At 66.2% G+C, this 56,052-nt stretch carries 58 protein-coding genes and 2 pseudogenes (2 of these 60 cut by a window edge); 31 read left to right on the forward strand and 29 right to left on the reverse strand.

Annotation, left to right across the window (positions count from 1 at the left end; all coding sequences use genetic code 11):
• Positions 1 to 218 carry the 3' portion of a VOC family protein gene (locus tag ABEA50_RS14650; protein ID WP_345495896.1) on the forward strand. It extends 187 nt beyond the left edge of the window, so only the last 218 of its 405 coding nucleotides appear in the window; the start codon falls outside the window, past its left edge; it ends in the stop codon at positions 216 to 218.
• A 63-nt stretch (positions 219 to 281) separates the two neighbouring features.
• Here the strand turns inward: ABEA50_RS14650 and ABEA50_RS14655 are convergent, their stop codons facing one another.
• Complete coding sequence (locus tag ABEA50_RS14655; protein ID WP_345495897.1) at positions 282 to 1,121, reverse strand: SDR family oxidoreductase; 840 nt, start codon at positions 1,119 to 1,121, stop codon at positions 282 to 284.
• Between the two features lie 92 nt (positions 1,122 to 1,213).
• Between ABEA50_RS14655 and ABEA50_RS14660 the strand changes: the two are divergent.
• Positions 1,214 to 1,574: pseudogene (locus ABEA50_RS14660) on the forward strand (AMP-binding enzyme); the annotation flags it as partial.
• Positions 1,575 to 1,779: 205 nt separating this feature from the next.
• Here ABEA50_RS14660 and ABEA50_RS14665 read toward each other — a convergent pair.
• Together ABEA50_RS14665 and ABEA50_RS14670 are read right to left on the reverse strand one after the other, a co-directional pair.
• Positions 1,780 to 2,214: an NUDIX hydrolase gene (locus ABEA50_RS14665; RefSeq protein ID WP_345495898.1), complete on the reverse strand. Its 435-nt coding sequence runs from the start codon at positions 2,212 to 2,214 to the stop codon at positions 1,780 to 1,782.
• A gap of 114 nt (positions 2,215 to 2,328) precedes the next feature.
• A pseudogene (locus tag ABEA50_RS14670) lies at positions 2,329 to 2,586 on the reverse strand (cytochrome P450); the annotation flags it as partial.
• Between the two features lie 56 nt (positions 2,587 to 2,642).
• Here ABEA50_RS14670 and ABEA50_RS14675 point away from each other — a divergent pair.
• Entirely contained in the window at positions 2,643 to 3,128 is a 486-nt protein-coding gene (locus tag ABEA50_RS14675; protein ID WP_345495899.1) for an aldehyde dehydrogenase family protein, read from the forward strand.
• Between the two features lie 118 nt (positions 3,129 to 3,246).
• Complete coding sequence (locus tag ABEA50_RS14680) at positions 3,247 to 3,807, forward strand: TetR/AcrR family transcriptional regulator (protein WP_345495900.1); 561 nt, start codon at positions 3,247 to 3,249, stop codon at positions 3,805 to 3,807.
• A 61-nt stretch (positions 3,808 to 3,868) separates the two neighbouring features.
• Here ABEA50_RS14680 and ABEA50_RS14685 read toward each other — a convergent pair whose 3' ends face one another.
• From ABEA50_RS14685 to ABEA50_RS14700, 4 genes are all read right to left on the reverse strand, one after another.
• Positions 3,869 to 4,324, reverse strand: a complete 456-nt coding sequence (locus ABEA50_RS14685) for a hypothetical protein (RefSeq protein ID WP_345495901.1) — start codon at positions 4,322 to 4,324, stop codon at positions 3,869 to 3,871.
• A 29-nt stretch (positions 4,325 to 4,353) separates the two neighbouring features.
• Positions 4,354 to 5,004, reverse strand: a complete 651-nt coding sequence (locus ABEA50_RS14690; protein ID WP_425577650.1) for an ABC transporter permease — start codon at positions 5,002 to 5,004, stop codon at positions 4,354 to 4,356.
• A 130-nt stretch (positions 5,005 to 5,134) separates the two neighbouring features.
• Positions 5,135 to 5,980 carry an MlaE family ABC transporter permease gene (locus ABEA50_RS14695; RefSeq protein WP_345495905.1) on the reverse strand — a complete coding sequence of 282 codons (846 nt, stop codon included), beginning with the start codon at positions 5,978 to 5,980 and terminating at the stop codon, positions 5,135 to 5,137.
• A gap of 519 nt (positions 5,981 to 6,499) precedes the next feature.
• Positions 6,500 to 6,946: a MarR family winged helix-turn-helix transcriptional regulator gene (locus ABEA50_RS14700; RefSeq protein ID WP_345495908.1), complete on the reverse strand. Its 447-nt coding sequence runs from the start codon at positions 6,944 to 6,946 to the stop codon at positions 6,500 to 6,502.
• A 69-nt stretch (positions 6,947 to 7,015) separates the two neighbouring features.
• Here ABEA50_RS14700 and ABEA50_RS14705 point away from each other — a divergent pair, with 69 nt between their 5' ends.
• From ABEA50_RS14705 to ABEA50_RS14750, 10 genes are all read left to right on the forward strand, one after another.
• Complete coding sequence (locus ABEA50_RS14705) at positions 7,016 to 7,390, forward strand: VOC family protein (protein ID WP_345495909.1); 375 nt, start codon at positions 7,016 to 7,018, stop codon at positions 7,388 to 7,390.
• Between the two features lie 50 nt (positions 7,391 to 7,440).
• Complete coding sequence (locus ABEA50_RS14710; protein ID WP_345495910.1) at positions 7,441 to 8,283, forward strand: DNA-3-methyladenine glycosylase family protein; 843 nt, start codon at positions 7,441 to 7,443, stop codon at positions 8,281 to 8,283.
• A 129-nt stretch (positions 8,284 to 8,412) separates the two neighbouring features.
• Positions 8,413 to 8,856 carry a hypothetical protein gene (locus ABEA50_RS14715; protein ID WP_345495911.1) on the forward strand — a complete coding sequence of 148 codons (444 nt, stop codon included), beginning with the start codon at positions 8,413 to 8,415 and terminating at the stop codon, positions 8,854 to 8,856.
• Positions 8,857 to 9,340: 484 nt separating this feature from the next.
• Complete coding sequence (locus tag ABEA50_RS14720) at positions 9,341 to 10,360, forward strand: FecCD family ABC transporter permease (protein WP_345495912.1); 1,020 nt, start codon at positions 9,341 to 9,343, stop codon at positions 10,358 to 10,360.
• Positions 10,357 to 11,448 (forward strand): FecCD family ABC transporter permease, encoded by a 1,092-nt coding sequence (locus tag ABEA50_RS14725; protein ID WP_345495913.1) that lies wholly within the window; start codon positions 10,357 to 10,359, stop codon positions 11,446 to 11,448. Before ABEA50_RS14720 ends, ABEA50_RS14725 begins: the two co-directional genes overlap by 4 nt.
• Positions 11,445 to 12,299, forward strand: coding sequence for an ABC transporter ATP-binding protein (locus tag ABEA50_RS14730; protein WP_345495914.1), 855 nt, complete (start codon positions 11,445 to 11,447; stop codon positions 12,297 to 12,299). Before ABEA50_RS14725 ends, ABEA50_RS14730 begins: the two co-directional genes overlap by 4 nt.
• Positions 12,300 to 12,337: 38 nt before the next feature.
• A complete protein-coding gene (locus ABEA50_RS14735) occupies positions 12,338 to 13,318 on the forward strand; it encodes an ABC transporter substrate-binding protein (protein ID WP_345495915.1) in 981 nt (326 codons plus the stop codon).
• Positions 13,319 to 13,721: 403 nt separating this feature from the next.
• Positions 13,722 to 14,402 (forward strand): hypothetical protein, encoded by a 681-nt coding sequence (locus ABEA50_RS14740; protein WP_345495916.1) that lies wholly within the window; start codon positions 13,722 to 13,724, stop codon positions 14,400 to 14,402.
• A gap of 206 nt (positions 14,403 to 14,608) precedes the next feature.
• Positions 14,609 to 15,883 (forward strand): molybdopterin-dependent oxidoreductase, encoded by a 1,275-nt coding sequence (locus ABEA50_RS14745; protein ID WP_345496569.1) that lies wholly within the window; start codon positions 14,609 to 14,611, stop codon positions 15,881 to 15,883.
• Positions 15,884 to 15,885: 2 nt separating this feature from the next.
• Entirely contained in the window at positions 15,886 to 16,413 is a 528-nt protein-coding gene (locus tag ABEA50_RS14750; protein WP_345495917.1) for a hypothetical protein, read from the forward strand.
• A 10-nt stretch (positions 16,414 to 16,423) separates the two neighbouring features.
• Here the strand turns inward: ABEA50_RS14750 and ABEA50_RS14755 are convergent, their stop codons facing one another.
• From ABEA50_RS14755 to ABEA50_RS14800, 10 genes are all read right to left on the reverse strand, one after another.
• Positions 16,424 to 16,807, reverse strand: coding sequence for a VOC family protein (locus tag ABEA50_RS14755; protein WP_345495918.1), 384 nt, complete (start codon positions 16,805 to 16,807; stop codon positions 16,424 to 16,426).
• A gap of 380 nt (positions 16,808 to 17,187) precedes the next feature.
• Positions 17,188 to 17,814 (reverse strand): hypothetical protein, encoded by a 627-nt coding sequence (locus tag ABEA50_RS14760; RefSeq protein WP_345495920.1) that lies wholly within the window; start codon positions 17,812 to 17,814, stop codon positions 17,188 to 17,190.
• 32 nt (positions 17,815 to 17,846) lie between these two features.
• Complete coding sequence (locus ABEA50_RS14765; RefSeq protein ID WP_345495921.1) at positions 17,847 to 19,139, reverse strand: MCE family protein; 1,293 nt, start codon at positions 19,137 to 19,139, stop codon at positions 17,847 to 17,849.
• A complete protein-coding gene (locus ABEA50_RS14770; protein WP_345495923.1) occupies positions 19,136 to 20,248 on the reverse strand; it encodes an MlaD family protein in 1,113 nt (370 codons plus the stop codon). Before ABEA50_RS14770 ends, ABEA50_RS14765 begins: the two co-directional genes overlap by 4 nt.
• Entirely contained in the window at positions 20,245 to 21,348 is a 1,104-nt protein-coding gene (locus ABEA50_RS14775; RefSeq protein WP_345495924.1) for an MCE family protein, read from the reverse strand. Before ABEA50_RS14775 ends, ABEA50_RS14770 begins: the two co-directional genes overlap by 4 nt.
• Positions 21,345 to 22,400 carry an MCE family protein gene (locus tag ABEA50_RS14780; RefSeq protein ID WP_345495925.1) on the reverse strand — a complete coding sequence of 352 codons (1,056 nt, stop codon included), beginning with the start codon at positions 22,398 to 22,400 and terminating at the stop codon, positions 21,345 to 21,347. Before ABEA50_RS14780 ends, ABEA50_RS14775 begins: the two co-directional genes overlap by 4 nt.
• Before the next feature lie 7 nt (positions 22,401 to 22,407).
• Entirely contained in the window at positions 22,408 to 23,445 is a 1,038-nt protein-coding gene (locus tag ABEA50_RS14785) for an MlaD family protein (RefSeq protein ID WP_345495926.1), read from the reverse strand.
• Positions 23,442 to 24,740 (reverse strand): MlaD family protein, encoded by a 1,299-nt coding sequence (locus tag ABEA50_RS14790; protein ID WP_345495927.1) that lies wholly within the window; start codon positions 24,738 to 24,740, stop codon positions 23,442 to 23,444. The genes ABEA50_RS14785 and ABEA50_RS14790 overlap by 4 nt, the downstream gene beginning before the upstream one ends.
• 3 nt (positions 24,741 to 24,743) lie before the next feature.
• Positions 24,744 to 25,598, reverse strand: a complete 855-nt coding sequence (locus ABEA50_RS14795; RefSeq protein ID WP_345495928.1) for an ABC transporter permease — start codon at positions 25,596 to 25,598, stop codon at positions 24,744 to 24,746.
• Positions 25,598 to 26,452 (reverse strand): MlaE family ABC transporter permease, encoded by an 855-nt coding sequence (locus ABEA50_RS14800; RefSeq protein WP_345496570.1) that lies wholly within the window; start codon positions 26,450 to 26,452, stop codon positions 25,598 to 25,600. The genes ABEA50_RS14795 and ABEA50_RS14800 overlap by 1 nt, the downstream gene beginning before the upstream one ends.
• 211 nt (positions 26,453 to 26,663) lie before the next feature.
• Between ABEA50_RS14800 and ABEA50_RS14805 the strand changes: the two genes are divergently transcribed.
• From ABEA50_RS14805 to ABEA50_RS14825, 5 genes are all read left to right on the forward strand, one after another.
• Positions 26,664 to 27,416 (forward strand): hypothetical protein, encoded by a 753-nt coding sequence (locus tag ABEA50_RS14805; protein ID WP_345495929.1) that lies wholly within the window; start codon positions 26,664 to 26,666, stop codon positions 27,414 to 27,416.
• Positions 27,416 to 28,195 (forward strand): hypothetical protein, encoded by a 780-nt coding sequence (locus ABEA50_RS14810; RefSeq protein WP_345495930.1) that lies wholly within the window; start codon positions 27,416 to 27,418, stop codon positions 28,193 to 28,195. Before ABEA50_RS14805 ends, ABEA50_RS14810 begins: the two co-directional genes overlap by 1 nt.
• Entirely contained in the window at positions 28,192 to 28,758 is a 567-nt protein-coding gene (locus ABEA50_RS14815) for a cytochrome c oxidase subunit 3 (RefSeq protein ID WP_345495931.1), read from the forward strand. Before ABEA50_RS14810 ends, ABEA50_RS14815 begins: the two co-directional genes overlap by 4 nt.
• 5 nt (positions 28,759 to 28,763) lie before the next feature.
• Complete coding sequence (locus ABEA50_RS14820) at positions 28,764 to 29,045, forward strand: cytochrome C oxidase subunit IV family protein (protein WP_345495932.1); 282 nt, start codon at positions 28,764 to 28,766, stop codon at positions 29,043 to 29,045.
• A 103-nt stretch (positions 29,046 to 29,148) separates the two neighbouring features.
• The gene (locus ABEA50_RS14825) at positions 29,149 to 29,739 is read left to right on the forward strand and encodes a TetR/AcrR family transcriptional regulator (RefSeq protein WP_345495933.1); all 591 of its coding nucleotides are present in this window, start codon (positions 29,149 to 29,151) and stop codon (positions 29,737 to 29,739) included.
• 163 nt (positions 29,740 to 29,902) lie between these two features.
• Here ABEA50_RS14825 and ABEA50_RS14830 read toward each other — a convergent pair whose 3' ends face one another.
• Positions 29,903 to 31,606, reverse strand: coding sequence for an aldehyde dehydrogenase family protein (locus tag ABEA50_RS14830; RefSeq protein WP_345495934.1), 1,704 nt, complete (start codon positions 31,604 to 31,606; stop codon positions 29,903 to 29,905).
• Positions 31,607 to 31,826: 220 nt separating this feature from the next.
• Here ABEA50_RS14830 and ABEA50_RS14835 point away from each other — a divergent pair, with 220 nt between their 5' ends.
• Positions 31,827 to 33,017, forward strand: coding sequence for a PucR family transcriptional regulator (locus ABEA50_RS14835; RefSeq protein WP_345495935.1), 1,191 nt, complete (start codon positions 31,827 to 31,829; stop codon positions 33,015 to 33,017).
• On the opposite strand, the gene ABEA50_RS14840 is transcribed toward ABEA50_RS14835, so the two are convergent.
• The 5 genes from ABEA50_RS14840 to ABEA50_RS14860 form a co-directional block, all read right to left on the reverse strand.
• Positions 33,001 to 35,223: a serine/threonine-protein kinase gene (locus ABEA50_RS14840; protein WP_345495936.1), complete on the reverse strand. Its 2,223-nt coding sequence runs from the start codon at positions 35,221 to 35,223 to the stop codon at positions 33,001 to 33,003. The genes ABEA50_RS14835 and ABEA50_RS14840 overlap by 17 nt on opposite strands.
• 362 nt (positions 35,224 to 35,585) lie before the next feature.
• Complete coding sequence (locus ABEA50_RS14845) at positions 35,586 to 35,765, reverse strand: hypothetical protein (protein ID WP_345495937.1); 180 nt, start codon at positions 35,763 to 35,765, stop codon at positions 35,586 to 35,588.
• 75 nt (positions 35,766 to 35,840) lie between these two features.
• Entirely contained in the window at positions 35,841 to 36,821 is a 981-nt protein-coding gene (locus tag ABEA50_RS14850) for an alpha/beta fold hydrolase (RefSeq protein WP_345495938.1), read from the reverse strand.
• A gap of 223 nt (positions 36,822 to 37,044) precedes the next feature.
• Positions 37,045 to 38,538, reverse strand: a complete 1,494-nt coding sequence (locus ABEA50_RS14855) for an AMP-binding protein (protein ID WP_345495939.1) — start codon at positions 38,536 to 38,538, stop codon at positions 37,045 to 37,047.
• 175 nt (positions 38,539 to 38,713) lie between these two features.
• Positions 38,714 to 38,878, reverse strand: a complete 165-nt coding sequence (locus ABEA50_RS14860; protein ID WP_345495940.1) for a hypothetical protein — start codon at positions 38,876 to 38,878, stop codon at positions 38,714 to 38,716.
• A 182-nt stretch (positions 38,879 to 39,060) separates the two neighbouring features.
• Between ABEA50_RS14860 and ABEA50_RS14865 the strand changes: the two genes are divergently transcribed.
• The gene (locus tag ABEA50_RS14865) at positions 39,061 to 39,981 is read left to right on the forward strand and encodes a VOC family protein (protein ID WP_345495941.1); all 921 of its coding nucleotides are present in this window, start codon (positions 39,061 to 39,063) and stop codon (positions 39,979 to 39,981) included.
• A gap of 46 nt (positions 39,982 to 40,027) precedes the next feature.
• On the opposite strand, the gene ABEA50_RS14870 is transcribed toward ABEA50_RS14865, so the two are convergent.
• Positions 40,028 to 40,564, reverse strand: coding sequence for a VOC family protein (locus ABEA50_RS14870; RefSeq protein ID WP_345495942.1), 537 nt, complete (start codon positions 40,562 to 40,564; stop codon positions 40,028 to 40,030).
• Positions 40,565 to 40,683: 119 nt separating this feature from the next.
• Here ABEA50_RS14870 and ABEA50_RS14875 point away from each other — a divergent pair, with 119 nt between their 5' ends.
• Positions 40,684 to 41,181, forward strand: coding sequence for a MarR family winged helix-turn-helix transcriptional regulator (locus ABEA50_RS14875; RefSeq protein ID WP_345495943.1), 498 nt, complete (start codon positions 40,684 to 40,686; stop codon positions 41,179 to 41,181).
• 298 nt (positions 41,182 to 41,479) lie between these two features.
• On the opposite strand, the gene ABEA50_RS14880 is transcribed toward ABEA50_RS14875, so the two are convergent.
• Positions 41,480 to 42,130 (reverse strand): nitroreductase family protein, encoded by a 651-nt coding sequence (locus tag ABEA50_RS14880; protein ID WP_345496571.1) that lies wholly within the window; start codon positions 42,128 to 42,130, stop codon positions 41,480 to 41,482.
• Positions 42,131 to 42,476: 346 nt separating this feature from the next.
• Here ABEA50_RS14880 and ABEA50_RS14885 point away from each other — a divergent pair, with 346 nt between their 5' ends.
• The 7 genes from ABEA50_RS14885 (at position 42,477) to ABEA50_RS14915 (ending at position 51,401) form a co-directional block, all read left to right on the forward strand.
• A complete protein-coding gene (locus tag ABEA50_RS14885; protein WP_345495944.1) occupies positions 42,477 to 43,877 on the forward strand; it encodes an NtaA/DmoA family FMN-dependent monooxygenase in 1,401 nt (466 codons plus the stop codon).
• Positions 43,874 to 45,511 carry an ABC transporter substrate-binding protein gene (locus ABEA50_RS14890; RefSeq protein WP_345495945.1) on the forward strand — a complete coding sequence of 546 codons (1,638 nt, stop codon included), beginning with the start codon at positions 43,874 to 43,876 and terminating at the stop codon, positions 45,509 to 45,511. The genes ABEA50_RS14885 and ABEA50_RS14890 overlap by 4 nt, the downstream gene beginning before the upstream one ends.
• The gene (locus ABEA50_RS14895; protein WP_345495946.1) at positions 45,508 to 46,512 is read left to right on the forward strand and encodes an ABC transporter permease; all 1,005 of its coding nucleotides are present in this window, start codon (positions 45,508 to 45,510) and stop codon (positions 46,510 to 46,512) included. Before ABEA50_RS14890 ends, ABEA50_RS14895 begins: the two co-directional genes overlap by 4 nt.
• Positions 46,509 to 47,363, forward strand: coding sequence for an ABC transporter permease (locus ABEA50_RS14900; RefSeq protein WP_345495947.1), 855 nt, complete (start codon positions 46,509 to 46,511; stop codon positions 47,361 to 47,363). The genes ABEA50_RS14895 and ABEA50_RS14900 overlap by 4 nt, the downstream gene beginning before the upstream one ends.
• Positions 47,363 to 49,063 carry an ABC transporter ATP-binding protein gene (locus ABEA50_RS14905; RefSeq protein ID WP_345495948.1) on the forward strand — a complete coding sequence of 567 codons (1,701 nt, stop codon included), beginning with the start codon at positions 47,363 to 47,365 and terminating at the stop codon, positions 49,061 to 49,063. The genes ABEA50_RS14900 and ABEA50_RS14905 overlap by 1 nt, the downstream gene beginning before the upstream one ends.
• Positions 49,060 to 50,259, forward strand: coding sequence for an acyl-CoA dehydrogenase family protein (locus ABEA50_RS14910; protein ID WP_345495949.1), 1,200 nt, complete (start codon positions 49,060 to 49,062; stop codon positions 50,257 to 50,259). The genes ABEA50_RS14905 and ABEA50_RS14910 overlap by 4 nt, the downstream gene beginning before the upstream one ends.
• A 311-nt stretch (positions 50,260 to 50,570) precedes the next feature.
• The gene (locus ABEA50_RS14915) at positions 50,571 to 51,401 is read left to right on the forward strand and encodes a CPBP family intramembrane glutamic endopeptidase (RefSeq protein ID WP_345495950.1); all 831 of its coding nucleotides are present in this window, start codon (positions 50,571 to 50,573) and stop codon (positions 51,399 to 51,401) included.
• A gap of 155 nt (positions 51,402 to 51,556) precedes the next feature.
• Here the strand turns inward: ABEA50_RS14915 and ABEA50_RS14920 are convergent, their stop codons facing one another.
• Complete coding sequence (locus ABEA50_RS14920; RefSeq protein WP_345495951.1) at positions 51,557 to 52,228, reverse strand: TetR/AcrR family transcriptional regulator; 672 nt, start codon at positions 52,226 to 52,228, stop codon at positions 51,557 to 51,559.
• Positions 52,229 to 52,310: 82 nt separating this feature from the next.
• Here ABEA50_RS14920 and ABEA50_RS14925 point away from each other — a divergent pair, with 82 nt between their 5' ends.
• Together ABEA50_RS14925 and ABEA50_RS14930 are read left to right on the forward strand one after the other, a co-directional pair.
• Complete coding sequence (locus ABEA50_RS14925; RefSeq protein ID WP_345495952.1) at positions 52,311 to 53,432, forward strand: FAD-dependent oxidoreductase; 1,122 nt, start codon at positions 52,311 to 52,313, stop codon at positions 53,430 to 53,432.
• A 357-nt stretch (positions 53,433 to 53,789) separates the two neighbouring features.
• Complete coding sequence (locus ABEA50_RS14930; protein ID WP_345495953.1) at positions 53,790 to 54,608, forward strand: thioesterase family protein; 819 nt, start codon at positions 53,790 to 53,792, stop codon at positions 54,606 to 54,608.
• 70 nt (positions 54,609 to 54,678) lie between these two features.
• Here the strand turns inward: ABEA50_RS14930 and ABEA50_RS14935 are convergent, their stop codons facing one another.
• The 3 genes in view from ABEA50_RS14935 to ABEA50_RS14945 are tightly spaced (at most 52 nt apart) and all read right to left on the reverse strand, a layout consistent with a single transcriptional unit that may run on beyond the window.
• Positions 54,679 to 55,473: a class I SAM-dependent methyltransferase gene (locus tag ABEA50_RS14935; protein ID WP_425577651.1), complete on the reverse strand. Its 795-nt coding sequence runs from the start codon at positions 55,471 to 55,473 to the stop codon at positions 54,679 to 54,681.
• A gap of 52 nt (positions 55,474 to 55,525) precedes the next feature.
• Complete coding sequence (locus ABEA50_RS14940) at positions 55,526 to 55,894, reverse strand: VOC family protein (RefSeq protein WP_345495955.1); 369 nt, start codon at positions 55,892 to 55,894, stop codon at positions 55,526 to 55,528.
• 31 nt (positions 55,895 to 55,925) lie between these two features.
• A protein-coding gene (locus ABEA50_RS14945) for a ribbon-helix-helix domain-containing protein (RefSeq protein ID WP_345495956.1) crosses the window boundary here: on the reverse strand, positions 55,926 to 56,052 show its 3' portion. The gene runs 17 nt beyond the window's last position; 127 of the gene's 144 nt are visible here — the last part of the coding sequence; its start codon lies beyond the right edge, outside the window — the gene reads right to left on this strand; its stop codon occupies positions 55,926 to 55,928.

The following is a 56,052-nucleotide window of genomic DNA, read 5'->3' on the forward strand; positions in this document are numbered from 1 at the left end:
ACTCCGAGGAAGATGGCGACATCCTCGCCGGCTTGGTCGCGAAGGGGGAGCTCGGCACCGTGAACTTCCGCTCCGACGACCTCGACGCCACCTTCGAGAAACTCGCCGCCGCGCCCGACGCGGAAATCGTGCAGGAACCCGTCAGCCAACCGTGGGGCGCGCGCGATGTCGCCGTTCGCGACCCCGCGGGCAATCTGGTCCGTATCGAACAAGCGTGAGTGCGCGGGCGCGTCGGGTGGGCGCACCCGCGCGCCCGCCGCTGAGCGTCGGCCCGCGCGAGGTCAGCGCTGTCCGCGGGCTCGCTTCTCGTACTCCCCGCGCGCCGTCGTGTCCGGCGCGGCCAATACATCCGCCGCACCGACGAATCTGCTGATCGCCTCTGCCCAGCGCTTGGGCAGCACCGACATCAGGACATACAGCCGCCGCCCGCTGGCCGGGACCCACACTTCGAAACGCGGTGCGGCGATCGTCGCGACGACGGCCTTCGCGACCTCCTCCGGTGACACCGTGCGTTGTCCGCGCACATCCGAAAGGCCCGCGCCCAGTTCGGTTCTCGTGATCATCGGCAGCACGCACGACACCTCGACCCCGGTGCCGCGCAATTCGGAGCGAGTGGCCTCGGTGAGCCCGACGATCGCGTATTTCGTCGCACTGTAGGTGGCGGCGCCCGCGAGGGCGACCCGACCCACTGCCGACGAGATATTGATGATGTGGCCGCCCGCACGCGGTTTCATGCGCGCGATGGCCAATTTCGTGCCGAGCAGCACGCCGTGCAGGTTCACCTCGATGATCCGGCGGGTCAGCTCGTCGGGTTCCTCGGCGAACTCACCGAGCGGCATGATGCCCGCGTTATTGACCAGGATGTCGATCGGACCGAATCGCGCGGCCGCCGCGTCGAGAAACGCGGCGAAGGATTTCCGGTCGGTGACCTCGAGATCGAATCCAGCACAACGACTTCCGAGTTCGTCTGCGCTGGCGCGGGCAAGCTCCCCGTCGATGTCACCGATCGCGACGCGCGCCCCCCGCTCGAGCAGGGCCGACGCCGTCGCGTAGCCGATTCCCCTGGCGCCGCCGGTGATCGCCACCACCGTCGCCGGTGCGAGCAAGTGCTTCTTTGCCATGTCGAACTTCCTCGTTCTTGTGGAAAACAACCCCCCGACTCCCAGACATAACATAGCTTATTTGATCTAAAACAGGCGAGGAGAAACCCGTGTATCTCACTCTCGTCGAACGCATCAGGGACATGACCATCACCGGCGGCGAGAACGTCTATTCCTGCCGAGGTGGAGAACGCGCTCGCCCAACACCCTTCGGTCGCCGCATGCGCCGTGATCGGCGTACCCGACCAACGGTGGGGCGAGTCGGTACACGCGGATGTGGTGCGGGCTCAGGGAACCACCGCTTCGGCAGACGAACTGCGCGAACATGTTCGTGGCGTGATCGCGGGGTACAAGGTGCCGCGTTCGGTGGAATTCCTTGACGCGCTTCCCGTTTCGGCTGCGGGCGAGGTGCTCGAGCGCGCGCTGCGGACCGAATTCGCCGACAAGCACGCCGAAACGGCGAGTGCCACATAAGTATCGACCGCGTTCGAACGTGCGGCTATGGCGGCACGTTCGAACCTCGCGCTTCCGAGCCGGTGCCCACCGCGTCCAGGGCCGCCGCGGCGCCCGTCGTTCGTCGAAACTGTTCGAGAAGCTACGGCGTCATCGTCGAGAACATCAGGGCCGGGTACAAGCGCAGGCGCCACCATGCGCACCCTGCTCGACGGGGACAGCGTCGCTACCACCCGTGTTCGCTGAACGACACCACTGCCCCGTCCAGGAACGCGCGCACGCCGAGGGCCGCGTACTCGATCATGTTGCTCGGCATCTCGTTCAACGGGAACCAGGTGACCGCGAAGCACTTCTGCGGCTCTCGGTTGCTCGGCTCACCCGACCACCTCGACGCGTGCAGGAACAGTCCCAGCCGCGCCTCTTGGCCGGACCCGGTCACGTGCGCCACATGGACGACGCGCAGATCCGAGGGATCGATCACCACCCCGATCTCCTCGTTCGCCTCCCGCGCGGCCGCCACGGTAATCGACTCCCCTGCCTCCAGCTTTCCCGCGGGCAGATGCCATCGCCCGGCGAATTCGTCGGTCCCACCGCGCTGACTGAGCAGCAACCGATCGCCGTCCACCAGCAGCACATGGGCGTCGATCAGATGTCGATCCACCACCGCAACACCACTTCCCCTCGTTCGACGTTCTCGCCGACGCTACGCCACCTCCTCGCCGCGACCCCCACCGAAACAGGGACTCGGTGAACGGCCACGACGACGGGGCGTGCGCTACAGGGTGCAGGGCATGCGTTTCACGGCGTGCACGAAATTGCTCACCACGAGGTCGGGTTCGCCGACTCGCAGGGTCGGCGCGCGCAGCAGCAACTCGCGGAACAAGGCGCGTAGTTGCGACTTGGCGAGCATATTGCCCATGCAGAAGTGCGGCCCACCGCCGCCGAAACCCTGGTGCGGGTTCGGGTTTCGGGTCAGGTCGAACTTTTCGGGGTCGGCGAACACCTCGGCGTCGCGGTTGCCGGAGGGGTAGAACCTGGCGCCGGTCGCCGCGGAGACGCGGCACGCGCGCAAGCATCTGGGCCGAGTCCGTGACCTGCTGCGGCGGCGAGATCGCGCACGGCGGAAACGTCGACGTCAGCGGCGCTCGCGCCGAGATGACCGTGATCGTGGACCCACCGCTCGACGGCGTGCTGCTGACCGAGGAGATCTTCGCCCCGCTGCTTCCCGTGATCACCGTCGATTCCCTGGACGCCGCGATCTCGCACATCCGTCGCGGGCCCAAACCCCTGGCCGTCTATCTGTTCAGCAGCCGACGTGAAACCCAGCGTCGGGTGCTGTCGGAGATCAGTAACGGCTCGACCGTGATCAATCATCTGATGTACCAGGTAATCGTCCCGCAACTGCCCTTCGGCGGAGTCGGCAACAGCGGAATGGGGACTTATCACGGAAAGTGGGGATTCGAAACTTTCAGCCACCGTAAATCCGTGGTGCACAAGTCGATCCGGCCGGACCCGGACATGCTGTATCCCCCGTACACGGCATTCAAGGAGTGGCTCTTGCGTCGGGTGTTCTGAAAGAGAACGGCCGTCCACCGCATCGACGAAGACCGGTGCGGATCTGTCGCCCCTCGCGTCGGATATACTTGTGTCCCAGGGGAAATTTCATCGAGAGACTCACCGCAAAGGACCGGTTTTGGTACGTCTATCCGTCACCAGAGAAGACTACTTCGAGGCCGCGATGAAATTGCTGGCGAGCCAGGGGCATCACGCGCTCAAAATGGGCACGCTATGCAAAATTCTCGGCGTCACCACCGGTTCGTTCTACAACTACTTCGGCAACTGGAACAACTTCACTCCCGAACTACTTTCGTATTGGGAAAAAGTCCAGACCATCGATATCTTGGCGCAGTCGACGCAGCCGACCGAACCGATGGCGCGAATTCACACGATGAAAGAACTCGCCACCGGGTTGCCGCACGAGTCCGAGGCGGCCATTCGCGCGTGGAGCAACGGCGACGCCGCCGTGGCGGAGTTCCAGCGCAGGGTCGACGCACAGCGCCTCGACGCCCTCCGCATGGTCATCCACGAGATCGTCTCCGACGACGCGAGTGCCGAGTTGCTGGCACTGATGGGGATCGGGCTGCTCATCGGTGTGCAGTCACTGCGATCGCCGGTCGATACGGACGAAATGCACCGACTGCTCGATGAATTCGAGGCCTCGGTGCTCCGGCACGCGGATCGTCTACCCGACTGATCCGCCCGGCCGACACGCGCTGATCCGCCGACGGCGGATCAGCGGCGGACCGGCGGCGACTTCAGACCGGTGTGATCTCGGAGATGAGCCAGTCGTCGCCGGATCCGGCCATGGTGACCCGGACGCGGCTGCCGTCCAGGCGCGGTCCCTGGTAATGGCTGCTGGTGGTCTCCTGGTTGAGGAACAGTAGCAAGGTCACGCGGTCTCTAGCCGCGGTGACAACGGCGGAGCCTGCGACGGTCGCCTTGGTGACGATCGCATCCTTGTGCGCGGCGGGGATGATCACGCTGGAGCTGAGTTGCGCGAAATCGTCACGGAACTTTCCGGTCAGATTGTCGGTGACCTTCGCGAATTCGGTGTCGATGGTGTTGACGTCGTAGGAAAGGACAGTCGGAACCCGTGTTTGGGCCGCGGCGCGCGCGGCTTGCGCGGCCGAGCCGATGGCGCTGTGTTCGCTGGCGCGGTGGGCGAACACGGCGGTGGCGACGCCGGCGACGATCAGCAACACAGCCAGCACCGTAAAGACGACACCATAGGTGCGACGGCTCAGTGTCGACAGAGAACGCAGCCACCGGACCCCCTCGGCACGGAATCAGTGCGCGTCACGGTGTCCGACGAGTCGGACACTACTTGATCAGTAGCGCTTGCCATCCCTGATACTCCTTTCCCTGGGTGGCGGCCTCGACCGCGGGCCCGAAGACCCGACAGCACCACGCTCACGAATTGCGTCGACGCGTATCCCATGAACAGCGCGATGAAATACAGCGGAACGATCGCGATGAGCCCCGCCAGGATCCTGGTGGTGACCAGGTAGGGCACCGCGGGAATCGACATCACCTCCAGCGCGTCGATCTCCTCGCTGACCCGCATCGCACCCAGTTGCGCGGTGAAGCCCGCGCCCACCGTCGCGGTGAGCGCGACACCGGCGACCACCGGAATCGCCTCGCGGGTATTGAAGAACGCGGAGATGAACCCCGACATCGCCTCGACGCCGACCCGACCCAGCGAGCTGCTCCCCTGCTGGCCGACTTCGTAACCCGCTGCGGCGGTGAGAAATCCGACGATGACAATGGTGCCGCCGATCACCGCGAGCGCGCCGGTCCCCATACTCACCTCGGCGACCAGTCGGATCACCTCGCCGCGATAGCGACGCAGCGTGCGTGGGATCCAGGCGAGGCCGTGCAGGTGGAACGACAGCTGGTCGCCGAGCCCGGCGATGCCGTCAACCGGCGTGACGGCGGCCTTGGACACTCTGCGCCCCACGGTCTCCGACGTAAAGCCTCGGTCAGGCGATATTTCTCGGTGGTGGTCATCTCGGAGGATCCGTTCAGTGCAGCCACAGCGTGGTGATGATGGAGTTGGCCAGAAACAAGAGCACGAAGCTGAAGACGACGGTCTGGTTCACCGCGTCGCCGACCCCTTTCGGCCCGCCCTTGGCGTGCAGACCGAGGTGGCAGGCGACCAGCGCGGCGAGCAGGCCGAACACCCCCGCCTTGAGTTCACTGATCAACAGGTCGGGTATGCCGGTGAGAATCGGTATGGCGGTGAGGAATTGGCCGGGCGTCGCGCCCTGGAGAAACACCGCGTACAGATAGCCGCCGGTGAGACCGACCGCGGTGACCAAGCCGTTGAGGAACAGGGCGACCACCGTGGAGGCCAACACCCTCGGCACCGCCAGGCGTTGCAGCGGGTCGATGCCGAGCACCCGCATCGCGTCGATCTCCTCGCGGATGGTGCGCGAGCCGAGGTCGGCGCAGATCGCGGTGGCGCCGCATCCGGCGACAACGAGAACGGTTGCGACCGGTACGATTTCGCGGATCACCGCGACACCGGCGCCGGCGCCGGAGAGGTCGATCGCGCCGATCTCGTTGAGCAGTACATTGATCTGGAAGATCACCATGACACAGAACGGGATCGCGATCAGCAGCGTGGGGACGATCGACACACTGGCGATGAACCAGGCCTGGTCGACGAATTCGCGCAATTGGAATGGGCGCCGCGCCACCATGCGCAGGGTGTCGATCGCGGTTCCGTAGAACTGCCCCACCGCGCGGGGCACGACCTTCGCCTTGGTCGGCAATATCGTCGCGGCCGCCCATCGCCGCTTCGACGCCTCGACCGGCGCTGCGCCGTCCACCATCATCGAGCCTTCCCACTCAGGATTCCTGGTCATGCGAGCAGGAGACTCCGCTGTGCACCGGCGAGGCGGATCCGGTTGCGGTGTGCGGTAGCTGCGTCCGCGTCGGACTTCCGATCTCGGGTGCCTCGTGTCACAGCACCGAATACTAACGTAAGTTATCTTATCTACAAGAGTGCAGGGTGAATTTTCGTGAGAAACCGCGAAGCACCGAGCGTGCGACCCCAGCCCCGGCTACTGGATCACCGAATTCGCCACCCGCCCAACGGGGGTCGTTCCATGCCGACGACGATCAGGACAATTCCGCCGCCGCCCGACGCCACACCCACACCGAGGGGTAATCAATAGCCTTCCCACATGATTCGGCTAGTTTTGCCGCCGCCCAACACAACGCCCCCCGTTTGCCGAGCCGCTCGGCATGACACTCCCCCGCCAGCTCAGCCACCGGACGCGCATACCAACGAATGACGGCGAGTATTCGAAATAGGCGCGCGGATAATCGAATTCGAAGCGATAGTCGGTACCCACCTCCGCCTCCGCAACCACGCCCATCCATCACTCCCCATCACGAAGCGCGTCACGACAGTCGGTAAGCAGGGCACGGAGCTGCTCGAGCCGTGGGCGGTCCAGGCCCGCGGTCATGGTTTCGGCGATACCGGCGACCGTCGCGCGAGCCCGCCCCAGCAGCGCGACCGCGGACTCGGTGAGGATCGTCGCTCGTTCCCGTCGAGGCCCCGCCTCCTCCGACCGCTCGACCAGGCCACGTCGCTCCAGCCCCTGCAGCAACACGCTCATGGACTGACGGGAGACGAAGGTGCGGCGAGCCAACTCGGAGCCGGTGATACCCGGAGTGTCGTACAGGTTCTGCATGCACACGTACTGCGGCACGCTCAAGCCGATCGGGCGCAGCGCCTCGTCCATGCGCTGATGCAGCACCGCCTGCGTCTCCTTGATCAACACACCCAGCTCTTCGGACGCCTGCCGCGCGCCATGGTCACTCATGTCAATAGTTTGACACACCAGCGACCGAGTGTCAGAGTATTGACATAACTACGACGCGAAGGACTTCCCATGACCACCACCACGACCGGCCCCGATTTCGTCTCGTTCCAGGTACGCGACCTCGACAAGTCCGCCGCCTTCTACGAGGACACCATCGGGTTGACGCGACTTCCGGCACCCAACGCACACGCGGCAGCCTTCTCCGCGGGCGCAGTCACCTTCGCGGTGCGCACACCACTTCCCGGCGTCGACCTCGACGCGATCGACCAATTGGGTGCGGGCATCGGCGTGTGGTTCCACAATGAGAACGCGACCGAGCTACATCGACACCTGGTCGAGCAGGGAGTTCCGATGACACAGGAACCCTTCGAAGGACCGTTCGGCACCCAGTTCGCATTCCACGATCCCGACGGCTATGTCGTCACCATTCATTCGAAGGCCTGAGCCCTCCGCGAAAACCGATTTCGCACAGGCTGGGAGACGAGGCGGACACGATGTCGAATTACGAAACAACACACCGGGTCTCGGGTCCCTGGTCACTCCGCACGTGTCGGCGGTTCTGGGAAGAGTTCGCCCCCTTCACGCTACCGAGCACGAGCGACGACGGATTACGTACCACATTCCTCAGCGAGCACGACTGGACCCCGGTCGACGCCGTCGTCACACAGGACACCGACCGGGCACGGATCACGGTGACCGGAACCGGCGACCTGCACGCCGCGACAGACCAGGTCACCCGCTTCCTCTCCCTCGACATCGACGCCACCGCGTGGCCGCACGTCGGCGATCGTGACCCGGTCATCGCCGCGGCCCAACGGGCGCTACCCGGCTTCCGACCCTGCGGATTCCACTCCGCCTACGAGGCCGCCGCCTGGGCGGTGCTCTCCCAGCGCACCCGCGTCCCCACCGCCGCGAAGCTCCGTCGATCACTGATCACAGAGCACGGCAGCAACGGCGCGTTCCCCGCCCCGCGCACCATCCACAAGGCCGTCACCACAGGACGTTTGACGCTCCCTGCCCGCAAACCCGAGTTTCTCGCCGCGGTCGCCGAGGCCGCGCTCGACGGTGTCCTCGACAGTCGCAGCCTGCGCGAACTTCCCGAAGACGACGCGCGAAACCGCCTCCGAGCAATCACCGGCCTCGGCCCCTTCGCCGCCGACCTCATCCTCGTCCGAGGCACGAACGCGACCGATATCCTCCCCCGCACAGAGCCCCGCCTCCTCGCCGAGATCGAGCGTCGCTACGGCATCGAGCGCTCCCTCGACGACCTCGCGACCGGATGGCGCCCGTTCCGCTCGTGGGCCGCGATCCACCTGCGCGCACTGAGCGCCGCGTGACCCCTCCGTGACCTTCGGGGCAATCGCGCAACCAATCAGCAACAGCTATCGATTCCTTACACCAGCGCGCATAGCATTCGGGAGGTCGTCGGGGACGACATCAGCAAACCAGCACAAGGGAGTAACCCGATGGATGCACGCCGCCTCTTCGCCGCCCTCTTCGCCAGCCTCACGGTCGGCGCCTCACTCGTGGGGACCAGCGCCGCGGCCGAGGCCGCACCGCAGCCGAACGCGTGGATCCAGGGCCAGATCGACGACCAGCGGGCCGACACCCAACGCCCGGACCCCTGGGTCCAAGGGCAGATCGACTCACAAACCGAAGACGTGCCGGGATTCCTTGCCGCCATCAACAATTCGGGCACCGATCGTGGGGGAATCAGCGATCGCGACCTCGCCATCAAGGGCCGATCCGTGTGCGGACAGATCTACGGCGCGCGCGGTGACCTCAGTGGCGCATCGCTACCTAACGCAGACGATCTGCACAGCCAGCAAATAGTCGCGGCCGCCAGCGTCAAGTACCTGTGCCCACCCGCAGCGGACTACTTCTCATCGGATCTTCTCGATCAGGTGTGAGCCCGACCATCGTCATGATGTTTGTGGCAGCGCCGTCAGCTTTGATCAGCCATCGCGGTCGTCGCCGTACCGTGCTCTAGCCTCACCTCCAGCCTGGCGTGGTAGCCCTCGCGAGCAGCAGCGACGAACGAGCGAGCGGCCTGCGCATTCCTGGTCGTCTGCCAGCACGATGTCATGTCGCGCCGAGCTCGGAGCTCTCATCCGCCGCCCGATAGCCCATTGGCCTCGACCCACGCCTCTCGTTGCCGTAGGGCGCGCGGAGGCAGGCGAAATACACCGCGCGATAATCGAAGTCCGCTGCGAGGCATGGATTCGACCCAGCCGGACCGAATGCCGGCACGCCCCTTCACAGCACAAGTCTCGCTGCGGGCGAGGCACCACCGAACACAGTCAGGGACACACAGGTGACCTGAGGCTAAGCTAACTTCGATGTGGCAAACTCGGCCCCGGCCGCCGACCCGTTGCGAATCGAGGGTGTACCGCTGTGTCTCGAGTCAGCCTGATCAGACAGCCGACGACGCTGTCGCGGGCTTTGGTGCTCTCAGCGCTCCTGGTTGCGCTGGTCGTGCTGTTGGCGGGTGGGTTGTTCGTGGGGAGTGGGGACTTCACCGTCGAAGGCGCGTGGCGAGCACTGTTCAACGAGGGTGACCCCACCACGCTCGGGGTGATCCGGCAGCAGCGAATACCCCGCACACTGGTGGCCGCACTGGTGGGGGTGGCGCTCGGACTCGGTGGCGCGGTCATGCAGGGGTTGACCCGCAATCCGCTCGCCGACCCCGGCATTCTCGGGGTGAACGCGGGCGCGTATTTCGCGATGGTCGTCGGCGCGGTTGCCTTCGGCGCCACCACCGGCGACTACACCTGGTGGGCGCTGGCCGGGGCATTCGCCGCCTCGATCCTCGTCTACCTCGTCGGCTCGCGTGGTCTCGGCGGTGCCAGCCCGGCCAAGCTCGTGCTCACCGGTGTCGCGATCGCCGCCATGCTCAACGGACTCGCCTTCGCGCTCACCATGATCCATCCGCAAGCCTTCGACACGATCCGTGGCCTGCTCATCGGGACCCTCGACGGGCGAGGCTGGAGCCAACTGTCGGCGACATGGCCACTGGTGACGATCGGGGTGCTCGGCACACTGGTGCTCACCACCTACCTGAACGCCCTCGCCCTCGGTGACGACCGCGCCAACGCGCTCGGCGTCCCGGTCACGGCGGTGCGTGCGGGCGGCTTCGTCGCGGTCACGGTGCTGTGCGGTGCGGCGACCGCCGCGGTCGGCCCGATCACCTTCGTCGGGTTGATGGTGCCGCACGCGGTGCGCATGGTCGTCGGACCCGATCACCGCTGGATGATTCCGCTGTGCCTTGTCGTCGGGCCGATCGTGCTGGTCGGCTCCGACCTCATCGCCCGCGTCGCCACCACCAGCGAACTACCGGTGGGCATGGTCACCGCGTTCCTCGGAGCGCCCGTGCTCATCTGGCTGGCCCGGCGAGAGAAGGGATCACAATGGTGACCCGCGCACCGGCCGAGAACATCGCACCCGCCCGTTGGCCGAAGCGCGTGCGGTTCCTGCGGATACCGAGGATCGGCCTCAGCCTGCGCGTCGACATCGTCTCGGTGGCCGTCACCGTCGCGTTCCTGCTGGTCGCCGCGCTGGTCGGGGTCTGGTCGCTCGGTGCGAGCACCACCGACACACCGGGATTGGGTTTCGTCGAAACGCTCGAGGTTCTCACCGGCCGCATCGGCGGCGCACCGGCCAACCATGTCGCCGCCTGGCTGCCGGTCGTCATCACCGCGGCGCTCGGTGGGGCCGCACTCGCGTTGTCCGGCGCCATCTTCCAGACCATCACCCGCAATCCACTCGGCAGTCCGGACATCATCGGGTTCACCACGGGCGCGAATACCGGTGCGCTGGTGGCACTTCTGGTCCTCGGCCTCGGCTCGGGCGGCGCGACGATCGGCGCGCTACTCGGCTGCCTGCTCACCGGACTGATCGTCTATTTCCTCGGAATGCGCGGTGGCACAGGCAATTACCGCTTCATCATCGTCGGCATCGGCATTTCGGCGATGCTGATCTCGTTGAACGGCTATCTCATCGCCACCGCCGACGTGCAGAACGCCGGTGCCGCCGCCGCGTGGGGTATGGGCAACCTGCGCAATCTCACGATGAGCGACACCGTCCCGGTCTTCGTGACACTCGCGGTACTCGTGCCCGCGCTGATCGCGGTCGCGCCCAGGATGCGGATGTTCGAACTCGGCACCGATTCGGCCCGAAGCAAAGGCGTCGACACCGGTGTGACGCAGGCGATTCTGCTGGTGATCGGCATCGGGTTCGCGGCGGCCACCACCGCGATCATCGGTCCGATCGTCTTCGTCGCGCTCGTCGCGCCCCAGGTCGCCGCACGACTCACCCCGAGTCCCGGTATCCCGCTGGTCACCTCGGCGGCGGTCGGCGCCACCCTGCTGGTGTCGAGCGAGGCGGTGGCACGCACCCTCCTCGCGCCCGAAACCCAGCTGCCGATCGGGGTGGTCACCTCCTCGCTCGGCGGCGTCTACCTGTTGTTCCTCCTGCTCGCACAGTCTCGAAAGGCCAGGCCATGAGCACGCAAACCTCCGGGCGGCTCACCGGCGCTGACCTGCGTGTCGGCTACGGCGACCGCACCGTCATCGCCGACCTCGACGTCGTTGTGCCCGACGGATCGTTCACCGTCATCGTCGGACCCAATGCTTGCGGCAAATCCACACTGTTGCGGGCATTGTCGCGACTGCTCCGTCCGCAGCAGGGCACGGTGACCCTCGACGGTCGCGACGTCACCTCCTACGGCGGCAAGGAATTCGCCCGCGAGGTGGGGTTGTTGCCGCAGCAGTCGATCGCACCCGACGCGATCACCATCATCGACCTGGTCTCGCGCGGCCGCTTCCCGTATCAGAAGATGTTCCGGCAGTGGACCGAGGAAGACCAACGCGCGGTCGATTACGCACTGCAGGTCACCCGGCTCACCGACCTGTCGACCCGACCAGTCGAAGCGCTGTCGGGTGGACAACGCCAGCGCGTGTGGATCGCGATGGCACTGGCACAGCAGACCCCGATCCTGCTGTTGGACGAGCCGACGACCTTCCTCGACCTCGGCCACCAGATCGAAATCCTCGACCTGTGCACCGAATTGAACCGGCAGGGCAACACGCTCGTGGCGGTGCTGCACGATCTCAACCAGGCCGCACGGTATGCCACCAACATCATCGCCATGCGCGAGGGCGAGATCGTCGCGGTCGGGCCGCCGAGCGAGATCTTGACCGCCGAGCTGGTCGAGCGGGTCTTCGGCGTGTATTCGCAGGTGATCGCCGATCCGCAGACCGGAACCCCGCTGGTCGTTCCACTGGCCAGCGGCGCGGTTCGATTCGATGGCGCCCCCGGCGAATCCGCTGGCGCGGCGAGCGCCGAGCCCGAGTGACCACCCGTATCCCCGCATCACGACCAGGAAGGAAGATCATGTCAGCGAGACGTCTCGGTGTGGCCGTTGCGGTGCTGGTCAGCATCGTGCTGGCGACGGCAGGTTGTGTGAAGTCCGACGATTCCACCCACGAGGTGTTCAACGATCCGCACGGCACACCAGGATTCAGCCTGCCCGAGAACCCGAGGGTGGTGGCGCTCGGCTGGTCCGACGGCGGAATCGCCCTGGAGCTGGGTGTCGCGCCGGAAGCCATCTATGACTGGATGAGCATCGGCGCCGACACCAAAGGCGTCGGTGAATGGGACGCGGCGGCGTTCGGGGACAAGACTCCGCAGCTGATCCCCTCGCAGAGCGACGGCAATTTCAATATGCAGCAGATCGAGGAGCTCCGGCCGGACCTGATCCTCAATGTGCGCGCCAAAACCGACGATGACATCAATGCCGATCTGAGCAAGATCGCGCCGGTGGTGACCTCGCCGGCGGGCACCAACGACTACGCGATCAATTGGCAGACTCAGACCGAGATCATCGGCGCCGCGCTCGGCAAGCACGACGAGGCCGAGCAGCTGATCGGACAGACCACCGACGCACAGCAGACCATCCGCGAGCAGCACCCGGAGTTCGCGGGCAAGCGGTTCGTCTACGCCACGAAGTTCGGCACCGCCTATGGCGCCTACCTGCCGGGCGATTCACGCTTCGATTTCTTCGCCGACCTCGGTTTCGTGGTGAATCCGCCGATCCTGCAACTCCAGAGCACCGGTTTCGCGGCGCAGGTCCCGGTGGAACGAGTGGGCGACCTGGACGCGGAGGCCGCGATCTTCAGCACCATCAACCTGCCCTTCAGCGATCTACAGAACGACCCACTGATCAATTCGCTGGCCGTGGTCCGCGACAAGCACGCCGTGCTGCTGCCGCAAAAGGATCCCGCGATCATGGCGTTGTCGGCGGGCACACCGGCCTCGTTGAAGTTCGCCGCGCAACGGATCACCCCGCAGTTGGCGGCCGCCGTACCCGCCTAGCACACGGGCGGGCCGCCGAGGGCGCGCCCTCAATTCCCGGGGCGGGGGTGCGAGGGCGATCCCCCGAAGGACAGCATGATCACGCGGATCGAATCGTTGTCGTGTCAGAGCATGGGTCGACGTACCTGTTCGTCGACAGGGTTTCATCCACCTCGATTCTTGAATACGTTGCGGCACAGACGCGATCGATAAGAAGCGCTTGATCGACCATGAAGCCGAACCGCCTGACACCGTTTCCCTCTCGATGATTCTCGGGGTCTTCGCGAGCGAAAGAAATCGCCGTGAGAAACCCAGGGACGGGCTGCCCGCGATTCTTCGGCGTCGGAATTCGGCCAGTCCGCGCCACCGCATGACGCGAACCACGGGTCGACCACATTCGATAATTGAACAAAGGACGCACATCATGGTCGACTACCGAAAAACAACCGCTATCGCCGCGATCGCGGCGCTGTCGCTGCTCCCGCTCGCCGCGTGTTCCAGCGACGACTCGGGATCCGAGGCAGGCACGTCCAGCAACTCGTCGGTCACCGAGACGACCACGCCCACACCCGCCGCCCAGATCGACGAACTGCACGGCCAGAGCACGGCGGTGGCACTGGACACCGGCTTCACCGACGCGCTGACCAGCCTTCAACTGACCCCAGGAGTGGTCGGCACCGCAACCCTCGACAACGGGTCGATCAGCTTCCCCATCACGGCGGGCGCCGTCAAGTACTACACCCCCGGCACCGTCGACCCCTACGTGCAGGGCGATATCAAACACGACGGCAGCGGACTTTCACTCACCTCGGGCGACACCACCGCGGAGCTGACCAATTTCGACATCGACCCCGGCAGCTCACTGCTCTACGGTGACGTCATCGTCAACGGCGCCCCGGCCGCGACACACGCGACCTTGTTCGACCTCAACGGTCGTACGCTGAAACCGCTGCAAGACGGCCCCGACGACACCGCGATCCTCCAGGGCACGCAGGTCCTGGTGTCCAAGGATGCCGCCGGACTACTGAACAAGACCTTCCACACCGACGCGGTCGCGCCAGGACTCCTCGTCGGCATCGCGACAATCACCCTCGACAAGAAGTAGCATATTTCTCGGCAGGCGCGAGAGTCGGTCGACAGACCGACCGGCCCACGCGGCAGCCGTTGTAGCGCAAGACAATTCACTGTTGATCCGATCCGTATCGAACGGAGCGCTCGCCACCTGTGAACAGTTCGAATGCGCGAGGACCCGACCGACAACGATCGGGCGCGACCCCCGTCGACGACACCGCCGACGGGTTTCCCGCCCGGCTGTGGCAGGCACTAGGGCGACACCGGCCACCCGGCCTGCCCACACCACGCACCTGGCGCAGCCCACTGCGCGGACCGTGGCTCACCTCGGTTTTCGGCTCGGTGCTGCTGGTGTCGTTGCCGGTCGTGATCGTCACCGGACTGCTCGACTACATCGCCTACGGACCACAGTTCGGCCAGGCGATCCCCGCCGATGTGGGGTGGCTGCATCTGCCGTACTTCGACTGGCCGACTCGACCGTCCTGGTTGTTCCGGCTCACCGAGGGGCTGCACGTCGGGCTGGGGATCATTCTGGTTCCCGTGGTGCTGGCGAAGCTGTGGTCGGTGCTGCCCCGACTGTTCGCCTGGCCCCCGGCACGTTCGATCGCCGATGTGCTGGAACGGGTTTCGCTACTCATGCTGGTCGGCGGGATCGTGTTCGAGATGGCCACCGGGGTACTGAACATCCAGTACGACTACCTCTTCGGTTTCAGCTTCTACACCGCGCACTACTACGGGGCATGGGTGTTCATCGCGGGATTCCTGACGCATGTCTTCGTCAAGTTCCCGCGCATGGTCCGCGGTCTTCGTTCCCGGTCCCTGCGTCGCGAGCTGCGCACGTCGCGAGCCGACACTCGACCCGAACCCCTCGACGCCGACGGCCTGGTCGCCGCGTCCCCCACCCCTGCCACGCTCAGCCGTCGCGGCGCGCTCGCACTGGTCGGCGGCGGGTCACTGCTGGTGGCGGCGCTGACCGTCGGCCAGACGCTCGGCGGATTCACCCGCCAGGCGGCCCTGCTCGTGCCACGTGGTCGATCGAATGGTGCTGGACCCCATGACTTTCCGGTCAATCGCACCGCGGTCGCCGCGTCGATCGATCCCGCGTCCACCGGCGCGACGTGGCGACTCAGGCTGACCGGCGGTACCGATGCTGTCACGCTCGACCGCACCATGCTCGCGCGCATGCACCAGCACACGGCGTCCCTGCCGATCGCGTGCGTCGAAGGATGGTCGACCACGCAGTCCTGGACCGGTGTGCGTCTGCGCGACCTTGCGGCACTGGCCGGTGTGCCCGAACCCGTTTCAGCACAGGTGATCTCACTCGAACGGGGCGGACCGTTCGGCCGGGCGACGTTGCAGGGCAATCAAGTCGCGCACCCCGATTCGCTGCTCGCGTTGCGCGTCAACGGCGCCGACCTTTCCCCCGATCACGGCTATCCCGCGCGAGTCATCGTCCCCGCGCTGCCGGGGGTGCACAACACCAAGTGGGTCGAGTCGATCGAGTTCCGGAGCTGACCATGACGGCCATACGACGGTTCTATGGCAGACATCCCCTGCACCTGCTCGCCTTGCTCGCGGGGTTCGCGTTGGTCGGCTACGTCGTCTACAGCATCGAACCGCGCACACTGTGGAACACCGACGTGTGGTGGCAGTCGATCCTCGTCTGGTTCTTCGGTGCCATCATCGCCCACGACCTGCTGCTGTTTCCGCTCTACGCCCTCGCTGACCGCTCGCTCAGCGCGGGACTCGCTGCCATGACCGCACGGCGCCGCGTTCGGCGTCCGAAGATCGCCCCGCTCAACTACCTTCGCGTGCCAATGCTCGGCAGCGGCCTGCTGTTGTTGCTGTTCTTTCCCGGAATCATCGAGCAGGGCAGGGCGACCTATCTCGCGGCGACCGGACAGACCCAGCAACCATTTCTGGGCCGGTGGCTGCTGGTGACCGCGGTGCTGTTCGGGGTAAGCGCGGTCACGTACGCCGTGCGCTCGGCCATCGCGGCGAAACGTTCGCACGGCCCACCAGCACCGACGACCGCCGAGTCGTAGCCGGCCGAGCTCAGTCGTCGGCTCGCCACACCAGGCAGAAGGTGTGCCCGACGGGATCCCGGTAGACCCGAAACGGCCCGTCGGTCTGTTCTCGCACCAACGTCGCACCCAACGTGAGCACCTGTCGCTGCGCCGCCTCGATGTCCTCGACCAAGACGTCGAAGTGGACCTGCTGGGATGCGGTCGGGTCCGGGAAGTTCGGTGGGCGATAGTCCGGCGCTGTCTGAAAGGCGATTCGCCTACCCGACCGATCGGCGATGACGATCCAGTCGTCTTCCCTGTCGTTCACCAGTTCGGCACCGAGCAGCCGCCGGTAGAACTCGGCCAGAATCCGTGGTTCGGGACAGTCCAGCACCACGCTGCGCAAGGTCCCGACCCCGTGGCCCTCTGCCATCATCCATCTCCTTCACCGGGTTTCACACAATTGTCGCCGCTCAGCGCACGGAGCAGGCCCCGACCAGTCCAAAGCTGTCCGGGGCCTGCGAGTGCCACACTAGGGCCTGGGGTGGCATTCGCTGTGGCGACGCGCCTCACTGTGGAAAGGTCACCGTCTCGGTCGAGGGGCCCGACCGGCCCTCGGATGCGCCACTTCGGCATCGGCGAAACCATGGACATGCCGCAGTGCGGGATTCGTTCCTCTGGTGGCGCGAGCGCGGCGTCGATACTGCGATGGCACTCAGCCCGGCGAGTTGGGTCACAGCTGTCTACACCATCTCCGCCAGGCGTTCGCGGTAGGGCGGTGCGCGAGCGCATGTTCGGTGGGCGACCTGCGCGCTAAGTCAGCTCGACCTGACTGGCCAGCCATCTGCCGTCGACCTTGTCCATGGTCATGACGATCCGATTGCGGTCGACGCGCGGGTCGGGGTTGGTGAGGTTGGTGATTTCGGCGTCGACGAAAAGTAGGACGACGGCGTGGTTTTCGGTGGCCGACTGGACCGCGGAGTTCACCACTCGCCCCTTGCTCACCGACCGAGCCTGTAGCAGCAGAGGTTTGAGCTGTTGGGCGGAGCGGCTGTACATGTCCTGGAATTCGCCGGTCGCGCCGTGCTGGACGGTGTCGAAATCCTCGTCGATGCGTGCGGCGTCGATGCTGGTGAGCGCGACCGCGTACTGTTCAGCGGCCGTGCGCGCTTGACGGCTCGCCGCATCGATCCGGGTGCGACCTTGTAGATTCACGCCGACCACCACCGCGATCGCCGTCGCGGCGACCAGCAGCACCGCGACCGCCGCGAGCGCGATCCGCGGCCGACCTCGGCGCGCTCGGCCCGGTCGCGTCTGCTCGCCTGTCGAGGCATCGACCGTCGACGACTCAGCCGTCGACGACTCAGCCGTCGACGGCTCAGCTGCGTCGCTGTCGGCGCCGGTCGCGGTTTCAGTTGTCTCGGTGAGTGTTTCGGCCATAACTTGTCCTCTGGTTCGCCGGATCACGGACGTTATTTGGGCGGGTGGTACCACGGAACCTCGGTGCCCCCGTACGGCGTGGGGATGGTGAACGGCCCGGTGGGTGTCGGATCCGCGGTGGCGTGTGGATCGACACCCGGTGGGGCGAACGCGGTGTTGTCGCCGGGTGGTCGCGGCGCGTTCGCCGCGCCGCGCGGCAACACCGACGGGTCCGGGTCGGTGCAGCGCGCGTGCAGATAGGGCTCGGGATAGTCCGCGACGACGCCGGGCAGGCGCGGCACGCCGTAGTCACAGGAGTAGCGCGGGTAGATGCTGGCCAGCGCCCACACACCGCCGTCGTGGAAGGCGGAGGTGATGGCATCGAGGGTCGAGCCTCCTCGTTGTCGCGGGAAGAAGAATTCCTGGAGCGCGGGAATGTGGGTGTAGGTCATCTGCGAGGTGGTCGCCAGATTGCCGAGCAACTGCGCCAGGGTCGGTGAGTTCTCGGCGATGATCTTGTCCATCATCGCCAGGGTGTCCGGAGTGCGCGCGACGACATCGGAGAAGCCGCCGGTCATCGGTGCGACGCCGCCCATGATCGTCGACAGGTCACCGGCGGTGGCTTGGATCCCCGCGCGATTGCGGCCCAGCGTGGTGAGCACGGTCTTGCTGTTGTTCAGCAGTCCCACCGTCTGCGGCAGCACCGAATCGAGGGTGGACAACAGGAAGGTGCCGCCGTCGATGAGGTCGGCGAGTTCGGCGGGCCCGAGGTCGCTGACCCCGAGTTCGCGTTCGATCGCGCGGATCTGCTCCGGGTCCAGCTGGGCGAGTGTCCCACTGAGATCGCCGAGCATGGTGGACAGCGTGGTCGGTGTCGAGGTGCGTTCGACGGGGATCACGGCACCGTCGGTGAGCGCGGGGCCGCCGTCGGTGTCGGGAACGAAATCCAGGTACTGCTCCCCCGCGGCCGAAAGCGCCGACACCCGAACACTTCCCGCGCTCGGAATCCGGACGCGATCGTCGATCTCCGCGGTCGCGACCACCGTCCTGTCGACGACCTCGACACCGGCGACCCGGCCGACCCGCACACCATGCAGCGTGACATCGCGCCCCGGCAGGATCCCGCCCGATTCGGCCAACTCGACGCGCACGCGATACCGGGAGTGGATCGGATCCAGTTTCAGCGCGCCGAGCACCATATAACCGCCGCCGAGCAGCAACACCATCAGCAAACCGATCGTGGAGACCAGCATGCGCCGGGCGCGCAGCACGGCGACGCCGGTGACGACCAGACGTGCGGGGGGTTCGAGGATCGCACGCGGCGAATGTGTTCTGCTACTCGTCATCTCGGCCCGTTCAGCCTTTCGTTCAGGCGGTTCAGGTTGTATTGCAGTGAGCCGACGAAGTTGGCCCAGTCGGTGGCGTCGGGCATCTTCGCACCGGGGTCGCCGGGAAAATTCGGGTCGGGTGCGGCACCGAGAGCCAGTTGCGCGATATCGACGTTCACATGCGCCGAGGAGGAGTCGGTGACCTTGAGAATGGTCGCCAGGATGCTGTTGAGCTGGCTCAGATCGGCGTCGGGATTCTGCGCGGCGGCATCGAGGTCTTTGCCGAGCAGGTTGATGCTGGCCGCCAGGCTGTGGTCGTTGGTGCCTTGCACGGAGGGGAATCTGGCCAATTGTCCTGTGATGCGGTCCAGGTTGCCGACCAGGCCGACGATGGTGTCGGTGTTGTCGGCGATCGCTCCCAGCGCCGGACCGGCGGCGGCCACCGCGTCCGCGATCGCGGAACGTTGCGCCGCGACCGTCGCGGTGAGGTCGTTCGCCGCGGCCAACGCCGAACGGATCCGCCCGGAGCGTTCGTTGAGACCGGTCAGCAGTTGCCGTGTCTGGGCGATCATGTCGGCAAGACGATCGCCGCGTCCGTCGAGCTGTTCGCCGAGACCGTTGACCATCGTGGTGAGGTTGCGGAACGTACCGCCGTTGACCAGGAGCGCCGCCCTGCTGAGGACTTCCTCGATGGTGGCGGCGGCCGAAGTCGATTCGAGCCCGATCGTGCTGCCCTCGTGCAACATTCCCGCGCCGGGGTCGGGCGCCGCCGGTGGTGTGACGGCGACGAACACATCTCCCATGGGGGTGGCCGACCGGAGTTCGGCGGTGGTGCCGACCGGCAGCTGTACGCGTGCTTCGATGCGCAAGGTGACGACGGCGAGGTAGTCGCGCGCGGTCATCGACTCGACCTGTCCGACGTTCGCGCCGTTGAGTTTGACCGTGGCTTTGGTCGGCAGATTGAGGGCATTGGAGAAGCTGGCCGTCACCGTGTAGGTGTCGTCGCCGAGGCCGGGTGCGGGCAGCGGAAGCTGGTCGAGTTCGGTCGAGCACGCGGCGAGCGGGACCGTGACGAGCACGGCGAGCATGGCGGCGCGTAGGCGGAACGGGGTTGCGTGCGTGCTCATTTCGCCGGGATCCCGGCCGTGTACCCGAGTATTTCGATGAGCCCGAAGTCCGGTCCCATGTCACGCATGCTTCCGGTGGCGCAGCCGAGGTTGCGCATGCCGAGCAGGTTGCAGATCTCCTTGACCATCTGGCCGTCGAGCAGCAGGCGGTTGATGTCGACGGTCGCGCGCAGTGCGCCGGTTTCGGTGTCGATGGCGTTGTAGGTGTTGTCGGTAACCAAAGGAAACACATCGAGGAATTCCGCGAGGTTGTCGTTGTAATCCGCCAACGAGGTGGTGAGCGTGTTCGAGTTGTTCGTCAGCTGCGCGAGGGCACCCTGGTTCTTCTGCATCAGATCGGTGACCGAGCCGAGGATGGCGCGCAGCTGGGTCCCGGTATCGCCGGTGCCGAAGTTCTCGTCGGCGAGCAGGTCGGCGAGCTGGTGGACGCCGGAACCGAAATCCCTGAGCTCCTGGTCGTTACGGGCCGCTTGCGCGGTCAGCGCGTCCAGGTTGGTGACCACCTGGGTGATCGCGTCCTTCGTGGCCGCGCCGTCGCCGTGCAGGCGTAGCGCATCCGACAGTGCGCCGAGCGCTCGACGCATGTCCTCGCCGTTACCCGCGGTGGCGGCGGTGCCGAGGTTCATCAGGTCGGCTAATGGTCCACTACCTTTGCCGTCGCCTTGCAGTGACGTGGAGAGTTTGTCGGCCATGGCGAGCAGGCTGTCGAATTCGACCGGCGTCTTGGTGTGGCCGCGATCGAGGACCGCATGCTCGGCAAGCACGGGACCACCGCGATACACCGGGGTCAGTTCGATGTGCCGGTCGGTGAGTATCGAATCGGTGATCGTCACCGCCTGCGCGTCGGCGGGCAGGGTGACCGAGTCGTCCAGGCTCATCCGGATCTCGACGCCGCCTGGCCGAGGGTCGATATCGGTGATCTTGCCGACCGACATGCCGAGCACTCGAACGGTATTGCCGACGTAGAGACCGTTCGCATTCGCGAAATCAGCGGTCACCGTGGGGGATTCACTCCACGGCAGACTGCTGGAGCACCCCGCGAGCATCGTTCCCAGCGCGAGGATGGCGAGGAGTTTCAGTGTGCGTGCGGCTGGTCTCATGCGCAGTCCTTCAGATAGGGAGCCCGATTCACCTGTTCAGCGCGTCCGCTCAGTGCGCACATGAAGGAGTCGATGAACGCGCCGTCGGGGGCGTTGCCGACGAGTTCTTTGCCGGTACCGGTGGCATTGGCGAACAGTCGCCACGGCACGGGGAGGATTTGCAGAATGTTGCGCAGTAGATCGTCGTGTCCGGCGATCGATGCCGTCATGTCGCGCAGGTTGGTCAACAATTGTTGGATCTCGGCCTGGTCGTCGACCGCGATCGGCGCCAGTTGCCCAACCAGCGTTGTGGTCGCCGCGAGCAGCCGCGCCACCGCGTCACGCCGGGAATTGATCTGTGTCAGTACGGATCTGCCCTGATGCACCAGTGTGGCGAGATCGGCGCTCTGCGCGCGGATCACGCCGGTCACCTGCTCGGTGCCCGCCAGCAGCGCGCCGATCTGGTCACGGCGAGACGCGATCACCTGGGCTAGGTCGTGCACATTGCGCAACGCTTCCGGCACCAGTGCCGGTGTGCCTCGCAGCTGTTGGGACAGCACGGTCATCGATTGCGCGATCTGATCGGCGTCGATCTGATCGAACGTGGTCGTCGCCTGTTGCAGCGCAGTTTGCAGATCGTAGGGCACCTCGGTGTGTGACAACGCGATTTGGTTGTCGGGGAGGGGGTCCGCGCCTGCCGGGCGCAGCTCGACATACCGCGAACCGAGCAGGGTGGTCAGCTTGATCGCCGCGGTGGTGTCGGCACCGACGGCCACGTCGCCGTCGAGCTTCATGGTGACCGTGACGTGGTCGTCGTCGAGCCGAAGCCCGGTCACCGTGCCGACCTGGATACCGGCCACGGTGACCGCGTCACCGGAACCCAACCCGGCCGCCTGTGCGAAGGCGGCGTGATAGGTGCGCGCGCCGAGGTGCAGCGAGTGGACGAATACCGTTGCGCTCAGCGCGATCACGAGAACCAGCACGGCGACGATCCCGGTGCGCAATGCGCGGTCACCGCCGTGGCTCCTGAAACCACGCAGACGCGGCAAGCGAATTGTCGGAAATGTGTGCATGATTACCTCATCGACAGATCGCGGAATGTTGCGGCTGTCCGCCGGGAGTCGCCGCACCGAGCAGACTCGACAGCAGGGGATCCACACCGGGGATGATGCTGACGCTGATGTCGCAGACGTAGGCGTTGAGATAGGCACCGGTGTCCACGATGCGCGCCAGCGACTTGAGCAGTAGCGGAATGTTGTAGCCGAGGTAGGCGAACTCGTCCTTGTTGTCGAGGAAGTGTTGCGAGAATCCCGGCTCGCGGGTGACGAATTCGCGCAAAGGCCCGCTCGTCGACGCCACCACGCGCGCGGCGCGGTCGAGCACCGTGGAGATCTCGCCGACTTGGTCGAACAGGGTGTCGCGCTGTTGGTCGAGCCCGTCGAAGATCTTGCGGGTCTGTTGGATGGTGGTCTGGAGGCTGCCGCTCTGGCGCGCCAGCTCGGTGACGACCTGGCCCAGATTGTCGATGACAGTGCCGAGGATCTGATCAGGCCCCGCGAACGATCGTGCGAGAGTCGCAGTTTCGGCGATGAGTGCCGTGATCGCACCGTCGTCGCCCTGGAGGCCGCGGATCACCGCGGTGGTGATGTTGTCGACCTGCCGTGGTTGCAGCATGCTGAACAGCGGTTCGAAGCCATTGAGCAGGCGGGACAGGTCGAAGGACGGCTCGGTGTGCTCGACCGGAATCCTCGTGCCCTGCGCCAGGATTCGGCTATCACCGAAATCCCCCTTGGCGAGGCCGAGATATCGCTGCCCGATGAGGTTCTGGTAGGTGATCGAGGCGAGGGTATTTCCGTAGAGCACCTGGTCGCCGCGTAGCGCGAAGCGCACGACGGCGACGGTGGCGTCCAGCTCTATCGCCTCGACCCTGCCCACCCGCACGCCCGCCATCCGCACGTCGTCACCGACGCTCAACCCCGACACGTCGGTGAATACCGCCGAATAGCTGTTGGTTTCGCCGTGCACGCCGCGCTGCAATGTGGCGTAGACGGTCCAGGTCATGGCTACCGAGACGAGCACGAAGACGATCGGGACGATCAAGAATCGGCGATAGCTCATCGGCCACCTCTTTCCCGGTCGGGTTCGGCGGGGGCGACCCGCACATCGTTGCCACGAAACAAGGGCCCGACCAGCAAGTCCGACAAGGGGTTCGGTGCTCCGCCGAGCACCGAGGCGAGTCGCTCCTGCTCGTCGCGACCCCCGACGACTCCGCCCACGCGCGCCGCGGCGGGTATCGCCTCGCCGGGTCTGCTGAGCACCGACGGCCCACCGAGCGGAGCGCTCGCACAACTCGGGCCCGCGAGCGCGCCGTAGCGCGGACAGTCGGCGCGGGTGTACTGCTCGTGCGGAGTGAGTTCGAGAATGATCTTGGCGGTGCCGTTGCCCGTCTCGGCGTTCCAGAACTCGGTGGCGAACTTCGCCGACACATTGCGCTGGGAGGTGGTCATCTGCACGAAGTTTCGACCACCTTCGGCCAGCACATCGAGCGCGGGTCCCAGATGTCCGGTGACCTCGAGCATGCTGTCGGTGCGCCGTTCCAGCGCGCCAGCGACCGTCCCCGTGGTCGTCACCGCGCCGCCAAGCAGTGCGGTGAGTTGGGTTCGTCGCTCGGCGACCGCGCGCATCGGCACCACACTGCTGTGCAGCGCATCCAGTAAATCCGGTGTGGCCGAGTGCACTCCGGCCAGCGCGTCGGACAGCGCCGCCAGGGTCTCGGTCGTGTCGTCGGTCGCCATGACCCCGCGCAGCGCCGCTTCGATGCGCTCGAGCTGGCCGACGGCAGCGCGCGCGGCGTCGCCACGCCCGCTGGTCGCTTGCTCGATCGTGGTCAGGATGCCGACGGTGGGATCGTTGCCCGACCTACCCGCCGCGTCGGCGATCCGGCTCAATGCGGTGAGTGAGGTTTGCAGCTGCACGGTTTCGGCGCCGTGGTCCTCCGCGATGCGCGCTCCCCCGGCGAGCGCGGGCCCTGATCCGTTGTCCACCAACTGGATCGACGGAACGGCGAACACATTGCTGGGAACCACCCGTGCGGTCACGGTGGCCGGAATGGTGGAGGCGTATGCCGGATCCAACGCCAGGAGTACCTGATTCGGGCTATCGCTAGTGCCCGGCGTGACCGTCTCGACTCGTCCGACGAGCAGGCCGTGGAATTTCACGTCGGACTTGGCGGGCAATCCGTCACCGACGTCGGTGAGGTCGGCGGTCACCGAGACAGCGTCTTCGAACGCACCCTCGGAGCGCGCGATCATCGCCGCGGCGACGAGTGCGGCCGCGATCACGAAAACGAGTCCGCGCCAGGCCAATCGGGTGTCGGAAACGTACTTGCCGTCGGATTCGAAGGAGATCGGCATGCGCTACCCGCTGATCCGCGAGCCGGAGTCGACGCCCCACAGCGCCATGGTCATGAGCAGGTTCACGCAGATCATTACCGTGATCGCCGCCCGCATCGCGCGTCCCGCCGCCACCCCGACCCCCTGCGGCCCCCCGGAAGCGTAGAAACCGTAGTAGCACTGGATGGTCGTGGTGATGAGCACGAACACGATCGCCTTGGCCAGCGAATACAGAATGTCCTTGCCCTGCAACACCAAACGGAAGTAGTGCTCGTAGGTGCCGAACGACTGCCCGCCCGCGAGGCCGACGAAAATCTCCACGGCCAGGTAGTCGGCGGCCAACGCCGCGAGGTAGAGCGGAATCACCGCCACCACCGAGGCGAGCAACCGGGTGGTCACCAGATACGGGATCGGCCGGATGGCGATCGAGTCCAGTGCGTCGATCTCCTCCGAGATGCGCATCGACCCGAGTTGCGCGGTGAACCGGCATCCGGCCTGTGCCGAGAAGGCGATCGACGCCATGATCGGCGCCAACTCACGGGTCGCCGCGGTGGAGGCGATCATGCCCGTCGCCGGGGCCATACCGAGCAGTTTCAGCGCGTTGTAGCCCTCGATACCGACGATGCCACCCGCGGCGGCGCCGAGCACGATGATCACCCCCGCAGTGCCGCCGCCGACGACCAAAGAGCCATTGCCCCAGGTCACGTCGGACAGGATGCGTACGCATTCGCGCCGGTAGTGGCGCAGCGCGACCGGGATCGCAAGAGCCGTCCTGACGAAGAACCCGATCATGTGTCCGAGCCGACTCAGCGTGGTCGTCGGAGCGGCGGCGACGCGCAGGACCGTACCCACCACCGGCGGTCGGTAGGGCGTCGCCATCAGAGCGTCGTCCGAGGGAAGAGAATCGTGTACAGCTCGGTGAAGGCGACATTGACGACCATCAGCAGGATGATCGACGCGACCACCGCGGCGTTCACCGCGTTCGCAACCCCGCCCGGCCCACCCCGGGTGCTGAGCCCTTTCTCGCAGGCGACGACCGCGACGATCGCACCGAATACCGAGGACTTCACCATCGCCAGATACAGATCACCCGCGGTGGCGAAGGACGAGAAGGTCGCGAGGAAGCTACCGGGAGTTCCGCCCTGCACGTACACGTTGAACAGGTAGCCGGCGAGGAAACCGATGAAGCAGCTGACGCCGGTCATCCCCATCGCCACCAGAACGCACGCGGCCAGCCGCGGCACTACCAATCGACGCAGCACCGAGACACCCATGACTTCCATGGCGTCGGTCTCGTCGCGGATCGTGCGCGCGCCAAGGTCGGCGCAGATGGCGGAGCCGACCGCCGCCGCCAACAACATCGCCGTGACCAGCGGTGCGGACTGACGGATCACGGCAAGACCGCTCGCGGCGCCTGCCAGTGAGGTCGCGCCGACCTGTCCGGCGAGTAATCCGAACTGGATCGAGAGGGTCGCGCTGATCGGCAGGGCCACCGCGACGGTCGGCACCGACGAGGTCTTGATCATGAAGGTGGCCTGCTGGACGAACTCGGCGAACGGAAACCGTCCCGTGGCGATGTCGACGCCGAGGTAGCGAAACGCCTTCCCGCCCAGCACAACCTGTCGTCCGACGGTGCGCAGGGCGGCCACGGGGTGACGTCGCACGTATCCCCTTGTCCAGCCGGTGATCTCGTCGACGGAGGAGAGCTGGGGCGGCGGTGTGCCGGGTGTCATGGCTTCGGTTTTCACTGGCAGGCCTCCGCTCGCTCACCTTCGGCGTGGCGGTGAGGAAGCGCCGAAGGCATTGTTCCGAGGGTAGCCGATCGGCTACCCTCGACGCTAGCCGATCGGCTATATGAGAATAGTTCCGGGTCACCACCTCTCGTGGCGAGTCGGAACGCACCGACGGCCACCGCCGCGATCGAGCAGCGATTCGAGGGAGCTCATGCACACCGTCACCGAAATCGAAGACGCCGACGACCACGTCGCGCTCCGTGCCCAATGGGTCAGCCTCTGGCTCACCCCCGTTTTCGGCGCGGTCCTGCTGATCGCCTTCCTGGCCTTTCCTGGCTTCCTGCCGCCGATGTCTCCGCAGGACAGTGCCGCCGAGGTCGCCGACTTCTACCGCGAACACGTCGGCATGATCCGGTTCAGCATGATCACCTTCAATCTCTGCGGCATCATGCTGATCCCGTTCTTCATGGTGATCGTGCTGCACATCAAACGGATGTCGACGCCGAGCCAGGTGCTCGCCTACGCCTATCTCGCCGCCGTGGTGAGCGGCGCGACCCTGTTCGCCATCGCCGACATCTTCTGGTTGGTCGCCGCATTCCGTCAGGATCGGGCACCCGAGCTGGTGCAATTGCTCAACGACCTGGCATGGATCACCTTCACCGCGCCCGTCGGCATGCTCGTCGCACAGGCGGTGTGCCTGGCGCTCGCGGTCCGGCTCGACGACCAGCCGGAGCCGATCTTTCCCCGGTGGGTCGCACCGTTCAGCATCGTGATTGCCCTGGCGATGACGCCGGCGGCCTGCTCGGTGATCTTTCGTACCGGACCGCTGGCGTGGGACGGACTCGTGTCGTTCTGGTTGCGCGTCGTGGCTTTCGCCGTGTTTGTCTGCGTGATGTTCGTCGTGGTCCGGCGGGCGACGCTGCGACAAGATCGGGCGCGGAACGCGAAAGCGCGGGTTCGGTAATGCCCGCCACCGCCCAGCCGACCCGGCGTCGCCGCGGCAGGCCGCCGTCGGTCCCGCTCGACCAGTGGATCTGCTGGTGCTCGATCCCGATTTTCTACCTGCTGTTCGGGCTCATCTTCGTGGTACTCACTCGCGTCATGCCGCCGCCACGACCCGATGCCACCACCGCGCAGATCGTCACGTTCTTCCAGGACAACGCGATCGGCATCAGAATCGGCTTCGCCCTGCTGGTGGCGATCATCGGTTTCACGGCAATGGCCAACGGCCTCATCGCCTTTCAGATCAAACGCATGTCCGTCAGCCCGGTCTTCGCCTACGCCTACATCGGCGCGTTGGCCGTCGGCGCCGTCCCCGGCTGCCTGTTCGCCTCGTTCGCCTTCGTCACCGCGACCTTCCGGCCGGATCGCGACCCGGAGATCCTGCGACTGCTCTACGAGCTGGGGCTGTTGTCGTTCGTCGGCTCGCTCGGCTGCTTCGCCACCCAGTGCACCGTGCTCGCCCTGGCGATCTTCCTCGACCACCACCGGATCTTTCCGGTGTGGCTGGCCTACATCTCCCTCTGGATGGTCGTCACCGAAATACTCGCCGGACCGGTGTTCGTTTTCGAATCCGGCCCGCTGTCCTGGAACGGCTCGATCAGTTTCTGGCTCGGCACAGCCATTTTCGTCGGATGGGAATTCAGCATGATCATCCTGCTGCGGCGCGCCATTGCGCGCCGAGTCGGCGAGGGCGAACACGCGCACCCGCCTCGGCACGAGTCGACGAGGGCCGAGCGGTGAGGACCGAGAACGCCGAGAGCCGCGCGCTGCCCGCCGATCCACACCTGTGGGTGTTCGTCCTCGGCGACCTGGTGATCTTCTCGGTCTACTTCGTGGTCTACATGATCGACCGCAATCGGCATCAAGGGGCCTTCCTTGCCTCTCAGCAGCATCTACACCAGGGCATCGGCGCGCTCAATACCGTTCTGCTACTCGCTAGTTCGCTGTTCGTCGCGCACGCGGTCACGGCGGCCCGCGCGGGTCGATACCGGCGGGCGATCGGCACGACGATGCTCGCGGGCGGCTGCGGGGTGCTGTTCACGGTGACAAAGGCGGGCGAATGGACCGCCGAAATCGGCGCGGGCCACACGTTTCCGAGCAGCGACTTCTTCATGTACTACTACATGCTCACCGGCATCCACCTGTTCCATGTGGTACTCGGGTTGGTGTTCCTCGGGGTCGTCGTGCTGGAGCTGCGTGGACCACGCAAACGCAGGGCCGTCATCGAGACGGGCGCGGTGTATTGGCACATGGTCGACCTGCTCTGGCTACTCATATTCGCCCTGCTCTACGTATTGAGGTGAGAAGGATGCGCACTGTATGGACCGACAATGTTCGGATCACCGTCGTGTGGGGCGTTCTGGCTGTCAGCACCCTGATCTCGTGGTTGATCGGGCGATCCCACCATGCGGGTGGGCTCGAGACGAGCACACTCATCTCCGCGGTCGTGTTCGCCGTGGCATTGGTGAAGATGCATCTGGTCCTGCGCCATTTCATGGAAACCCGCACGGCACCGACCTGGCTGCGCCGCACCACCGACGGGTGGCTGGTGCTGCTCGGCGCGCTCTTGATCGGGGTCTACCTGTGGTGAGTTGCCCTGCCGGACCATATGGTTCCCGCGACCGATCAGGCACCCACCTGCACGGCCCTGAGCACTCGGCCCTGACTCGTGCGCCGGCCAGTAGGCTCAGACGGTGAGCTCCGACGATGCCGCCACCGGCGACGTGGCAGTACCCGATCACTACAGCCGGGCGCAGCGTCGCATCATCCTCGCCGCGTTCGAACAGTTCGCACAGCACGGAGTCAGCGCGACCTCGCTCCAGATGATCGCCGATGTCATCGGGGTCACCAAAGCGGCGGTCTACCACCAGTTCAAGTCCAAGGACGACATCGTGCTCGCCGTCGCCGAAACCGAGATGGCACGCCTGGAAGCCGCCATCACCCTCGCCGACGCGCAGCGCGACTCCGTCCGTGCGCGCGAAGTACTCCTCACCCGCGTCATCGATGTCGCCGTCCAACGCCGCCGCCTCTACAGCGTCATGCAGAGCGACCCCTACATGGCACGATTCCTCGCCGAGCACGAGCCGTTTCGCCGCCTGATGGAACGACTGTTCGCGATCCTGGCCGGGGAGGACCTCGACAGCGACATGCGCGTGCAGGCGGCAATGCTCTACTCCGCCATCGGCAGCGCCGCCTCACACCCCCTCGTCGTCGACCTGGACGACGAGGCGCTGCGCATCCACCTGACACAATTCGCCCGTACCTTGTTCCAGCTTCCGCACTGACCCCGTACACGATGCTGGAATACCGCAACCAGCCGGAGAAGACCGCACAGACCATCCGCGACGAAGGTCGCAGCGCCACTGTGCACACGAACCCTATCCTCGACAGGCCGTATCTCCCGCGAACGAACCGGCCGTTCGCGGGAGAACCGACGCGCGGTCGCGGCTACCCGCGCAACGCCGAGGCGAACAACGCCGGAAGCTTGCCCCAACCCGGTGCCGCGGCGAATTCGGTGAGTCGGCGACCGGTGGTGGGTGCGGTGCGGTTGGTGACGAACCACGGGGGTACCGGCGACAGGGTGAACTCACCGTTGAAGATCGCGCGCGGGGCCGGCCGGAAAGGGCCGCGGATGACGGTGCGTTCGGGGTTGTCGATGAGTAATGCGTTGTGCACGACGCCGATTCCGCTCTGTACGTCATCGAGGGTGTGGCCGGGGAACGCACCCCAGCTGGCGGTCGCGGTGAGGTAGCCGACCGCGGTCCACGCGTTGACAGCGATCGTGCCGTAGCGCAGTTCGGCGATGGCCTCGTCCAGCCCACCGCCGAGGGCGCGGATCGTCTTCGGGTGCACGAGGATGTTCACCCCGAGGGTGCCGTGGAATTCCTCGTTGGCGGTGCGTACCGCGGTCCGCAGGAATTCGGTTCCGGTGCCGGGCAATTCGATGACGCCGAGCACGGGTGCGAAATACTCGGTGTGCAGCGCGTGTTCGTCGGCGCCGACACGAACACCGGGAACCAAGGTGCGGTCACCGTTGCGCCCGAAGCTCTCGGCCTGCGGGTAGGCCTGCTTCGCCGCCGCGACCCGCGCGGCGGAGCCGGGGTAGTAATCAGGACGCGCGGGCGCGTCGGCGAAGGCGGCTCTGAGTTCGGCGAGGAACGCGGATTTCTGGTCCCAGTCCGCGCTGATCACCACCACCTGCGCGGCCACGCAGTTGTATCCGTTGTTGTGCAGGCGCTGCGTCGCGACGTGTCGGGCCTGGAATTTCAGGTCGGCGTCCGACCACGTGCCCGGCACCACGATCGTCGGGGAAATACCGCCGAGCTCGCTGGTGATGGGCTTGTCGATCAGCGGCTCGTTCGCCGCCTTGCGGCGCGCGCCCTCCTCGCCGGTGCCGAAAACGATGGCGTCGTGGGTGATCTCGCTACCCGTCATGTGGATCGCTGTGATGTCGGGGTGCTCCACCAGCGCCTTGCCGACGTCGGCACCGCCGGTGACGATCGCGACCCACCCCTGTGCGATCGCCGGCGCGAAGATCTTCTCCAGCACCGGCAGCAGGGCATCGGTGATCGGGTTGAGCTTCAGGACCACCGTGCGGTTGTAGGCGAAGAGCTGGTAGAGCACGTCCAGCGGGGCGATCGAAAAGATATTCCCCGCACCGAGGACCGCGCCGACACCGTTCGAGGTGGTCGGATCACGTTGCGCAAGGCCAGCTTTGGCACGAACCTGGGATGCGTCGACACCCGGCGTCGTCCACACCTCGGCGGTGAATCCGTTGAGCAGCAACGCGTCGAAGATCCCGTGCGGCAGCACCTTGACCGCCGAGCGGTTTCCCGGCGCGTCGACGATGGTGAACCCATCGACCGGACTGCGGCCCTCCGCCAACGCGCCGACCGTTTCCGCCAACGCCGCCGTCGCGGTGAGGACCGAGTACGGACCGCTCATCCACTCCTCACCGAGCAGAAGCGAGTCGGCGGCCAGCCCCTTGATCGTGGCGGCGGTGCGCACCCATTCCTCGGCATGCGCCGCGGTCAGCGCGTTGATCTTCGTGAGCAGGTCACGTCGCTGCGACAACGGGGTGCGAACCCAGCCGTCCGCGCCAGCACGCACGGCGGCGACGGCGGTGTCGATCGGATCAGTCTTGGTGGTCATTTGTGCGCTCCCGTTGTCGAACCGGCGTCCGCGAGGGCCCTCTCGGCGGCTTTCGATGGCAGCCAGGCACACGTGGCCTGGCTCACTTCTTTCTCTCGATAGTGCCCGCCGCCACCCCGGGACTGCTATGGGCTCGGGTTACCGATAATCGTCCGGTCGATTGTGCTCGCGCACACTCACGAGGGTTCCGCGCCCAGCCAGGCGCGGTTATCATCGCCGAATGACGGCCGTGTTGTCCCAATCCACAGACCTGCCCGTTGTGCATGCGCAGCGTATGCTCGGCCGGCTGGACTCACTCACGATCGAACTCGTCGAGGCCATCAGGACCGGCGACCACGACTATGCCGAGTCGACATTACTGACCAGGGACGAACTCAGCACGGTCGTGCGGGACAACCTGTCCTCGATGCTGCGCCAATTGTCGAGCAAGCAACGGCCCGACTTCGCGGCTCCCGCCGCCGCGGGTGCGCTCAAGGCCGCGCACGGCGTGCCACTGGCCGCCTTGTTGCACGCTTACCGGCTCTGCGGCCGTCTCATCTGGGCGCACCTACTCGAAGAGGTAGGCCGTGAGTCGCCGGAAGCGTTGCCGCACTTGGCCTCCGAGGTGTGGCGAATCATCGACGAATATTCCAGCGCGGCCGCGCAAGCCTACGGTCAGCATGTCGCCGACCGGACACGACGTGACGATGAACAGCGCAGGGCGATGCTGCGATCACTCCTGGTCGGCGGCGGCGCGGCCGAGTCGATGTGGGAGATCACCCGCGCGCTGCTATTGCCGCGATCGGGAACGTTCGTGGTGGTCAGCGCGGAAATCTCGGGCAAAGACGACGCGTCAGGAGAGCTTCGCAAACACCTGCGCGGCAACGACATCTCGGCGTTGTGGCTCACCGAACTCGACGCGCAGATCGGCTTACTGAGCTTCGCGACGCCTCGTGTCCGCGATCAGCTGCCCGAACTACTGCGCGCGGTGGCGGGCGGCCGGATCGGCGTCAGTCGCACATTTACCACTCCGACCGACGCCGCCGCGGCCCTGCACGAGGCCGAATTGGCCTGTCGCTGCTCGGATCCCGGTACCGCGTCGGTGAACGACTACGGCGACTCGGCCATCGGACTGCTACTCAACCGCTCGCCGCACGCCGGACAGGAACTCGCCCAGCACGTTCTCGGCCCGATCCTGGAACTGTCCGACCACACCGAACGCGACACCCTGCTGCACACCCTGGCCACCTGGTTCGACTGCGGCGGCTCGAGCACGAGGGTCGCGAGCCGATTGCACTACCATCGCAACACCGTTCATCATCGGCTGCGCCGCGTCCAGGAGCTGACCGGCCGTAGTTGCACCGATCCGGTCCAGGCCAGCGAGCTCTACATCGCCGTACGCGCGACCGCGTTGCTCACTCGCTCCGACTGACCACGGATATGGTGTTGCTGCTGCCCATGGCGATGTAGGCAGTGTGGTTGGCGGTATCCACGGCGATATCCTGCGCCGAGCCTTGCAGGAACGGGTACTCGACCTTGTCGACTTCCGCGCGGGTGCGAGTGTCGACGAGCTGCACATTGTCGAAATTCACGAGGTAAGCGGTGTGACCGCCAGGATCGACGGCGAGGTCGAGCGCGTTGCCTTTGGCGGGGATCGACGCGAGTTCCTTGCCGGAGGCGGGGTCGATGATCGACAGGAAACGTTCGTCACCGGAATCACTCGTCGTGAGGGCCATTGTCGTGACATACAGCAGGTGGTCATCCGGGTTGACCGCCACCGCGAGTGGACTCGTATTCTCTCCTAAAACGATGGCGTCGGAAGGGGTCTCGTGGTTCGTGTCGAGCACCGCTATCTCGCCGCCGTCGCCGTTGACGTAGAGGGTATGCGCCGCTGGGTCCAATGCCGCGGCCGGGTCATATCGGTAGTCTCCACCGAGAGTCGCACGGACGGCGCGAGTGTGCGTATCGATGATCGACACCGTGTCCGAGTAAAGGACGTAGAGGCGCTGACTGCCGGGGTCGAGCACCAGTCTCTGCGCGGGGACCGGAACCCTCCCCGTGACTGTGCGGGTGCCGATGTCGATCACCAGCACCGCGTCCTGCTCACTGACATACAGGGTGCGGGTGGTCGCGTCCACCACGATGTCCCCCGGCTTGCCTGCCACCGGAATCGTCGAGACGACCTTGCGCGTCTCGAGATCGATCACCGAGATCATGCCCTCGTCCGCACTGGCAACATAGAGGGCGTTGGCCGCAGGATCCACCGCGACCTCATCAGCACCGGTATCCATCGTGATGGTCTGTGCGACCACCTCCCGAGATTTCGCCCCGGAGCTCGCGTTGGTCGCGACAATCGCCACGGCGACAGCCAGTCCCATCGCGAGTAGCGCACCGGCGATCATGAGCCCCCCACTCGGCTTCGGCGCATCGACCACACCCGAGTCACCGGCAGTCGCATCGGTCGGCGTGTCGATCGCGTCGATCGCCCCGACGCCGAAGGCGCCGAAACCGACGACCACAGGCGTGGACGCGGGCGGTGGGGCCGCCAGCCGCTTGTCCGCGACCGGCGCCGAGGGTGACGCGCTTCCTGCCGCTTGCACGCCGAGGGGCGATCCCTGCGGCGATTCGGGTCCACTCGAGGACACCGGCAATGGTGTGTGCGACACACCGGACGCGATCTCGGTGACCGCGGTCCGCGAAAAGTTCGCTGCGCCTTGTGTTCCCCCACCGGGGGCGACCTCGGTGGCTGCGAATCGCGAAAACTTCGCTGCGCCTTGCTTTTCCCCAGCCGAAGGGACTCCGACGTCCGCTTGCGTCGGTGCCGCCACGACGTGCTCTCGCGCCACCCCGGCCGCGTGCGCGAGCTCGCCCGCCGTGCTGTACCGCTGGCCGGGGTCCTTGTGCATTCCGTGCGCGATGATCTCGTCGAACGGGGACAACCGCGGCGCGAAAGCGCCGGGTCGTGGCGGCGGGGTGGTGAGGTGGGCCGCGATCTGCTGCTCGAGGCTGTGGCCGGGGAACGGTGTCGCGCCGGTGAGCAATTCGTGCAGCACACAGGCCAGTGCGTACACGTCGGCGCGTTGGTCGGCGTGGCCTGCGGTGAAGCGTTCCGGCGCCATGTAGGCGACCGTACCGAGCGTGTTACCCGTCCCGGTGAGACTGGAATCGGTGGCCGCGCGCGCGATCCCGAAATCGATGAGATAGGCGAAACCGCGTTCGGCCAGCAGGATATTGGAGGGCTTGACGTCGCGGTGCACGAGTCCTTCGGCGTGTGCGGCGTCGAGCGCGGCCGCGATCTGCTCGACGATGCCGACGGCCACGTCCGGCGACAGCGGGCCGTCGCGGCCGACGACACGGCTCAGATCGGTACCGTCGATGAGCCGCATGTCCAGAAACAGCCGCCCCCCGATGTCGCCGAAGTCGTGGATCGGCACGATGTGCGGTTCCCGCAGCCTGGCCGCGGCGTGCGCCTCGCGCCGAAACCGCTCGCGGTACTCGTCGTTGGTCGAAAGGTGTTCGGGCAGTACCTTCACCGCGACCACCCGGTCGGTGCCGGTGTCGTAGGCGCGGAACACCTGCCCCATCCCGCCTTCGCCGATCTTCTCGCGCAACCGATAACGTCCGAACGGCTCGTCCATCTGCATCCTCCCCGGTACAGGTCTCGGCCACGCGGCGTCGGCACGGACACTTCGACCCGAACGCCCGCCGACGCCCTCGGACACCCGGTGACGTCGCGACCACCCCGACCGATACTTCTCCGTGTTGCGTTTCCCACGTGGGGAACGCTCCGACAACCGCACATCCCGAGCCCGGTTGTCCCACGCGGCCTCCCGTCGCGCCTAGCGACTGTAGCGCGCTGACGCGGGACGCGACAGCGGTACACGGAGTCTGCCGGTTCCGGTCGCGCCACCTCGGGCCGCCGCGCTCACCACGTTCGCCGTCGCGATCGCGCACCGGGCCAGGGCGTCGCCTCTCCGGCTCGAGGGCGCGCGCACCTCGCTCAGCCGCTCGAATACAGCATCGATTTCGAGGGTGCCACGCCGGAATCGAGTACCGCCGCCGCACGCCCGGACTCGGACAAGGCTACGCCGACGGCAGTACCGGGCTGAGCTCCGCACCAAACCGTGGTCGAGGCCATATCGACCACGACATCGGCCGGAATCCGCCAACTGACCGACATCCGGCATCCACCGGTTCGCAGTCCCGAGAATATGACCGAAAGCTGTTGCGGGAGAACGGACTACCGTGCCGACCGCTACACGGATCCATTCGGCGATATCTCCTCGGTGACACCGCCGGTATCGGCATCCGCCGAGTCGGGCCGACTCCCGTCCCCTTGCCACGGCCCCGTGGTGTCCACGAGCCTGCGCACTTCCTCGGCGACAACGTGGGGTTCACACAGCAACACATAGTGGTCGGACCGCTCCGCGACGACGTGACGTCCGCGCGGCGATCTGGTCGCGCTGTGGGCGTGGAGCGCGTTCAGTGGTGCGCGCAGTTTCGGGGAAACGCCGTTGCCCGCGCGGCCCGCCGAGATCACGGTGACGGCGAGGTCGCCGAGTTCCGGCGGATGCTCGCGGTACTCGGCCAACTCGTCGATGAAGGTCTGTTGTTGTGCCACGAAGGTGCGCATCGCTTGCGCGGTGAACCCCTCGGTGCGCATGTCGGCGCGCGCGTCCTGCGGTAGTGCCCGCAGGGTCGATCGGTAGAACACGGGCAATACGCGCGCTCGCGCTGCCAGCACCAGCACCTTCAGCATGCGTCGTTCGAAGGCTCGGAATTCGCGGCTGTACAACGCGTTCTGGCCCTCCTCGGTCGGATCGACCAGAACCAGACCCGCGACGCGCGCGGGGTTCGCGGCAGCCGCGCCGCGGGTGATCGGACCGCCCGCACTGTGCCCGACCAGCACATACGGACCGGGACCGAAGTGGTCGAGCACCGCGCCGAGGTCCTCGGTCATTCTGGCGAGTGTGCGCGAATCCGGGTCCGGCGCACTGCGGCCGAGGCCGGAGCGGTCGTACACGATCGCCCGCGACCACTGCCCGACCAACGGCTGCACCAGCGCCCACAGCGACCGATTCACCGCGGCACCGGATTCGAACACGACCGTCGGCGCGGCCGAGTCCCTCGGACCTGGCAGCACCATCGCGTGCAGCGCACGGCCGTCGGTGGTCGGCACCCACACGCTGTCGCCCTGCGTGTGCGGTGCGAAGCTCGCGGAGTCGGTCTTCGGCAACGATTCAGCCTTCCTTCGTGACGGTCCGAGATGTGCTGCCCGACAGTGATTCCAGCAGCGTACAACCGTGTGGCCGGGACACGAGGGAGGGAGACCGAGGGCCACCGTCCGCGCATGTTCAGTGTGCGACTCCAGTAAAAACCGAATCCGCAGCACGACTGCTCGTCTATTGCTCATGCCCCCGTACGCGACGCCGACCATCAGTTTACTCGCGCCGGGGCCCTCACATATGTTCCCGCAGAACGCGTTTGTTGATCTTCCCGGACTCGTCACGGGGCAATTCGGCCACGATTCTGATCCGACTCGGGATCTTGTAGGCGGCGAGTCGGCCACGCAGCGCCCCTCGCAGCGCATCGGTGGTCAACGCCGCACCGGGACGCTCCACGACGTCGGCGGCCACCGCCTCACCGCGATCAGCCACATCGGCGATACCGAACACGGCCGCATCCTCCACACCCTCGATTTCGGCCAGGGCAGCTTCGATTTCGGCCGGATAGATATTGACCCCGCCGGAGATGATGATCTCGCTGGAGCGTCCGGTCAGGAACAGAAACCCGTCGTCGTCGAGATAACCGATGTCGCCGACACTGATGTGCCCGCCCACCGGGCTGTCGGTCGTGCCGTGGTTCAGGTAGCGGAACTTCGGCCAGTAGTCGGCGCCGCGCACGAACACCCGACCGATCTCGCCCTGGGACAAGGGGTTCCCACTCGCGTCGGCGATCACGACCGACGACCCGTCGACCGGACGTCCGACGCTGCCGGAATGCGCCGACCACTCGTCGGCGCTGATCCAGGTGATCGTGCCCGCTTCCGAACAGCCGTAGTACTCCCACACGGCGTCCCCGAACCACTCGATCGCGGCGCGCTTGATAGCCGGTGGGCACGGTGCGGCGGAATGGATCAGGTGCGTCAGACTCGATACGTCGTAGCGAGCCCGCACCTCGGCGGGCAACGACAGTAACCGCGACAGCATTGTCGGCACGATCTTGGCCTGCTCGATTCCGTGCGTATCGATGTGGTGCAGAAACCGTTCGGCGTCGAAGCGCGGCATGATCGTGATGTTCGTGCCCATGCGCATGCCGAGCACCGCGACCGCGTTGGGGCTGGTGTGATAAAGCGGCCCGGCCACGAGCAGCTGTCCGCCAGGACGTACACCCATCCGCCGCGCCGCGGCACCGGCGATCGACAGCAACTGCTCGGCCGCCATAGGTTCGCGCAGCACACCTTTCGGGCTGCCGGTGGTGCCTGAGGTGTAAACGACCCCCATCGAATCCGCGATCGCACCGTCCCGGTGACCGATCGGCTCGGGGCGGGCATCGATCCACTCCCGCATTGTGGGATACCGGCCCGTGGGGTGTGCGAGGTCGGGGTCGAGTCCGGTTTCGGCCAGAAGTTCCGGCGCCATCTCGACTTCGAGCACCGGAACTTCGGTCACCGTCGCGGCGAGCGCGCGCTCGACGATGGGGACGAACTCGGTGTGCGCGATCACCAGCCGCGCGGCACTGTCACGCAGCACGTGCGCGAGCTCCGGCGGCTGCCAGTGCGTATTGACCGGAATCGGATTCGCGCCGATCGCCGACACCGCCGCGTGTGCCTCGAGGAACTCGATGTCGTTGCGCACCAGCACCACCACACGGTCCCCCGCACCGAGTCCCGCGGCCGCGAGCGCGGCAGCCAATCGCCCGGCATTGCGCTGCACCACCGGGTGTGTGCGCACGCGGGTTCCACACCTGATCGTCGGATCGGAAGCTTGCTCGGTTCCGGTCGTCATACCACCGAAGTCTGCCACCCCGACGTCATCGATCTGTCCGGACCAGTGAAACGGTCCGCCCACGTATTCGGTGCCGGACTGCACGAACGCGAACGGATTTTCCCAAGGATCTCGCGCGGAGTTAAGGACGCTCATCCCACGGCTGCGCGCCGATCTCACCGCGCTGCGAATCGGGGACCGCACAGGCGCCCAGCGCCCGTTCGCGCACGGACACCAGATCCTCGTCGGTGGCGAAATAGCAGTGCCCGTGATTCGGCGGGTACGGCGCGGGATCTCCGTCCGCCACCGGGTCGAGACGAGTCAGAAGCGTACCGTCACAGTCGAAGTAGTGCCGACCACCGGTCACCCGTTAGCCGGAGAGCCCGAGCGGGGCGCCGGAGAACTCGACCGCAGCGTCGATATCGCCGAACCGGAACGATCACTCGAAGCAGCCGCACACCGCCACGGTGGGAGAACACGGAGATTTCCATGAGCACCACGCCCGAAACCGGTGCCGTCGACCCCGCCGCGCGCGTGTCGAAGCTCGGTTACGTCACCTTCAGCACGCCCGACCTCGATCGTCTCGTCTGGTACTACACCCAGGTCCTCGACTTCGCCGTCGTCGAGCAGACCGCCGACGAAGCGTTCCTCACCACCGGCGCCGACCACCACTGCGTCGTGCTGACCAAGGGTGAGAAGAAGGCACGCGCCGCCGTGGGTTACGAACTGTGGGATTCACTCTCGACCGCGCAACGACGGCTGACCGAGGCTGGGTACGAGGTCGAGCGGCGCTCCGACATCTCCCCCGGCACACCGGACGCCCTGGTCATGCGCGAGCCCGGCACCAACGTCGAACTCCACCTGATCGAGGGTCAGGAACCCAGCGGCGTCGACGGACGCGCACCGCTGCGACCGACCAAACTCGGCCATGTCGCCGCGTTCACCCCGGCACTGCCGCGGATGCAGAACTTCTATCAGGATCTGTTGGGCTTCAAGTGGTCCGATACCGTCGGCGACTTCTTCGTCTTCCTGCGCTGCAACGCCGACCACCACGCCGCGAATTTCATGGCGAGCACCATCAAGTCGGGCATGCACCACATCGCCTATGAAATGCGCGACCCCAACCATCTGATCACCATGCTCGACCACCTCGGCAAGAACGACTTCCGCCTGCACTGGGGCCCCGGCCGCCACGGCCCCGGCCACAACCTGTTCACCTATCACCGGGACCCCGACGGCCACACCATCGAACTGTTCACCCAACTCGACGTGATCCACGACGAGTCCAAGGGCTACTGGGAACCTCGCCCGTGGCACGAGTCCTACCCGCAATACCCCCGGACCTGGGAGGTCGACGTCGCGACCGTCAATATCTGGGGTCCGGTCAACGAGCAGGAGCTCGAGCACTAGGACTGCCGTTTCCCGAGAACCCACCCGGCCCGCCGAGGACCGCGAATCAGGCGGTCCGAGAGGTACTTTCGGGCGCCACTGCCGATTCGTGCACGATCTCGCCCGCGGTACGGCGACCCGACCATGCGGCCACTTCGCCACGCAGATCCAGTTCTTCGACGACGGCGGCGTTTTCGTACTTTCCCCACGCCTCGCGCGGGAGCATCCACATCACCTCGAACCCGTGTCCGTCGGGGTCGGAGCCGTAAACGCTCTTGGTCGCACCGTGGCTGGACTCTCCGGTGAAAGCGCCTGCGTTTATGAGGATCTCGCGCAACTCGACCAGCTCTTCGATGGTGTCGAGCTGCCAGCCGAGGTGATACAGCCCCACCGATCGAGCCGGGGGTGGCGTCGCCCCCGCGAGCCCCATCAGCCCGAGATCGTGGTGGTTGCCGGAACGAGGTAGCCGCAGGAACGCGGCGTTGAGCTGCGGCTCACGGCTGCTCAGTTCCATGTTGAAGACCTCGGTGTAGAAGCGCACCGAACGGTCGAGGTCGGCGACGACTAGAACAGCATGGTTCAAGCGAACGGGTGAGATGGACATCGGCTGCGTTCCTTTGCGGATCGGTCTTGTGGACTCAGGTCGTAGTTTTATTTGTAGCTACAAATAAAACGATACCAGCAGATAGCTGTAGATACAACTATCTGTGCGATGATGGCCACGTGGACAAGACCGGGTTGAGCCAGAGCGAACTGGCGGCGTGGATCCGTCTGGTGACGGTGGTCGAACTACTGCCGGGCGCACTCGACGCCCAGCTGCGTCGCGACGCCGACCTGATGCATTTCGAATACTTCGTGCTGGCGATCCTGTCCGAGGCACCCGAGCACACCTTGCGGATGAGCGCGCTTGCGGCCCAGACGAATTCGACACCCCCACGCCTGTCGCACGTGGTCCGAAGACTGGAAGATCGCGGCCTGGTCGAACGCATCCCCTCCCCGGCCGACGCACGCTCGACCAACGCACACCTGACCGAGACCGGCTGGGAAAAGGTACACCAGGCCGCGCCGGGACACGCCGCGGCAGTCCGCGACAACATCATCGACGCGCTGCGACCCGAGCAGGTCGGACAACTGCAAGAAATCGCCGACGCCATCCTCGCCAGACTCGACCCCACCGGAACGATGTCGGCGACCTACCGCCGTTACGACCAGCATCAGTGAGCACCCTCGATCGCCTCGTGCCGCCACTGAACGCCAACGCGCGCACCGAGACCACCGGGCGCGCGGCTATCGACCACGCAAGCAAGCACCGCGTCGACCGCCGACCGACACGGGCCGGTCCATGGGACAGGAGGTCGATCCGCGCGGGGTGGTATGCCCACACGATCGAGGAGTAGTACGCCGCCGTAACGGTCACGCCGATCTACTCCGTGAACACCTCGACGGCGCTACCTACGGATAGTGCACGCTCGGGCACCGCGGTTTCGGGCCGCGGTGCCGCACGCGTGATGCGATGGATTCACCAGGCGTCGACGTGCACGACCTGGTCGAGGTCCAACCGGGGCGCGGGCTTGAAATCGGTGCCCTTCGTGTACGCAACGGGCAACAGAGCGCCCTGCGACACCTCATCGAACGGGATACCGAGCACCTCGGCCGCTTCCTTTTCGTAGCTCAAATGCAGTGTGGTCCAGGCGGTGCCGAGCCCACGCGAACGCGCCGCCAGGCAGAAGCTCCACGCCGCAGGGAACAGCGACGACCAATGCGACGCGCTGAGTCCGCTGGCGACATTGTCCACGCGTCCACGCAAGCAGGGAATCACCAGAACGGGGACCTCGCCCATCTTCTCGGCGAGGTAGGTCGACGAGCTCACGATGCGCTGCCTGGCCACATCGGCCTCGGCATCCCCGGTGAGCTTGTTGCCGGGGTAGGCGGGGGAACCCTGGTATGCCTGCCAGCCGCGCCGATACAACTCCCCCAATGCCCGCCGCTTCTCGGCATCGGTGACCACGACGAAATGCCAGCTCTGCCGATTCGAGCCACTCGGCGCCTGCACCGCGAGCTCGAGGCACTCCCGCACGACCTCGAGCGGAACCGCACGATCCAGATCCAGCCGCTTGCGGACGGCTCGCGTTGTCGACAGCAGTTCGTCTGGGGAAAGGTCCAGTTCCAACGGCATTCTCTGCTCCTGTTGCGTCGCTGCGTTGTCGGCAAGATCGCCACCGACCGTACGGCAAAATCAACACCACTCCGGCCACCGGTGTTCCACAGCTCACACCGGCTGCCGTCCGAACAATCACGCCACCAATCGGCCGGTGCGCTACGCGACGACATCCACTCGACCCTCGGCGTCGCCATCCCCGACACCAACATATTCGTATGCGCTATGACCTCCGGGCCCTCCCTGCAGTGTCGACAACATTCCTTTCAAAGCTCTCTGATTCTAAAGATTCTCAATCGATTTCGGCGGTGCTACTTTTCATCAGTTATCGATTGATCTAACGAATTGAGCTCCTCCGGTGCCGCGCGAATTGCTGTACAACGCTTTCCTCCATTTGACCCCGAATCACCACAGCCATGGCTATTGGCGCACCGAGGAGGGGCAGGTCCAGTACGGGTATACGAAACTGGAGCCCTATGTCGAGGTGGTGAAAACACTGGAGCGCGGGCGTTTCGACGCCCTGTTCATCGCCGATGTATCCGGCGTCTACGACCTCGAATTCGGCGACGGCACCGCATCTATTCGCGCGGGCTCACAATTCCCCGAACCGGACCCGGTTACCATCGTCTCCGCGCTCGGACTGGTTACCGAGCATCTGGGAATCGCGGTCACCAGCAATATCATCCAAAGCCACCCGTTCGCGTTCGCACGCCAGCTCTCCTCACTCGACCATTTCACCAACGGTCGAGTCGCATGGAACATCGTGACCTCGTATCTGCGCAACGGATTTCAAAACTTCGGTCACGATGACATTGTCGCCCACGACGACCGGTACGAATGGGCGCAAGAATATGTCGACGTAGCGTACAAACTGTGGGAGAAGTCCTGGGAAGACGGCGCCGTGGTGCACGACCCGGCCACGAACCGTTTCTTCGACCCGGACAAGATCCATCGCATCGACCACGAGGGACCGCGCTACCGCGTCGCGGGACCGCACATCGTCGAGCCGTCCCCGCAGCGCACCCCCGTCCTCTTCCAGGCAGGAAACTCCCCGGCGGGAAGGGAATTCGCGATCCGCAATGCCGAAGTCACGTTCCTCCCTTCGACCACACCGGAGGCCGCGCGCCGCGACATCGCGATCCTCGACGACCTAGCCCGCGCGCAAGGCCGCGACCCGAAGTCACTGAAGAAGATCGTGCAACTGTCCACCGTCATCGGCTCCACCGAGGAAGAAGCCAAGCGCAAGCAGCGACATCTGCACGACCACATCGACTTCGACGCGCTCCAGGCCTTCTACAGCGGCAACTCCGGCATCGACTTCTTCGGCATCGACCCGAACACGACACTGACCGAACTGCGCGACCGCGCCTCGGTGGGCGACCACGTCCGCTCCGGTCTGCGCGCCGCCGCCGACGCCGATCACGGCAACGGCGCGCCGGTCACCTGGGGTGACTACCTGCTGCGGCACGCGCTGCTGCCCGGCCGCTTCGCGGGTACCCCGGATCAGATCGCCGACGAGGTCCAGCGCTGGGCCGACGCGGGCGTCGACGGATTCAACGTCGTCCCGGTCACCACGCTCGGCTGGTGGGACGAGTGGGTCGATCAGGTCGTTCCCGTCCTGCAAGAACGCGGCCTGGCGCAGCGCGAATATCATCCTGGCACCCTGCGGGACAAGCTGTTTCGCAACGGCGACGCGATCCACTCCGGGCACCCCGCACACGCGGTGCGTATCGGCGCCGATCGGGCCGCGCGGGCGTGAACGGCTCAGCACGACGAGTGCTGCGCCGACCGTCCGGTATCGCCACGGCGCTGACACTCACCGCGATGCTCGCCGTCGGCTGTGGCGACGACGCCGCCCCCAGCTCGGCTGCGACCCACCGGGTCGACGGCGGCACCATCACCTACGCCCACTACCAGGAACCACCGTGCCTGTGGGGCGGCTGGGTCCAGCAGGCCTACCTGTCCCGGCAGGTGTTCGACTCACTCGTCAGCTACGACAACGGCGCCATTCGGCCGTGGTTGGCCACCTCGTGGCAGACCTCGCCGGACCGCAAGGCGGTCACCTTCACGCTGCGCGACGACGTCCATTTCACCGATGGCACCCCGTTCGACGCACAGGCGGTAGTCGCCAACGTCGAGTTCTGGTTGAAGAACCTCGGCTGGGTCAGCTACTCGTTCCTCACCGGCGCCGACGCCGTCGACGACCACACGGTCACCCTGCGCACGAGCGAACCCAATCCGGAGATCTTCAACGAATTGGCCAACGGGCACTTCGGGATTCAATCCCCCACCGCACTGAGCGAGCACACCGCCGAACAGAACTGCCTCGCACCGGTCGGCACCGGCCCGTGGATCGTCCAGGAATGGAAGCGCGGCGAGGGCATCGACTTCGTCCGCAACGACAACTACAACTCCGCGCCCGCCAACGCCAAACATCAGGGCCCGGCCTACGCACAGCGACTCGACTGGAAATTCGTCCCCGACGCGACGACCCGCTGGGGTTCGCTGCTGACTGGTCAAGCCGACGCCGTCTACGACATCCCTTCCTCGCAGTGGGCCAACGCCAATCGCGACTACCAGGTGCTCAACTATGTCGCCACCGGCCGTCCGCAAGCGCTCACCTTCAACACCAATCGCGGTCCGTTCACCGATCGCAAGGTCCGCCAAGCCTTCGTGCACGCCATCGATCGCGCCAAGATCACCAGCGCCGTGTTCAAGGGATCGGTGCCGTTCGAAGGCAATGGCTCACTGAGCAAAACCACACCCGACTACCGCAATGTGGACCACAGCCTGCCCTACGATCCCGCGACCGCGAACCGACTTCTCGACGAGGCGGGGTGGACCCAGCGCGACAAGAACGGCTACCGCGCCAAGGAGGGGCAGACGCTGAAAGCCCGCCTGCCCTACGGTCTCGGCTCGATCATCACCCCGGACGGTTCCACCGCGGTCCAGATCATCCAGGACCAGGTCAAGCAGGTCGGCATCGACCTCGAACTGCTCCCGCTGACCCAAACCCAGCAGTTCGGTGGCGCCTACGCCAAACCCGCCGACAAGGAAGTCAGTTTCGGCTATTGGGTGTGGCCGTCGCCGAGCATCCTCTACATCACCTACAAGGCGGGCACCGCGCAGGCGCCCAACGGCAACAACACAGCGTTCTTCGACAACCCCGAGGTCGAGGCGAAAATCCTGGACGCCCAACGGGAACCGGACCCGGCTGAACGCACGCGCAAATACGCCGCATTGCAGGACTGGTTCGACAGCGAGGCCATCGCCGTCGGTGTCTACGACTACACCTACAACCTCACCGTCGCCGACAACCTCGAAGACGTCTGGCAGGACAGCGGCAACGGACTGCCGGTATTCAGTGACGCCTACTTCGTGGAGCCGTCATGACCGCCGTCATCGCCGTCCCCGTCGCGTCGGACGACGCGGCGCCACCACGCAAGGTCGGCGCGATCGCGCGCGCCGTCGCGGCTCGCGTCGCCTCGGCGATCTTCGTGCTGTGGGGCACCGTGACCGTCACCTTCGTGGTGTTGGCACTGCTGCCGGGCGACCGCGCCACCATCCTGTTGAATATCCGCTCCGGCCAGACCATCGAACGTACGCCCGACGAATTGGCTCCGATCAACGCGCAGTACGGCTTCGACCGTCCCGTGCTCGCGCAATACTGGACCTACCTCGGCGATCTCCTGCACGGCGACTTCGGTCAGTCGCTGCAACTGCAACGCTCGGTCACCGATGTCATCGGCGAACAGATCACGCCCACACTGACCCTCGCGGTCGGCGCGCTGCTGCTGGCCTGGGTGCTCACCGTGCCGTGGACCCTGCTCACCGCGGGTCGGCGCGGTCGCGTCGGCACACTGGGATCGGCGGTCGAAACCGTCACCGCCGGTCTGCCGCACTACTGGGTCGGCGTGCTGCTGTTGATCTTCGGCGCGATCCACCTGCGGTGGTTCCCTGTACTCGGCGGCACCACTCCTGCCGGCACCATTCTGCCGCTGGTCACCCTGGCGATCCCGCTCGCGGGGTTCCTCGGCCAGGCCACCCGCGCGGAATTCGGGCGGGCATCCCGGCAACCGTTCGTCCTCACCGCACGCGCACGCGGCATGGGGTCCGGCGGTGTGCGTGCTCGACATGTGTTGCGCCACTCGTTGATTCCCGGTGTCACCCTCACCGGCTGGGCCATGGGCAGCCTGCTCTCGGGTGCGGTACTGGTCGAAAACGTCTTCGCGCGACCGGGATTGGGCAGCGTGCTGGTCACCGCGGTCTCGGCGAAGGACTTCCCGGTCGTCTCCGGGATCGTGATCCTGATCAGCTTCGCCTACGTCCTGATCAACCTGGTGATCGACGCCGTCTACCTCATCGTCGATCCACGACTGGAGTCCCGCCGATGACCGCCCCCGTCACCCTCGTCGCCCCGACGCGCACCGCGCGACGCGCGCGCCCGCCGCTCACCGTTGTCGTCTCCGGCATCGTCACCTTGTTCTTCGTTGGTGCCGTGGTGATTCCCGGTGTGCTCTCCACGCATTCACCGCTGCGCACCGACCTCGACAATGTGCTCGACGCCCCCTCGTTCACCCATCTGCTCGGCACCGACAACGCTGGACGCGACCTCTACAGTCGCATCGTCTGGGGAACTCGCGAATCGCTGTCGATCGGGGTCGGCGCGGTCGTCGTCGCCCTGATCATCGCGGTGGTCTTGGGTTTCGCCGCCGGAATCGGACCGCGCTGGGTCGCCGCACCGGTCAATCGTCTGCTGGAGATCCTGCTGGCGTTTCCCACTTTGCTGCTGGCCTTGCTCCTGGTCACCTTGCTCGGCCCGTCCGCGCAGAGCCTGGTCATCGCGGTCGGTATCGGCACCGCGCCCGGCTACGCGCGCCTGATCCGCGCCCAAGCGCTCGGCGTCGAGAACTCCGGCTACGTCGAAGCCGCGCGCGCCATGGGCCACACCCGGCGCACCATCTTCCGCCAGCACATCTTCCCGAACGCGTTGCGCCCCTTGCTCGCCCTGTTCACCCTCGGCATCGGACAGTGCGTGGTGTGGGCGTCGGGGTTGTCGTTCCTCGGACTCGGTGTCGCGGCGCCGTCGTCGGAATGGGGTGTGCTGCTCAACGAAGGTAAGAGCGAGATTCTGTCCGCCTGGTGGCTGGAGGTGTTCCCCGGCACCGCGATCGTGCTGGTCGCCCTCGGTGTCACCCAGATCGGTCGCTATCTCCAGGACCGCGCAGAAGGGACCACCACCTGATGACCGACACCGAACGCGGCCTGCGCGTCGAACACCTCGACGTCTCCTTCCGCGCACCGGGCGGCGAAACAGTCCCGGTCGTGCACGATGTCTCCTTTCAGGTACGTCCCGGACGCTGCCTCGCCCTCGTCGGCGAATCGGGTTCCGGCAAGAGCGTCACCGCCCGCACGCTGCTCGGACTCACCGGCGACACCGCGATCGTGCGCGCCGACACGCTCAGCTTGCACGGCGAGAACCTGCTGGAGACCACCGAACGCCGGTGGCGGCGCATCCGAGGAACCAAGATCGGATTCGTCCTGCAGGACGCCCTGGTTTCGCTCGACCCGCTGCGCCCGGTCGGCAACGAGATCGGCGAAAGCATCGGCCTGCACGAACGGCTCGGACGAACCGACCGTCGCGAGCGCGTGCAGGAACTACTGCACCGTGTCGGCGTCCCTGAGCCGAAACTGCGTGCCCGCCAACGTCCCGACGAACTGTCGGGCGGTCTGCGCCAACGCGCGCTCATCGCCTCCGCGATCGCACTCGGTCCCGACATCGTCATCGCCGACGAACCGACCACGGCACTCGACGTCACCGTGCAGGCGCAGATTCTGCGAGTACTGGAGGAGATGCTCGCCGAAGGCACCGGTGTCGTGCTCATCAGTCACGATCTCGCCGTCGTCGCCCAGCTCGCCGACGACATCCTGGTCATGCAAGGCGGTCGGATTGTCGAATCCGGTCCTGCCGCAACGGTTCTGGCCAATCCGCAGCACGCCTACACCCGTCAGCTGATCGACGCCGTGCCCAGCGAACACACCAAGGGCACCCGACTCACTCGAGGAACGGCCACCCACACCGCCGCCACGCTGTTTCCCGACCGGTCCGCCCAGGATTCTGACAAGGACGAAATCCTGCTGGAGGCAAGCAATGTCGTGAAGTCCTATCGCGGGCCCGACCGCATCACCCGCACCGTCGTCGATGACGTCTCCTTCCAGCTCGCCCGCGGCGAAACACTCGGGATCGTCGGCGAATCAGGTTCCGGCAAAAGCACGTTGGCGCGGATCGCGCTGGCACTGGTCAGCCCCGACAGCGGCGAAATCCGCTACCGTGGCACGCCGCGTCCGCGCACCGACAATGCCGAACAACGCCGTATCCGCCGCGATATCGCCGTCGTCTACCAGGACCCGCTCAGCTCCTTCGATCCCCGCTGGAGCGTGGAACGCATTCTCACCGACGCCATTCGGCTCGGCGACCCCGAGCGTGCGCGTCGGCCACAACCTCGTGCGTTGACCCTGCTCGACGTTGTCGGCCTCACCGCGAAACACCTCGACGCACGGCCCAGTGTCCTGTCCGGCGGCCAACGGCAGCGCGTCGCCATCGCTCGCGCGCTGGCCACCGCACCCGAGATCATCGTGCTCGACGAGGCCGTGTCCGCGCTCGATGTCTCCGTGCAGGCCCAGGTCCTCGACCTGCTCACCGATATCCAGGAACAGCTCGGCCTCAGTTATCTGTTCATCTCGCACGATCTCGGCGTCATCCATCACATGAGCGACCGAGTACTGGTCATGCAGGGTGGTCGAGCCGTCGAACAGGGCGATGCCGACCAGATCTTCACCGAGCCGCGCGCGCCCTACACCCAGCGACTCCTCGCGTCGCTGCCTCGACTCGAGTACGCGCGACTGCACAACACCCGGACTACGCAGGAGAGCATCGGCGCATGAGCGGCACCCGCACCAGCACCACCATCAGCGAACTCGTCATCGAGGCGGCCGCCGCGGCCCGCTCGGAAGCCGTCGCACGCGAACATGGTCGCCTGTCCCCCGCGACGCACGTGCGTACGCTCGCCGACGCCGGGCTCGGCGCATTGCGCGTGCCCACCGAGTTCGGTGGTGCGGGTGGCACGGTGAGCGAGCTGGCCGCGCTGCTCATCGAGGTCGCCGCCGCCGACTCCAATCTCACCCAGATCGTGCGCGGACACCTGGGATTCATCGAATCGCTGCGGCTGCGATCACCCGGTGACGGTCGCGACGAATTGCTGCGTGCCGCCGGTCGCGGTGAGCTGTTCGGCCCCGCCGCCTCGGTCCGCGCGCCAGCCAAGCCCGCGCCGGGTTCCACCGCACTGGTCGACGGGGACACGGAGCTCATTGGTTCTGGCGACGACCTGCGCCTTTCCGGCACGAAGTACTACACCACCGGCAGCCTGTACGCCGACTGGATCAATGTCCTGGTCCCGGCGGACTCGGGTTTTACCGAGGCCGTGGTGCGCGCCGACGCGCCCGGCGTCACCGTCACCGATGACTGGAACGGCTTCGGTCAGCGCCTGACCGCGAGCGGCACAGCTGTTTTCGACGAGGTGCCGGTCGACCCTGGTCACGTCTTCGACCGCGACTCCGTTGACCGTGACGCCTACCTGAACGCTTTCTACCAATTCGTGCATTCGGCCACCCAGGCCGGAATCGCCCGCCGCGCAAGCGAAGACCTCGCCCAGCTCGTGCGCCGCCGCACCAGGACCTACCCGCTCGCCGCGGCACCGCAACCTCAGGACGACCCGCAGGTGCTTGCCGTTGTCGGCGAGGTCGCCGCGCGCGGCTACGGCGCCCGTGCCAATGTCACCGCCCTCGCGGCCACCATCGACCGATTCCACACCGCCACAACCGAATCCCGCGCCGACCGCCTCACCGAGGTGGTCATCGAGTCCGCCGCCGTGCAGGTCCTCAACTCCCGTCTCGTCGGCGAAGCCACCTGGTATCTGTTCGATGCCGCCAGCGCCTCGGCCACCGATGCGGATCTGGCCCTGGATCGCCACTGGCGCAACGCACGCACGGTTTCGTCGCACAACCCGTCCATCTACAAGGCGAGGGTCATCGGCGATCATGCGGTGAACAACCGACTTCCGCAGTCGCCGTTCCAGAAGTAGTCACACTGACGATCGCAACGGACAGATGCGGTGCGCAGGTCGGGTCGATCGGCAGTCGCGTCATTCTTCCCGTGGTGATGGGATATGTTCGGAGCGCTCGGGTTCGGCACTTGCCATGCGACAACCTGATCGCATCGTCCGGTGCCGGACTCAGCATGTCCAGCAAAACGCATCGGGTCGCGATAATTCAGGAACGCCCGTTATGAGACGGCGCGGGCGACACCGAGAACCGGCGGGCGCAAGCCATGTCCGTCCGTGAGTCGTCCATTGGATGGACGTGAACCGCCCGCGACGCCGGATACCGTCGCGGAATGGATGCCTCGCCTGTTTCGCGGTCCGCGACACGCGCCTGGTTCGGCGGCATTCTCGTGGTCTCGCTGGCGGTCACCCTCTGGTGGTGGGTGCTCCTCTCCGGGGTCGGTGCGCTCACGGGAGCCGAATACTCGCGCGGCGCGCACATCGTCCGCGCGCTCGGCGCCACCCTGTTCACCGTCGCGCTGGTCGCCTGGGCACTGCGGCGCCCGGTCCGACGCAGCTGGTCGGACCTGGGAGTGGACGGCCCCGGCACGGGATGGCGACAGTTCGTGTTCGGCGCGGCGTGCTGGGCGATCCCGGCCATGGTGACGCTGCTCGTCCTTCTCGGCGTGGGGTGGGCGGAACTCAGCGTTCAAGCCTCCGTGGCGAAAACTCTCGTCGCGGCGTTGGGGTCGGTGGTACTCGTCCTGCTCTACGAGGCGGTACCCGAGGAACTCGTCTTCCGTGGGTATCTGTTCACAGCGCTGTCCGAACGTTTTTCGCCGTTCTGGTCGGTGCTGGGGCAGGCCGTGCTCTTCATGGGGTGGGGTGCCCTGATCGGCGCCGCCGGTTCCGTCGATCGCGTGGTGCTGTTCGGGGTGTTCGCCGTTGTTCTCGGTGCGATGCGGGCGGTGACCGGGAGCGTATGGGTGTGCGCGGGTTTCCACACCGCGTTTCAGTTCACCGCCCAGTTCCTCGGCACACAATGGACGCAGGTGCGGCTCCACGATCCCGACCTTGCGGTCGCTTCGCTCGCATTCGTCGCGGTGCCATTCCTGTGCGTTGCCGCGCCGCTGTGGTGGGTGAGCCGCCGCCGTCCAGTTCGTGTATTCGGCCGAGCCGCCTGACCAGCGGCAGCGGCATTACCCGGCATTGCTCCGTCACCGCATCGGTCGGTGCGCACCATCTCGAACACCGTTGCGGATGTTCCAGATCTCCTCGCACCCTGCGCTTTTCGCTGCCCGTGTTCACCGGGTAGGTAACGACGGTCGCTCGACTGCCCCTACCCGAGAGTGCCGATGCCCGCGAGAATGAGGTCGATTCCCGCGAGGAACTGCTCGCGATCGTCGTGCTCGCGTAGCTGCGGCGCCACCTGATGCACGAACGGGTATTCGTCGGGATCGAGTTCGGTCCATCGCTCGGCGACGATCGCGAGAAAGGCCGACCGGTCCGCGTTCGGCGCGTGCTGGCGCGCGTTCGCCGCGTTCTGTCCCGCGACGCCGAGTATGTAGTTCACGAGCGCGGACGCCGCGTCGAACAGCGCGGCCTCCGGGACACCCAGCGCCCGCAACGGCCCGCCGACGCTTTCGAAGATACGCAGCATCGCGAACCGCCACGGCTCACGAAAAAGCTGCGCACCCACCCACGGGTGTGCGTCGATCGCGTCGAATATCCCGAGGGCCACGGCGCGGATCGCCTCGTCCGGATCCGTGTTCTCGACCACATCGGCCAGCACTCCGGCGACGATGTCGTCGGTGGTCGCCGCCAGCAGATCGCTCTTGTTCGCGACATGCCAGTAGATCGCCCCGGCACCGGTGGACAGACGCGCGGTCAGCGCGCGGAAGGTCAGCGCGCCCTCGCCCGCACTGTCGAGGATGGCGATGGCCGCTTCGACAATGCGCTCCTTCGACAGCGCATCCGCACGCCGATCGCCGCGCCGAGACCTAGTAGCCATGCACCCATCTTGACATGATTGGAACGATGTTCCAAACTAGCTCCATGGAACAGCGTTCCAACTGACTCGAAAGGGGAAAATCATGCAGTCACCAGTCACAATCATCGGAGCAGGCCTCGGAGGGCTCATGCTCGCCCGTGTGCTGCACGTCCACGGCATCACCGCGGCGATCTACGAGGCCGACCCCTCGGCCGACACCAGGACCCAGGGCGGCCAGCTCGACATCCACGAAGACGACGGCCAGCTCGCACTGGAAGCGGCGGGTCTCACCGCCGAATTCCGCGCGATCATCCACGAAGGCGGCGAAGCCACCCGGATACTCGACAAGCACGGCAAACTTCTGCTCGACCTGCCCGACGACGGCACCGGCGGACGCCCGGAAGTGTTGCGCGGTGAGCTACGGCGAATCCTGCTCGATTCGCTCCCCGCAGGGACGGTCCGGTGGGGGAAGAAACTTACGGCCGCCACCGCACTCGGGGCGGGTCAGCACGAGCTGACGTTCACCGACCGAACCGTCGTGCGCACCGAACTGCTCGTCGGCGCGGACGGCGCCTGGTCGAAGGTCCGCCCACTGCTCTCGGACGCGAAACCCGAATACGTGGGCACCACCTTCATCGAAACCTACCTCCACAACGTCGACGAGCAACACCCCGCTACCGCCGCGGCCGCGGGCGACGGCGCACTCTTCGCGATGTCGCCGGGACAAGGCATCAGCACGCACCGTGAAGCCGGAGCCATCCTGCACGCCTACATCCAACTGACCCGTCCCGCCGACTGGATCGCCGCCATCGACTTCACCGATCCCGCCACCGCCACCGCCCGCATCGCCGCCGAATTCGACGGCTGGGCACCAGAACTCACCGCCCTCATCACCGAAAGCGACACACCGCCCACCCCCCGCCAGATCAACGCCCTCCCCGCCGACCATCGCTGGGCCCGCACCCCCGGCGTCACCCTCGTCGGCGACGCCGCCCACCTGGCCCCACCCGCGGGCGAAGGCGCCAACCTGGCCCTCTTCGACGGCGCCGAACTCGCCCGCGCCATCACCACCCACCCCACCGACATCGAAAAGGCCTTGACCACATACGAATCGACCATGTTCGCCCGCAGCGAGGCATCCGCCAAAGACGCGACCGCGATCATGAACCTCTGCCTCGACGACCGCGCCCCGTTCGGTCTCGTGGACTTCTTCACCAGCATGTAGCCCGACAACCCTGGAGGTGGCGACCCGCAGCTTGTTTCGGCAATTGAGAAGGCAGGCCGCACGGGCTCAGCCTCGACTATCGTCGCGACCTCGCGCGCCGACACCGGGCAGTGGAGGTCGAATCACCGATCCGTCCTGGACGGCATATCCGCCACGGTAGCCGCGCGAATGTCGCGACCGACACCGTCCACGTCCAGCGCGTCCGCCCGCCGAAGTGGCGAGCCGATGACGAAGCCGGGAACGCGACCAGTTGGTGGTGACCTGGAGCGGGCAGCGGTCCGAGTTACTAGGCTGACATCGCGGATCGGACGCTCAACCCCTCGCTCGAGTGGTACTGATCAGCCGAGGTGAAATGTGATGGACGCCTTCTATTTACCCGACTCGTCGGACACCGACCTCTTTCATCCTACCGAGCTGACCCGCGGGCCGTGGTCGCCGGACGCCCAGCACGGTGGGGCTCCGTCGGCGTTGTTGGGGTATGTGATCGAACGGTGTGGCGCGGGCGCGGGGATGCGGGTGGGGCGGGTGACAGTGGAGTTCCTCGGGCGGGTGCCGATCGCTGCGCTGCGGGCGCGAACGCGGGTTGTCTCGGCCGAGGTGCGGGCCGGAAAGCCGGGCCGCGGTGCGGAATTGGTAGAGGCGACGCTCAGCTCCGAGCGCGGGGTGGTGGTGCGGGCCAGCGCTTGGCGGATCTCGCCGGTCGAGTCGGAGCTCGAGATACCGGTCGAGCTGTTGGCGACCGGAACCCACCCGGGGCCGGACGCCGTGGCACAGGGGCCGGAGCACGAGTTCCCGAGTACTCAGCCGGTCGGATTTCACACCGGCGTCGAATATCGTTTTGTCTCAGGCGGTTTCCAGACACCGGGGCCCGCCGTGTGTTGGTTTCGCTTACGCTTCCCGGTCGTGGCCGATGTCGCGCCGAGTCCGTGGCAGCGAGCTCTCGCGGCCGCCGATTTCGGCAACGGTGTCAGTTCTGTTCTGCCCTGGAACCGTTACTTTTTCATCAATACCGATCTCACGGTGACACTGCACCGAGACCCGGTCGGCGAATGGGTGTGTGTGGACGCGGTCACCTACCCGGCGGGCAGCGGTATCGGGATGGCCGAATCCCGACTGTTCGACCGGGAGGGCCCGATCGGGCGGGGGACGCAAACCCTCCTGTTCGGCTTTCGCTGATCAGGTTCACCGAATTGGCAAGTGGAGACCCATGATCGCGAATGCACCCGCATGCCCCCACACCGCCCGGTCAGAGACTGGCGACCAGAATGTCCTCCCCGGTCGACGGACGAGGGCCGTCGGTTCTTCCACCGAAGTATCGTTCGGCGAGCGACGCTCCCGAGACGTGTCGGGTACTGCCGAGGCCGGCTTCGTGGGCCAGCGACACCATTTCCGCCGGGGTGTAGAAGCTGACGAATGGTGTTCCCGCGGCTTTGGCTCCTTGTTCGCTGGTCTCGAGCCCGGAGCGGTCGCTGTCGTCGACCAACGCGGTCGGCAACAAGAAGGTCATCGCCAGCGTTGTCCCCTCGGCCAGCCCGGCGACCTGGCGCAGCGTCGCCACGGTGGCCTCCCTGGTCAGATAGTGGGACACGCCCGTGGAGACGACGACCGCCAGTCGCGTGGGGTCGAAACCCGTGTCCGACAGCTTGTTCCACCAGCTTTCCCGCGCCTCGAAATCGACCGGAACGAGGTGCAGCCAGTCCGGGACGCCGTAGCCGAGTTCGAGGAGACGCCTGCGCTTCCACGCTTGCGGGCCAGGTTGATCGACCTCGAAGACGTGCAGCTTCGCGGCCACCTCCGGTCTGCGTTGCGCGAAGGTGTCCAGGCCCGCGCCGAGGATGACGTACTGCGTCACACCGAGTTTCGCCTGTTCGATCACCAGATCCTCGATGAAGCGCGCACGGTCCACGATGGCCGCGCGGAAACCGCTGGTCGATTCCGGGTCCATGTCTGGTCGGCTGCGCCAGTTGGTGTCCGGCGCGAGCAGGCGCAGTCCGACCTCGTCGTCGAGCACGTGCGGCGGCGGGTCGACCTGGACGTGCATCGCGCGCCACAGCGCGACTCGTTCCGCCGTATTCTCCGGCGCCTCGATCTGCTCAGCCACCATGCCGACCCGCTTCGTCACGCCGCTGCGCGGCTTGCAGGCTCCAGAGCCGCCCGTCCGGATCGCGCACGGTCATTTCCCGAGTGCCGAAGTGGGTGTCCTCGAACGGTGTGACGACCTCGACGCCTGATTCCGGCCGAAATGGTTCGGCCTCAGGCACTTTCAATACAATCTGAGTCTGCGGCTGCTGGTCTTCGGGAACCTCGGCGATGAACACGTGCGGTCCTTCGTGCGCACGAAACTGCCCGGAGGCGTGATCGGTCTCGAATTCCAACGCAAAGCCCAATGATTGAAAGAACTTCGCCGCCTTACCCCAGTTATGGGTCGTCAAGTACACGGCCTCGATGCCATCCGTCGCCATTGTCCATCCCCTTTCCGCAAGAACCTGTCGATTACTCATGGGCGTCGAGGTAGCCGCGCAGCGCCTCGGCAACCACCGCGGACAGCGACATCTCCTTCTCGATGGCGTGGTGCTTGACCTGCTTGATCAGCTCGACCGGCAGGTACACATTGAACTGC

Origin of the sequence: Nocardia callitridis, assembly GCF_039543305.1 — a bacterium.
Taxonomy (GTDB): Bacteria; Actinomycetota; Actinomycetes; order Mycobacteriales; family Mycobacteriaceae; genus Nocardia; species Nocardia callitridis.

What these genes read in the sequence shown, in the direction of transcription:
- ABEA50_RS14655 (WP_345495897.1), bottom strand. Translation starts at nt 1,121, where the DNA reads ATGGCAAAGAAGCACTTGCTCGCACCGGCGACGGTGGTGGCGATCACC.
- ABEA50_RS14695 (WP_345495905.1), bottom strand. Translation starts at nt 5,980, where the DNA reads ATGACCAGGAATCCTGAGTGGGAAGGCTCGATGATGGTGGACGGCGCA.
- ABEA50_RS14700 (WP_345495908.1), bottom strand. Translation starts at nt 6,946, where the DNA reads ATGAGTGACCATGGCGCGCGGCAGGCGTCCGAAGAGCTGGGTGTGTTG.
- ABEA50_RS14705 (WP_345495909.1), top strand. Translation starts at nt 7,016, where the DNA reads ATGACCACCACCACGACCGGCCCCGATTTCGTCTCGTTCCAGGTACGC.
- ABEA50_RS14710 (WP_345495910.1), top strand. Translation starts at nt 7,441, where the DNA reads ATGTCGAATTACGAAACAACACACCGGGTCTCGGGTCCCTGGTCACTC.
- ABEA50_RS14715 (WP_345495911.1), top strand. Translation starts at nt 8,413, where the DNA reads ATGGATGCACGCCGCCTCTTCGCCGCCCTCTTCGCCAGCCTCACGGTC.
- ABEA50_RS14730 (WP_345495914.1), top strand. Translation starts at nt 11,445, where the DNA reads ATGAGCACGCAAACCTCCGGGCGGCTCACCGGCGCTGACCTGCGTGTC.
- ABEA50_RS14735 (WP_345495915.1), top strand. Translation starts at nt 12,338, where the DNA reads ATGTCAGCGAGACGTCTCGGTGTGGCCGTTGCGGTGCTGGTCAGCATC.
- ABEA50_RS14740 (WP_345495916.1), top strand. Translation starts at nt 13,722, where the DNA reads ATGGTCGACTACCGAAAAACAACCGCTATCGCCGCGATCGCGGCGCTG.
- ABEA50_RS14750 (WP_345495917.1), top strand. Translation starts at nt 15,886, where the DNA reads ATGACGGCCATACGACGGTTCTATGGCAGACATCCCCTGCACCTGCTC.
- ABEA50_RS14755 (WP_345495918.1), bottom strand. Translation starts at nt 16,807, where the DNA reads ATGGCAGAGGGCCACGGGGTCGGGACCTTGCGCAGCGTGGTGCTGGAC.
- ABEA50_RS14760 (WP_345495920.1), bottom strand. Translation starts at nt 17,814, where the DNA reads ATGGCCGAAACACTCACCGAGACAACTGAAACCGCGACCGGCGCCGAC.
- ABEA50_RS14765 (WP_345495921.1), bottom strand. Translation starts at nt 19,139, where the DNA reads ATGACGAGTAGCAGAACACATTCGCCGCGTGCGATCCTCGAACCCCCC.
- ABEA50_RS14770 (WP_345495923.1), bottom strand. Translation starts at nt 20,248, where the DNA reads ATGAGCACGCACGCAACCCCGTTCCGCCTACGCGCCGCCATGCTCGCC.
- ABEA50_RS14775 (WP_345495924.1), bottom strand. Translation starts at nt 21,348, where the DNA reads ATGAGACCAGCCGCACGCACACTGAAACTCCTCGCCATCCTCGCGCTG.
- ABEA50_RS14780 (WP_345495925.1), bottom strand. Translation starts at nt 22,400, where the DNA reads ATGCACACATTTCCGACAATTCGCTTGCCGCGTCTGCGTGGTTTCAGG.
- ABEA50_RS14785 (WP_345495926.1), bottom strand. Translation starts at nt 23,445, where the DNA reads ATGAGCTATCGCCGATTCTTGATCGTCCCGATCGTCTTCGTGCTCGTC.
- ABEA50_RS14790 (WP_345495927.1), bottom strand. Translation starts at nt 24,740, where the DNA reads ATGCCGATCTCCTTCGAATCCGACGGCAAGTACGTTTCCGACACCCGA.
- ABEA50_RS14795 (WP_345495928.1), bottom strand. Translation starts at nt 25,598, where the DNA reads ATGGCGACGCCCTACCGACCGCCGGTGGTGGGTACGGTCCTGCGCGTC.
- ABEA50_RS14800 (WP_345496570.1), bottom strand. Translation starts at nt 26,452, where the DNA reads ATGACACCCGGCACACCGCCGCCCCAGCTCTCCTCCGTCGACGAGATC.
- ABEA50_RS14805 (WP_345495929.1), top strand. Translation starts at nt 26,664, where the DNA reads ATGCACACCGTCACCGAAATCGAAGACGCCGACGACCACGTCGCGCTC.
- ABEA50_RS14810 (WP_345495930.1), top strand. Translation starts at nt 27,416, where the DNA reads ATGCCCGCCACCGCCCAGCCGACCCGGCGTCGCCGCGGCAGGCCGCCG.
- ABEA50_RS14820 (WP_345495932.1), top strand. Translation starts at nt 28,764, where the DNA reads ATGCGCACTGTATGGACCGACAATGTTCGGATCACCGTCGTGTGGGGC.
- ABEA50_RS14830 (WP_345495934.1), bottom strand. Translation starts at nt 31,606, where the DNA reads ATGACCACCAAGACTGATCCGATCGACACCGCCGTCGCCGCCGTGCGT.
- ABEA50_RS14835 (WP_345495935.1), top strand. Translation starts at nt 31,827, where the DNA reads ATGACGGCCGTGTTGTCCCAATCCACAGACCTGCCCGTTGTGCATGCG.
- ABEA50_RS14840 (WP_345495936.1), bottom strand. Translation starts at nt 35,223, where the DNA reads ATGGACGAGCCGTTCGGACGTTATCGGTTGCGCGAGAAGATCGGCGAA.
- ABEA50_RS14845 (WP_345495937.1), bottom strand. Translation starts at nt 35,765, where the DNA reads ATGTCGGTCAGTTGGCGGATTCCGGCCGATGTCGTGGTCGATATGGCC.
- ABEA50_RS14865 (WP_345495941.1), top strand. Translation starts at nt 39,061, where the DNA reads ATGAGCACCACGCCCGAAACCGGTGCCGTCGACCCCGCCGCGCGCGTG.
- ABEA50_RS14870 (WP_345495942.1), bottom strand. Translation starts at nt 40,564, where the DNA reads ATGTCCATCTCACCCGTTCGCTTGAACCATGCTGTTCTAGTCGTCGCC.
- ABEA50_RS14895 (WP_345495946.1), top strand. Translation starts at nt 45,508, where the DNA reads ATGACCGCCGTCATCGCCGTCCCCGTCGCGTCGGACGACGCGGCGCCA.
- ABEA50_RS14900 (WP_345495947.1), top strand. Translation starts at nt 46,509, where the DNA reads ATGACCGCCCCCGTCACCCTCGTCGCCCCGACGCGCACCGCGCGACGC.
- ABEA50_RS14905 (WP_345495948.1), top strand. Translation starts at nt 47,363, where the DNA reads ATGACCGACACCGAACGCGGCCTGCGCGTCGAACACCTCGACGTCTCC.
- ABEA50_RS14910 (WP_345495949.1), top strand. Translation starts at nt 49,060, where the DNA reads ATGAGCGGCACCCGCACCAGCACCACCATCAGCGAACTCGTCATCGAG.
- ABEA50_RS14915 (WP_345495950.1), top strand. Translation starts at nt 50,571, where the DNA reads ATGGATGCCTCGCCTGTTTCGCGGTCCGCGACACGCGCCTGGTTCGGC.
- ABEA50_RS14920 (WP_345495951.1), bottom strand. Translation starts at nt 52,228, where the DNA reads ATGGCTACTAGGTCTCGGCGCGGCGATCGGCGTGCGGATGCGCTGTCG.
- ABEA50_RS14925 (WP_345495952.1), top strand. Translation starts at nt 52,311, where the DNA reads ATGCAGTCACCAGTCACAATCATCGGAGCAGGCCTCGGAGGGCTCATG.
- ABEA50_RS14930 (WP_345495953.1), top strand. Translation starts at nt 53,790, where the DNA reads ATGGACGCCTTCTATTTACCCGACTCGTCGGACACCGACCTCTTTCAT.
- ABEA50_RS14935 (WP_425577651.1), bottom strand. Translation starts at nt 55,473, where the DNA reads ATGCACGTCCAGGTCGACCCGCCGCCGCACGTGCTCGACGACGAGGTC.
- ABEA50_RS14940 (WP_345495955.1), bottom strand. Translation starts at nt 55,894, where the DNA reads ATGGCGACGGATGGCATCGAGGCCGTGTACTTGACGACCCATAACTGG.